The organism is Flavobacterium segetis (assembly GCF_900129575.1).
Taxonomy (GTDB): Bacteria; Bacteroidota; Bacteroidia; order Flavobacteriales; family Flavobacteriaceae; genus Flavobacterium; species Flavobacterium segetis.
Window position 1 is genome coordinate 1 of sequence record NZ_FQWE01000002.1, and the last position, 57671, is coordinate 57671.

The 57671-nt window shown below is 32.4% G+C and carries 48 protein-coding genes (1 of these 48 running past the window's edge); 12 read left to right on the forward strand and 36 right to left on the reverse strand.

Annotated elements, in window-relative coordinates:
- Nucleotides 1–425: 425 nt before the first annotated feature.
- The 6 genes from BUA99_RS02345 to BUA99_RS02370 all read right to left on the reverse strand — a co-directional run bounded on the left by BUA99_RS02345 (nt 426) and on the right by BUA99_RS02370 (nt 6403).
- The gene (locus BUA99_RS02345; RefSeq protein ID WP_072987769.1) at nt 426–2918 is read right to left on the reverse strand and encodes a heavy metal translocating P-type ATPase; all 2493 of its coding nucleotides are present in this window, start codon (nt 2916–2918) and stop codon (nt 426–428) included.
- 82 nt (nt 2919–3000) lie between these two features.
- Nucleotides 3001–3561: a helix-turn-helix domain-containing protein gene (locus BUA99_RS02350; protein ID WP_072987772.1), complete on the reverse strand. Its 561-nt coding sequence runs from the start codon at nt 3559–3561 to the stop codon at nt 3001–3003.
- Between the two features lie 2 nt (nt 3562–3563).
- Nucleotides 3564–4148, reverse strand: coding sequence for a DUF3347 domain-containing protein (locus BUA99_RS02355; protein ID WP_143151705.1), 585 nt, complete (start codon nt 4146–4148; stop codon nt 3564–3566).
- A 156-nt stretch (nt 4149–4304) separates the two neighbouring features.
- Complete coding sequence (locus BUA99_RS02360) at nt 4305–4649, reverse strand: phage holin family protein (RefSeq protein ID WP_072987778.1); 345 nt, start codon at nt 4647–4649, stop codon at nt 4305–4307.
- 49 nt (nt 4650–4698) lie between these two features.
- Nucleotides 4699–5520 (reverse strand): alpha/beta fold hydrolase, encoded by an 822-nt coding sequence (locus tag BUA99_RS02365; protein WP_084673461.1) that lies wholly within the window; start codon nt 5518–5520, stop codon nt 4699–4701.
- Nucleotides 5521–5689: 169 nt separating this feature from the next.
- Nucleotides 5690–6403, reverse strand: coding sequence for a pyridoxine 5'-phosphate synthase (locus BUA99_RS02370; RefSeq protein ID WP_072987781.1), 714 nt, complete (start codon nt 6401–6403; stop codon nt 5690–5692).
- A gap of 114 nt (nt 6404–6517) precedes the next feature.
- Between BUA99_RS02370 and BUA99_RS02375 the strand changes: the two genes are divergently transcribed.
- The 8 genes from BUA99_RS02375 (at nt 6518) to murI (ending at nt 15045) form a co-directional block, all read left to right on the forward strand.
- The gene (locus BUA99_RS02375) at nt 6518–7177 is read left to right on the forward strand and encodes a CBS domain-containing protein (protein WP_072987784.1); all 660 of its coding nucleotides are present in this window, start codon (nt 6518–6520) and stop codon (nt 7175–7177) included.
- 81 nt (nt 7178–7258) lie between these two features.
- Nucleotides 7259–8143: an NAD kinase gene (locus tag BUA99_RS02380; RefSeq protein ID WP_072987787.1), complete on the forward strand. Its 885-nt coding sequence runs from the start codon at nt 7259–7261 to the stop codon at nt 8141–8143.
- Between the two features lie 159 nt (nt 8144–8302).
- Nucleotides 8303–8977, forward strand: a complete 675-nt coding sequence (porG, locus tag BUA99_RS02385; RefSeq protein WP_072987789.1) for a type IX secretion system protein PorG — start codon at nt 8303–8305, stop codon at nt 8975–8977.
- A gap of 4 nt (nt 8978–8981) precedes the next feature.
- On the forward strand, nt 8982–9722 hold the full coding sequence (locus BUA99_RS02390) for an isoprenyl transferase (protein WP_072987792.1): 741 nt from the start codon (nt 8982–8984) through the stop codon (nt 9720–9722).
- A complete protein-coding gene (locus tag BUA99_RS02395) occupies nt 9655–12387 on the forward strand; it encodes a BamA/OMP85 family outer membrane protein (RefSeq protein WP_072987795.1) in 2733 nt (910 codons plus the stop codon). Before BUA99_RS02390 ends, BUA99_RS02395 begins: the two co-directional genes overlap by 68 nt.
- 34 nt (nt 12388–12421) lie before the next feature.
- Nucleotides 12422–13612 (forward strand): OmpH/Skp family outer membrane protein, encoded by a 1191-nt coding sequence (locus BUA99_RS02400; protein ID WP_084673475.1) that lies wholly within the window; start codon nt 12422–12424, stop codon nt 13610–13612.
- A gap of 45 nt (nt 13613–13657) precedes the next feature.
- The gene (locus BUA99_RS02405) at nt 13658–14158 is read left to right on the forward strand and encodes an OmpH/Skp family outer membrane protein (RefSeq protein ID WP_072987801.1); all 501 of its coding nucleotides are present in this window, start codon (nt 13658–13660) and stop codon (nt 14156–14158) included.
- A 110-nt stretch (nt 14159–14268) separates the two neighbouring features.
- Nucleotides 14269–15045: a glutamate racemase gene (gene murI / locus BUA99_RS02410; RefSeq protein ID WP_072987804.1), complete on the forward strand. Its 777-nt coding sequence runs from the start codon at nt 14269–14271 to the stop codon at nt 15043–15045.
- 1 nt (nt 15046) lies between these two features.
- On the opposite strand, the gene BUA99_RS02415 is transcribed toward murI, so the two are convergent.
- Nucleotides 15047–15571, reverse strand: a complete 525-nt coding sequence (locus BUA99_RS02415; protein WP_072987807.1) for a gamma carbonic anhydrase family protein — start codon at nt 15569–15571, stop codon at nt 15047–15049.
- An 11-nt stretch (nt 15572–15582) separates the two neighbouring features.
- A complete protein-coding gene (locus BUA99_RS02420) occupies nt 15583–16581 on the reverse strand; it encodes a PorP/SprF family type IX secretion system membrane protein (RefSeq protein ID WP_072987810.1) in 999 nt (332 codons plus the stop codon).
- A 156-nt stretch (nt 16582–16737) separates the two neighbouring features.
- Here BUA99_RS02420 and BUA99_RS02425 point away from each other — a divergent pair, with 156 nt between their 5' ends.
- The 3 genes from BUA99_RS02425 (at nt 16738) to BUA99_RS02435 (ending at nt 19691) form a co-directional block, all read left to right on the forward strand.
- Entirely contained in the window at nt 16738–17637 is a 900-nt protein-coding gene (locus BUA99_RS02425) for a NifU family protein (RefSeq protein ID WP_072987813.1), read from the forward strand.
- A gap of 374 nt (nt 17638–18011) precedes the next feature.
- The gene (locus BUA99_RS02430; RefSeq protein WP_072987816.1) at nt 18012–18734 is read left to right on the forward strand and encodes a hypothetical protein; all 723 of its coding nucleotides are present in this window, start codon (nt 18012–18014) and stop codon (nt 18732–18734) included.
- A gap of 117 nt (nt 18735–18851) precedes the next feature.
- Nucleotides 18852–19691, forward strand: coding sequence for a mechanosensitive ion channel family protein (locus tag BUA99_RS02435; RefSeq protein WP_072987818.1), 840 nt, complete (start codon nt 18852–18854; stop codon nt 19689–19691).
- A gap of 27 nt (nt 19692–19718) precedes the next feature.
- Here the strand turns inward: BUA99_RS02435 and tsaB are convergent, their stop codons facing one another.
- The 3 genes from tsaB to BUA99_RS02450 form a co-directional block, all read right to left on the reverse strand.
- The gene (gene tsaB / locus BUA99_RS02440) at nt 19719–20390 is read right to left on the reverse strand and encodes a tRNA (adenosine(37)-N6)-threonylcarbamoyltransferase complex dimerization subunit type 1 TsaB (RefSeq protein WP_072987821.1); all 672 of its coding nucleotides are present in this window, start codon (nt 20388–20390) and stop codon (nt 19719–19721) included.
- Between the two features lie 83 nt (nt 20391–20473).
- The gene (locus BUA99_RS02445; protein WP_072987822.1) at nt 20474–21775 is read right to left on the reverse strand and encodes an efflux RND transporter periplasmic adaptor subunit; all 1302 of its coding nucleotides are present in this window, start codon (nt 21773–21775) and stop codon (nt 20474–20476) included.
- 6 nt (nt 21776–21781) lie between these two features.
- Nucleotides 21782–23152: a TolC family protein gene (locus BUA99_RS02450; RefSeq protein WP_072987825.1), complete on the reverse strand. Its 1371-nt coding sequence runs from the start codon at nt 23150–23152 to the stop codon at nt 21782–21784.
- Nucleotides 23153–23346: 194 nt separating this feature from the next.
- Here BUA99_RS02450 and BUA99_RS02455 point away from each other — a divergent pair, with 194 nt between their 5' ends.
- Entirely contained in the window at nt 23347–24756 is a 1410-nt protein-coding gene (locus tag BUA99_RS02455; RefSeq protein WP_072987828.1) for a DUF4403 family protein, read from the forward strand.
- Between the two features lie 25 nt (nt 24757–24781).
- Here BUA99_RS02455 and BUA99_RS02460 read toward each other — a convergent pair whose 3' ends face one another.
- From BUA99_RS02460 to BUA99_RS02580, 25 genes are all read right to left on the reverse strand, one after another.
- Nucleotides 24782–24982, reverse strand: coding sequence for a hypothetical protein (locus BUA99_RS02460; protein ID WP_143151706.1), 201 nt, complete (start codon nt 24980–24982; stop codon nt 24782–24784).
- Nucleotides 24983–25019: 37 nt separating this feature from the next.
- Nucleotides 25020–25562, reverse strand: coding sequence for a DUF420 domain-containing protein (locus tag BUA99_RS02465; RefSeq protein WP_072987833.1), 543 nt, complete (start codon nt 25560–25562; stop codon nt 25020–25022).
- Between the two features lie 2 nt (nt 25563–25564).
- Complete coding sequence (locus tag BUA99_RS02470) at nt 25565–26251, reverse strand: SCO family protein (protein WP_072987835.1); 687 nt, start codon at nt 26249–26251, stop codon at nt 25565–25567.
- A gap of 12 nt (nt 26252–26263) precedes the next feature.
- A complete protein-coding gene (locus BUA99_RS02475; RefSeq protein WP_072988679.1) occupies nt 26264–26905 on the reverse strand; it encodes a hypothetical protein in 642 nt (213 codons plus the stop codon).
- Nucleotides 26906–27074: 169 nt separating this feature from the next.
- Nucleotides 27075–27425 carry a cytochrome C oxidase subunit IV family protein gene (locus tag BUA99_RS02480; protein WP_072987838.1) on the reverse strand — a complete coding sequence of 117 codons (351 nt, stop codon included), beginning with the start codon at nt 27423–27425 and terminating at the stop codon, nt 27075–27077.
- Nucleotides 27426–27443: 18 nt separating this feature from the next.
- A complete protein-coding gene (locus BUA99_RS02485; RefSeq protein WP_072987841.1) occupies nt 27444–28421 on the reverse strand; it encodes a cytochrome c oxidase subunit 3 in 978 nt (325 codons plus the stop codon).
- 42 nt (nt 28422–28463) lie between these two features.
- On the reverse strand, nt 28464–29051 hold the full coding sequence (locus BUA99_RS02490) for a cytochrome c oxidase subunit 3 (protein WP_072987843.1): 588 nt from the start codon (nt 29049–29051) through the stop codon (nt 28464–28466).
- Nucleotides 29052–29053: 2 nt separating this feature from the next.
- Complete coding sequence (gene cyoE, locus BUA99_RS02495) at nt 29054–29956, reverse strand: heme o synthase (RefSeq protein WP_072987845.1); 903 nt, start codon at nt 29954–29956, stop codon at nt 29054–29056.
- A 104-nt stretch (nt 29957–30060) separates the two neighbouring features.
- Nucleotides 30061–32190, reverse strand: coding sequence for an energy transducer TonB (locus tag BUA99_RS02500; RefSeq protein WP_072988681.1), 2130 nt, complete (start codon nt 32188–32190; stop codon nt 30061–30063).
- 13 nt (nt 32191–32203) lie between these two features.
- Nucleotides 32204–32947 carry a deoxyribose-phosphate aldolase gene (gene deoC / locus BUA99_RS02505; protein ID WP_072987847.1) on the reverse strand — a complete coding sequence of 248 codons (744 nt, stop codon included), beginning with the start codon at nt 32945–32947 and terminating at the stop codon, nt 32204–32206.
- Nucleotides 32948–33140: 193 nt separating this feature from the next.
- Nucleotides 33141–33437, reverse strand: a complete 297-nt coding sequence (locus BUA99_RS02510; protein WP_234972887.1) for a VanZ family protein — start codon at nt 33435–33437, stop codon at nt 33141–33143.
- A 73-nt stretch (nt 33438–33510) separates the two neighbouring features.
- Nucleotides 33511–33891 carry a glycine cleavage system protein GcvH gene (gene gcvH / locus BUA99_RS02515; protein ID WP_072987851.1) on the reverse strand — a complete coding sequence of 127 codons (381 nt, stop codon included), beginning with the start codon at nt 33889–33891 and terminating at the stop codon, nt 33511–33513.
- Between the two features lie 93 nt (nt 33892–33984).
- Nucleotides 33985–41130, reverse strand: a complete 7146-nt coding sequence (sov, locus tag BUA99_RS02520) for a T9SS outer membrane translocon Sov/SprA (protein WP_072987852.1) — start codon at nt 41128–41130, stop codon at nt 33985–33987.
- A gap of 25 nt (nt 41131–41155) precedes the next feature.
- Nucleotides 41156–41737: a Holliday junction branch migration protein RuvA gene (gene ruvA, locus BUA99_RS02525; RefSeq protein ID WP_072987854.1), complete on the reverse strand. Its 582-nt coding sequence runs from the start codon at nt 41735–41737 to the stop codon at nt 41156–41158.
- An 88-nt stretch (nt 41738–41825) separates the two neighbouring features.
- On the reverse strand, nt 41826–44120 hold the full coding sequence (locus tag BUA99_RS02530) for an NADP-dependent malic enzyme (RefSeq protein WP_072987856.1): 2295 nt from the start codon (nt 44118–44120) through the stop codon (nt 41826–41828).
- 157 nt (nt 44121–44277) lie between these two features.
- Nucleotides 44278–44703 carry a CBS domain-containing protein gene (locus tag BUA99_RS02535; RefSeq protein ID WP_084673462.1) on the reverse strand — a complete coding sequence of 142 codons (426 nt, stop codon included), beginning with the start codon at nt 44701–44703 and terminating at the stop codon, nt 44278–44280.
- Nucleotides 44704–44774: 71 nt separating this feature from the next.
- On the reverse strand, nt 44775–46640 hold the full coding sequence (locus BUA99_RS02540) for a trehalase family glycosidase (protein ID WP_072988683.1): 1866 nt from the start codon (nt 46638–46640) through the stop codon (nt 44775–44777).
- A 19-nt stretch (nt 46641–46659) separates the two neighbouring features.
- A complete protein-coding gene (locus tag BUA99_RS02545; protein ID WP_072987862.1) occupies nt 46660–47907 on the reverse strand; it encodes an MFS transporter in 1248 nt (415 codons plus the stop codon).
- 9 nt (nt 47908–47916) lie between these two features.
- On the reverse strand, nt 47917–48852 hold the full coding sequence (locus BUA99_RS02550; protein ID WP_072987865.1) for a carbohydrate kinase family protein: 936 nt from the start codon (nt 48850–48852) through the stop codon (nt 47917–47919).
- Nucleotides 48853–50031 carry a glucosidase family protein gene (locus BUA99_RS02555; RefSeq protein WP_072987869.1) on the reverse strand — a complete coding sequence of 393 codons (1179 nt, stop codon included), beginning with the start codon at nt 50029–50031 and terminating at the stop codon, nt 48853–48855. It abuts the gene before it with no gap.
- Nucleotides 50028–51332 carry an MFS transporter gene (locus BUA99_RS02560; protein WP_072987873.1) on the reverse strand — a complete coding sequence of 435 codons (1305 nt, stop codon included), beginning with the start codon at nt 51330–51332 and terminating at the stop codon, nt 50028–50030. The genes BUA99_RS02555 and BUA99_RS02560 overlap by 4 nt, the downstream gene beginning before the upstream one ends.
- Before the next feature lie 136 nt (nt 51333–51468).
- Nucleotides 51469–52386: a GyrI-like domain-containing protein gene (locus tag BUA99_RS02565; RefSeq protein WP_072987876.1), complete on the reverse strand. Its 918-nt coding sequence runs from the start codon at nt 52384–52386 to the stop codon at nt 51469–51471.
- Nucleotides 52383–53714 (reverse strand): vanadium-dependent haloperoxidase, encoded by a 1332-nt coding sequence (locus tag BUA99_RS02570; protein WP_072987879.1) that lies wholly within the window; start codon nt 53712–53714, stop codon nt 52383–52385. Before BUA99_RS02570 ends, BUA99_RS02565 begins: the two co-directional genes overlap by 4 nt.
- Before the next feature lie 10 nt (nt 53715–53724).
- Nucleotides 53725–56997: a VCBS repeat-containing protein gene (locus tag BUA99_RS02575; protein ID WP_072988686.1), complete on the reverse strand. Its 3273-nt coding sequence runs from the start codon at nt 56995–56997 to the stop codon at nt 53725–53727.
- Nucleotides 56987–57671 carry the 3' end of a VCBS repeat-containing protein gene (locus BUA99_RS02580; RefSeq protein WP_072987881.1) on the reverse strand. Its footprint extends 2636 nt past the window's final position, so 685 of the gene's 3321 nt are visible here — the last part of the coding sequence; its start codon lies beyond the right edge, outside the window; its stop codon occupies nt 56987–56989. Before BUA99_RS02580 ends, BUA99_RS02575 begins: the two co-directional genes overlap by 11 nt.

A 57671-nucleotide genomic window follows, 5' to 3' on the forward strand; every position in this document is an offset into this window, starting at 1 on the left:
TCGCTTCTACAAGCTTTTTTTGTGACTATTTTTAAGATTTGTTCAAGATTGTTTTTAAATGGTTGTAAACGTACAACTTGAAAGTGAAGTTTTTTAGGTTTGATCTCAATTGTGAAAACCTAGCCGCGGTAGTAGTGGAAATCCTCGAACTACATTGCCGCTATTTTCTTGTTTAGAAAAGAGCGACTGCAAGAAGCTCCTTTTATAAAAATAGAAAAAAGGCAAATGAGCGAGAGATTGAAACGGATAACGCGATTAAGCTCCTAAAAATTTAAAAATATATTTGGTGGTTTAAGTGATTGTTAATTGAGAGTAATCGCGGGGCTGAAACCACAATAATAAAGTTACTCATTATATATTACTCATTATATATTATTGCAAAGGTTAAATTGTATTCCGTAATACAGCAATATTTAAGATTATATTTAAAGCTTTACATTTCGTAATCGCAGTGCATTTGCTATAACTGAAACCGAGCTAAAGCTCATTGCTAAAGCTGCAATCATAGGTGAAAGCAATATTCCGAAAAACGGATATAAAACCCCAGCTGCAATTGGGATACCAAGTACATTATAAAAGAACGCAAAAAACAAGTTTTGATTAATATTTTTCATCACGGCGTGACTTAAATTTTTAGCTTTCACAATTCCCTGTAAATCGCCTTTTACTAGTGTAATTTTAGCACTCTCAATAGCTACGTCAGTTCCAGTTCCCATCGCAATGCCTACATCAGCTTGTGCTAAAGCTGGAGCATCATTAATCCCATCTCCTGCCATTGCCACAATTTTCCCTTCTGCTTGTAGGCGCTTAATTTCATTCAATTTATCTTCTGGCAAACAACCTGCTTTAAATGATGTTAAATTTAATTCTTCAGCAACTGCTTTTGCTGTGTTTTCATTATCACCAGTTAACATAATCACCTCAACGCCTTGCTTAATTAATTCTTTTATTGCAGCCACACTTGTTTCTTTGATTGCATCACTAATAGAGATAAAACCTAATGCCACTGTATCAATTGCAATATATGAGACTGTTTTTCCCAACTTCTGCTCAGCAATAACTTTAGCTTCTAAATCAGCTGAAATCGATGCTCCCACTTGCTCCATTAAACTTTTATTGCCAAATGAAACTCTATTATTAGCAACAGTTCCAACGACTCCTTTTCCTGAAATAGCTTCAAAGTCATTTACTTCTATCAATGAAGTCTCTTTTAATTTGGCATATTGAACTACGGCTTGCGCCAAAGGATGCTCACTGTATTGATTTAAGGAAGCACAATATTTTAGTAGTTCATTATCCTTGTTATCTGTAGAAAACACTTTTTCAACAGAAGGTTTTCCTTCTGTAATTGTTCCTGTTTTATCGGTTATTAGCACATCTACTTTATTCATGTTTTCTAAAGCTTCAGCATTTTTTATTAACACACCAGTATGCGCTCCTTTACCCACACCAACCATTACGGACATAGGAGTTGCTAAACCTAAAGCACATGGACAAGCAATAATTAAAACAGCAATCGCATTAATAAATCCATAAACTAATGCGGGTTCTGGACCAAAGTTTGCCCAAACGATAAAAGTTAAAACTGATGCCAAAACCACTATAGGTACAAAATATTTTGCGATTTTATCAGCTACTTTTTGGATAGGTGCTCTTGATCGACTAGCTGAATTGACCATTTGCACAATTTGCGAAAGCAACGTTTCTGAACCCACTTTCTCCGCAACCATTACAAATGATTTGTTTCCATTTATAGTTCCTGCAATGACGGCATCATTTATTTTTTTATCTACCGGGATTGGCTCACCCGAAATCATCGATTCATCAATCGTGCTTTCTCCAGTGGTAATCTTTCCATCAACAGGAACTTTGTCTCCAGGCTTTACACGCAATAAATCTCCTTTTTTAATGGCATGAATGGCAATCAATTTATCTTCACCATCAATTACCAAAGTCGCTTCGGTTGGTGCTAACTTCAACAACTCTTTTATAGCGCCACTTGTTCTGCTATGTGCTTTGGCTTCTAACAATTGCCCCAATAATACTAACGTCAATATGACGGTCGTTGCTTCAAAGTATAGGTGAACCGTGCCATGATACGTTTTAAATTCATCGGGAAAAACATCAGGAAAAAACAAACCAACTAAACTAAACAAGAAAGCTACACTGGATCCAATACCGATCAATGTAAACATGTTTAAGTTCCATGTCAAAATCGATTTCCAAGCGCGTGTAAAAAACATCCAACAAGCATAAAAAACCACTGGGAGCGATAAAACTAATTGTACCCAATTCCATGTTTGTGTGTCTAATATTTTTAGTAGTGGATTATTAGGAATCATATCTGACATCGAAATAATAAAAATAGGCACTGTAAATAAAAGTGCTATTTTCATTTTGCGCCACAACTCATTATAAGCTTTATTTTCCTCGCTATCTTTTGGCTCCAGCGGAACTAGGTCCATTCCACAAATGGAGCAAGATCCCGGATGATCTTGTTCTATTTCAGGATGCATAGGACAAGTAAATAATGTTTTTGAAGATTCAAGATCTGGTGCTTTGACTAAATCCATTCCGCATACAGGACAATCGCCGGCCTCCTCATAGACTTTTTCACCTTCGCAAAACATAGGACAATAATATTTTCCCGCTGCATTTTTTGGAAGTTCAACAACCGCTTCTTTTATTGGTAGTTTTAAATCATTTGCGTTAAATACCTTGATGGAATATTTTCCTTCAGCAGCAAGCACTTCTTGAAATTGACTTGTCTGAATTGGTTTTTGCATGCTAATAGTCGCGACGGGCGGATCTAAGGAAACCACCGCCTCTATCCCCTCCATGGCACTTAATACTTTTTCCACTTTGGTTCGGCAACCATCGCAAAACATTCCAGTAATAGTATATTTATGAGTCCTCATGATGTAGTATTTATTTTGAAAACAAAAATACTATTACCATTTACAAAAACACTTATACAATTCTGGTCATCTTGTGCATCATTTATAGATTTTCGATAAGTAGTCTTTTTTGTTCTTTCGAATTTTTGAATGAAGTTGGTGTAATACCAGTAACCTTTTTAAATTGTTTGCTTAAATGCGAAGGACTGCTATAATGAAGCAGAAAGGAAATTTCATTTAGCGTCAATTCATCATAAACAAGCAGTTCCTTCACGCGTTCAATTTTTTGAAGTATGTGATATTGTTCAATTGTCGTATTTTCTTGTTGCGAAAATACATTACTAATATGACTATAATCTTGACCAATGGATGCCACTATATAATCAGACAAATTAGTTGTGAGCTGATTGTCATTAAAATAAACTAAATCTGTAATTATATTTTTAACTTTCTCCACCACCCGACTTTTTTTATCATCGATGATTTCAAAACCCAAAGCCATTAGTTTTATATTTAACTGCTGTTCTTGATCTTTTTGTAAATTTTCTAAAAGACTTGCAGTTCCTAGTTCTACCAAAACGGGATGGAGTCCAAACTTTTTTAGCTCAGACTCCACTACCATTATGCATCGACTGCAAACCATATTTTTAATATAAAGCTTCATTTTTATTTAATAGTGTCTACTACTTCACCACATTTCAACATTTTGGTACCGTAATATGGATTTTTAACTGCGTTTTCTTTACTTAACCAATAAGCACCTTTTCCATCATTAGCCATAGGACAAAACTGGTAATAAACCGCTGAATCATACTTAGCCACTTTTACCAAATCGTACATTTTTTTAGATAAAGACACAAAAAGAATTCTTTGCGCTTTTACGTCTGCGGTAGTAGCAATTCCTTTAGCATCGGTCATTACATTTTTCATTATTTTCATCCAAACTTTAAGAACATCCTTATTGAGTTCATTCATTTTTACTTTACTTAGGGAAGCAGATAGTAATTTTGCTTTGGCTGCAGCCGAAACACCATCGGTTTTTACCAATTCATCTTTTAACAAAAAGTAATTTGAAAAAACTGCATTAAGATTTTTGTCAGAGAGATCGATTTTAATTGAAAAATCCGCTGAAGGGACTGATTTCAATTGTAATTTTAATTCTTTTGATGTGTTGCTAATCACAGTTGCATTTGCATTTGAGATTAAGAATAAAACAACAAGCGCTGATAACGTATTTTTTAATTTTCTCATTTTTAATAAAATTTTTAGATTATAATTTAATTGAGTATTCACTCAATCCATTGTTTATGATTATCGTTGAGTCTAAATTTAGTGAATTATCATTAAACAACTCCTCATTTGCAATTAAATAGTAGCTCTTTATCAATTGTAAAATAGTAATAACAACTACTTTTTAACTCCCAATACTGCGTTCATTAAAGACTGCGAAAGCGATAAAATGATACTAAATAAAAGAGCAGTCCAAAAGGAATCAACGCTAAATCCTCCAACAATATTAGTACAAAGCAATATTATAAGCGCGTTGATGACTAATAAGAAAAGTCCTAATGTCAAGATCGTTACCGGCAATGTGAAAATTACTAAAATAGGTTTGATAAAAATATTTAATAAACCAAGTACAATTGCAACAAATAAAGCGGTTGTAAATGTTGCTACATGCACTCCAGGCATTATGTTAGCGATAATAATTACTAAAATTGCTGTAACTAAGATTTTGATAAGTAATTTCATTTATGATTTTTTAATTTTTATAAATGTAACAAAATAACTAGCGTAACAGCTACCCAATAAAGGAAATTACTTTTTGATAAAATTCAGCGGGATTTTCAGCGTGAAGCCAATGTCCAACGTTTGGGATTGTTTCGACCATTGAATTTGGAAAATGCTGTTCTATATTATTGAAATCACTGTCAAGAATATATTTTGAGTTACCACCACGAATAAATAAAGTTGGCTTTTCAAAAACCAATTCCTCTGGAAGTGCAACTCCTATTTCGTCCATTTTATGATTGAAAATAGCTAAATTAAAACGGAAAGCCAATTGACCCGGTTCTATCCAATATAAACTTTTCATCAGGAATTGGCGTGTTCCAAAATCAGGAATAAAATTTTTAATGATTTCATCAACATCAGAACGGCTAGGTTTAATTGAAAAATCAACAGCATTTAATCCCGCTAAAATATCCTGATGATGCTGCGGATAATATTTTGGACCAATGTCCGCAACAATTAATTTACTAACAAGCTCAGGATGTCTTGCTGCTAAAAGCATAGCTACTTTTCCACCCATTGAATGACCTATGATTATTATTTGTTGCAAATTATGGAGTTGACAATACTCAAAAACATCTTGCGCCATTATTTCATAATTAAACTCATCTGATTGTAAACTACGTCCGTGATTGCGCAAATCGAGAGCGTGAACTTCAAAATGATCTGCGAATTGTGTAGCAAGTGTTTTCCAATTGTCAGACATTCCTAAAAATCCGTGAAGGATTAATAGTGGTTGACCAGAACCTTCTATTTTAGAGTAAATACTCTTTTCAATCGTGTTTAAAACGCCAGGTGTTACAGCGCTTAATTCATTATTATATATGCTCATGTATAGGTATTTAATATGTCGCTTAAGGAATAGTCCCGAAATATTGGGAGGGAATTCTTTTTTATTGTGCAGCGTTAGCGCAATAAAAAAAAGATTGCAACGAATAGCCCGACCACACTCTAACGTCGTGATCATTGGGGAGTGACAACATGGTCACGCCCAAATTATTTTATTTCATTTTTTGCAAATACATATTCACCACATTCTCCAATCCCAGATAAAGCGCTTCAGAAATTAGCGCGTGACCTATTGAAACCTCGAGTAAACCAGGAATATTTTGTTTGAAAAACTGAATATTATCTAAGCTTAAATCATGACCTGCATTGATTCCTAAATTCATCTCATTTGCGAAAATGGCAGCTTTGATATAAGGGTCAATACCTCGTTCATTTCCCAAACCGTATTGATGTGCAAAAGCCTCAGTGTACAATTCGATTCTGTCAGTTCCTGTTTTTTTAGCGCCTTCAATCATCTCATGAATTGGATCTACAAAAATAGAAGTTCGAATCCCATGGCGTTGAAACTCCTGAATCATCTCGGTCAAATAGGCTTGGTTTTTTTTCGTATCCCAACCTGCCGAAGAGGTAATCGCGCCAATAGCATCAGGAACTAAGGTTACTTGCTGTGGCTTGCATTCAAGGACTAAATCTATAAAATTATGCTGCGGATTTCCTTCAATATTATATTCAGTGTAAACCACTGATTTCAAATCGCGTGCGTCTTGATACCGAATGTGACGCTCATCTGGTCGAGGGTGAATGGTAATTCCTTGCGCGCCAAACTTTTGAAGATCTGTCGCTACTTTTAATAAATCAGGTACGTTTCCACCGCGAGCATTGCGCAAAGTGGCTATTTTGTTGATATTTACACTTAACTTTGTCATGAAAAATATTATTTATTTTGATAGTGCTATTTAATAAGGACAAAAATACAAAGTAAAATCTAGGAGTATTTGCTTATTTTTGATTATTTTGCATCGAATATTTCCAATTAATTTATGACAGAAATTACAGAATATATAACAAATGATTTTAAAGCTATTGACAGTCAAGACACAATTGCTGCCGTTCAGTTGTTTTTTGACGAGTTACACTTTTCTCATTTTCCAATAATTGAAGATGGCATTTATATTGGCAGTATTGCTGCTGATGATATTGAAACATTTGATTTTGATAAAAAAGTAGCTGATTATCGCTTTACTTTAGAAGTTTTTTTTACTAGGACTACCACAATCTGGCTTGATGTCTTAGAAGTTTTTGCTAAAAACCATACTAATTTAGTACCTGTTTTAGACGATAATAATAAATATGTGGGTTACTACGAAATTGAAGATATTATAAAATTCTTTCATGAAACCCCATTTTTAAAAGAAGTAGGATCAATTATCATTGTCAAAAAAGCAATTTTAGATTATTCGATGAGTCAAATTACTCAAATTGTTGAGAGTAATAACGGAAAACTGTTGGGATTATTTGTATCAGGAGCTAACGTCGAAAGTGTAGAAATAACGTTAAAGATAAATTTAGGAGCGATAAACGAAATTATTCAAACTTTTAGAAGATACGATTACGAAATTCTCTCTGAGCATCAAGAAGACAATTACATTAACAACTTGAAAGAAAGATCTGATTATTTAGACAAATACCTTAATATATAAAACGCAAAATTAGATACTTTTCAAATCTATAATTATCCTTTTTTAACCAAATTATTTTTCATATTCTCAAATTAAAAAAAAATGAAAGTAGCAATCTACGGTCAATATTATCAACATAGTACACAACCCATTATAAACGATATTTTTGTTTTTTTTACTAAAAATGATGTGGAAATGGTAATCGAAGCTAATTTTTTATCGATGATTTTTGCGCTTAAAATTGTAGAAGACAATTATAAAACCTTTAGTTCTCATACTGAACTTGATTCCAGTTTTGACATGCTAATTAGTATAGGCGGGGATGGCACTATTTTGAGAGCAGCAACATTAGTACGTGATTCTGGAATTCCAATTCTAGGGATTAACGCAGGAAGACTGGGTTTTTTAGCTACAGTTCAAAAGGAAAACATTGCTTCATTCCTACAATTTGTACTAGAAAAAAAATACAGTGTTTCTAAAAGAGCCTTAATAAGTATAAATTGCTCAACACCAAATGAATCCATAGAAGAGATGAATTTTGCAATGAATGAGATTACTGTTAGTAGAAAAGATACAACTGCTATGATTACAATAGACACTTATTTGAATGGCGAGTATCTAAATTCATATTGGGCGGACGGTTTAATAATTTCAACTCCTACAGGAACTACAGGATATAATTTAAGTTGTGGTGGTCCTATTTTAACTCCCGATGTAAAAAGTTTAGTAATCACACCAATTGCTCCGCACAATTTGACTACCAGACCATTAGTAGTTCCTGATGATACTGAAATTCGATTAAAAGTCTCAGGTCGCGAGGCTCATTACCTAATTTCATTAGATTCAAGAGTTACATCTGTAAAAAACGAATCTATTCTAACATTAAGGAAAACACCTTTCCAGATCAATATGGTAGAAATTCCAGAACAAACGTTTGTTAAAACACTTCGGGCGAAGTTACTGTGGGGCGAAGACAAAAGAAATTAAATCTTTACCTATTTGCAATACGATTTTATTAATTTTTCACGTTAGTTACAATAAATACAGAATCATTTTTAACTGTTAAAACATAAAAAAGACAGATTTAGCTGATTGAGTATTGAAACAAATTGATAATTATTATATTTGCACGCAATTTTTGAATTAATGAACAAGATATTCTATTTACTTTTTTTATGCTTCTCATGTGTGGGAATGCAAGCTCAGATTCATGAAATTGGTTTGTTTCTAGGGGGTAGCAATTACATTGGTGATATAGGCCAAACAACTTATATAGCTCCACACGAAGCTGCTTTTGGATTGATTTATAAGTGGAATAAAAGCCCGAGACATTCTTATCGCCTCTCCTACATTCAATCTGGAGTTACTGGTGATGACGCCGATTCTAAAGAAAAAAGCAGAAATTTAAGGGGTTATCGTTTTAAATCAGAAGTAAAGGAGTTTTCTTTAGCTATGGAATTTAATTTTTTTGATTTTAATCTTCATGATTCAGAAACTAAAGTTACACCTTATGTGGCTTCCGGAATTAATTATTTTTTTGCCAACTATAACTTATATGATTCAAAGACAAACACTACATTTGAGGGCAGAACAGAGAAAAGGAAATCAGTTGCGATACCAATGATTATTGGAGTAAAATCAAATATTACATCTCAATTTGTATTAGCTTTGGAAACTGGAGCGCGCTATACATTAACTGATAATGTTGACGGAAGCTTTAATCGAAATTTTGGAAATATAAATAATAATGATTGGTATGTCTTTACAGGAGTTACTCTCACGTATACTTTTGGTCAAAAACCCTGCTACTGTACACAATAAATAAATGAATTTACTACAAAATATTGACATCACAAAGTTACCTAGACACCTTGCGATCATTATGGATGGTAATGGTAGGTGGGCAAAACAGCAAGGTCTTTTGCGTGCATTGGGTCACGAAAGTGGAACGAAATCAGTAAAAGTGATCATTGAATCTAGTGCTAAATTAGGAATAAAATTCCTGACACTTTATGCTTTTTCTACTGAAAACTGGAATAGACCCAAGCTCGAAGTTGAAACTCTAATGAAAGTATTAATAAATTCCTTAAAAAAGGAACTTAGTACTTTACAGAAAAACAACATCAAACTTATTGCAATAGGTAATTTAGAGAAATTACCGAAATCAGCGCAAAAAGAGCTTCTGGACGTTGTAGATAAAACAAAAGCAAATACAAGTATGACTCTCACCCTAGCCCTTAGCTACGGTTCGAGAGAAGAACTTACTAATGCAGTAAGAAATATATGTAATAAAGTTAAAAATAATATAATTTCAATAGACAGTATTGACGATTCAATTATTAATGAGCATCTTTACACGCAAAATTTACCAGACGTAGATTTATTAATACGAACCAGTGGAGAGCATAGAATAAGTAACTTTTTGCTTTGGCAAATAGCCTATGCAGAATTGTATTTTACTGACATATTATGGCCAGACTTTAAAGAACAAGATTTATATGAGGCTATCATTAGTTATCAAAAAAGAGAACGTAGATTTGGAAAAACAAGTGAACAAATTAAATAATTTTTTAGTGTTAAATAAAAGCATAAAAATAGCTCTTACCGTTTTAATATTTGGAAGTGTTGCAACTGTAAAAGCACAAGATAGAGTTCCTTTCAATGAAGGTAAAAAATACATTTTAGCCGATGTAACGATAGTAGGAGACATCAGTTTCAATTCACAAACAGTTGTTACTTTTTCTGGATTACAAAAAGGTCAGCAAATTACTGTCCCTGGTGAGGAGATCAGTACCGCCATTAAAAAATTAGGAAAATTAGGTTTATTTGACGAGATTTCCTTTTACATCAATAGAATACAAAACGATAGCATCTATCTTGATTTGAATATTATTGAGTTACCTAAACTTAAAGAGGTAAAAATTGTAGGTGTTAAGAAATCAAAAATTGAGGCTTTAATTAAAGACAATAGTCTAAACAAGGGCAAGGTCGTTAATGAAAACTTAATAACCACTACTAGAAACTATATTGAGAATAAATATAAAAAAGACGGTTTTTATAACACAAAAGTTAATATCAATACCGTAAAGGATACAGCTACGGTCAACCAAGTTAATATGCTTGTAACTATTGACAAAGGTGACAAAGTCAAAATACAGAGTATCGACTTTGTTGGCAATACAAAGCTAAGTGATAAGACATTACGAAAAGCAATGAAAGATACGAAGCAGAAAAACATATTTCGTGTCTTAAAACCGTCTAAATACATCAAGGATAAGTACAAAACTGACCTAGAAAAGGTGATTGCAGTTTATAAAGAAAAAGGGTATCGTGATGCCAGGATAATCTCAGATTCTGTGGCGTACAATAAGGATAAAAATTTATTAGCGATAAAAATAAATGTCGAAGAAGGAAATAAGTACTACTTCGGGAATGTCAAATTTTTAGGTAATACTATATATACTGATCAAGGTCTAAGCCAAATTTTAGGTATCAAAAAAGGCGACACTTACAATGGCGTTCTTTTAGAAAAAAGAATTGCTGATAAAAGTAAGCCCGATGCTGAAGACATAACTAACTTATATCAAAACAACGGATATTTATTTTCTAACATAAATGCAGTAGAAGTAAAAACGGCAAATGATACAATTGATTTTGAAATCAGAGTAACTGAAGGTCCAATAGCATATTTTAATAAAATTACTGTAGTAGGAAATGATAAGACAAACGATAAAGTAATTTATCGTGAGCTAAGAACTAAACCAGGTGAAATTTATAGTAAAGATCAATTAGTACGTACTATTAGAGAGATAGGTCAATTAGGATTTTTTGATCCTGAAGCAATTGATCCAAAGTTTAAAAATGTAGACTCTGGAGCAGGAACAGTAGATATTGAATATAATTTAGTAGAAAAAGGAGCCAGCCAAATTGAATTACAAGGTGGATATGGTGGAGGCGGATTTATTGGAACGTTAGGACTTTCTTTTAACAATTTTTCTGCTAATAATTTATTAAACAAAGACGCTTATAAACCACTTCCTATGGGTGATGGACAAAAAGTTTCACTACGTTTACAAGCGAGTACATTTTTTCAAACATATAGTGTATCGTTTTCTGAACCATGGTTTGGTGGAAAAAAACCGGTTTCTTTTAGCACATCCTTGTCATATAGTAAGCAATTTTTAAACAATTTTAGAACACAACGTGCCGATAAAACCAAAAGTTTTGATATCCTTACACTTTCTGTAGGAATCGCCAAAAGGCTGACTGTTCCAGATGACTTTTTTGTATTATCGCAATCTGTAAGTTATCAGCATTTTGCATTGAATAACTATAACACAGGACTATTTACTTTTGGAAATGGTACTTCACGAAATCTAGCTTACACTATTGGATTGTCTCGAACAAGTAAAGGTGTTAATCCTATTTTCCCGACTTATGGATCAGAATTTAGTTTATCAGCTAAATTAACACCTCCTTATTCTTTATTAAACGGTATTAATTACGCAACATTAGGAGAGCAAGAATCCTATAAACTTAAAAATACTGTCGACAGACAAAATATACCTGATGCAAATGGTAATATTGTAAACGTAGGAGATTTTATCGATATAAATGGAAACAAGGTTGCTACCTTTTCTCAAGCGGCAGCAGATGTCAGTAAAGTCGATCAAAAAAAATACAACTGGCAGGAATACTATAAAATTAAATTTAAAGCAGATACATATACTAAATTGTATGGTAAATTAGTTTTAAGAGCGTTAACTGAATTTGGATTTCTTGGCGCTTACAATCAAGATAGAGGAGTCATTCCTTTTGAACGTTTTTACGTGGGTGGCGATGGATTAGCTAATTTTGCCATGGATGGTCGAGAGACTATTCAGTTAAGAGGATATCCTAACAATTCATTAACTCCTGTGAAACAAGGAACCAACGAACAAATTGGGGCTACAGTATACAACAAATTTTCAATGGAATTGCGCTATCCTATTACTTTGAAAGCATCGGCATCAATTTATGCATTAGCCTTCATGGAAGCTGGCGCATCTTATGCTGATTTTAAAAGTTATAATCCATTTGACCTGAGTCGTTCGGCTGGAGTTGGATTGCGTATCTTTATGCCAGCGTTTGGTTTACTTGGAATTGATTTTGGACATGGTTTTGATGCACTTCCGGGAGAATCAAAACCTAATGGATGGGAAACTCATTTTATTATTGGACAGCAATTCTAATAATTTGTTATATGACTTCTAAATAATGACCTTTATGAAAAAATCATTTTTATATCTAATTTCAACTTTTGTACTGTCAATATCAATTAACGCGCAAACCAGAGGCACTAAACTTGGTTATATTGATATGGAGTACATATTAGAAAATGTTACTGATTATTCCGAGGCAAAAATCCAGTTAGACCAGAAAGCGCAAAAATGGAAAACCGAAGTAGATGTAAAAAATATTGAGATCAATAAATTAAAAGATGCTTTAAAGGCAGAAAAGGTTTTGCTTACTAAAGAATTAATTGAAGAACGAGAAACAGAAATTAGATTCCTTGAAAATCAAAATTTAGAATATCAACAAAAAAGATTTGGAGCTAATGGCGATTTAATAATACAAAAAGCAACTCTAATTAATCCAATACAAGATCAAGTTTTTACGGCTGTGCAAGATATTGCTGAACGCCAAAATTATGATTTCATATTTGACAAAACATCAGATTTAACAATGCTATTTGCCGCTAACAGATTTGACATTAGTGAACAAGTCTTAAGGATGTTAAACCGAACTGATAAAAGAGAACAGTTATCTAAAAAACAACAAAAAGAATTAGAAGCTAAGGAGAATAAGGAAGACGCCATCGATGAAAATCCTGCCCTTGCACAAAGACAAAAATTGTTAGATGAACGAAAAGCAACGCGAGATCAAACAATAGAAGATCGGAAGTTACTTCAAGAACAAAAGAAAAAAGAATTTGATGACAAGAGAAAACAAATACTAGAAGACAGAGAAGCAAAGAAAAATAATACTGCACCTACCATTAAAACAAATGAGACATCTAACATAAATGCAGATGCAAGAAAACAAGCGATTGACGCAGCCAAACAAAAACAAGCTGATGCAAAAGCGAAAACGTTAGAAGACCGAAAAAAGATTATTGAGGACCGAAAAAAGGAGATAGAGGAACGCAAAAAGAAAACACTTCAGAGTAGAGAAGCTTTGAAAAATGGCACGGTTTCTGACAGTACAAAAAATGACACTACCATTTCGATTCCAGCAGCAGTTGAATCAAATAAATCAATGGTGAAGAATGATTTAGAAGCGCAAGCTCAGCTAAAAGCAAAGACTCTTGAAGATCGAAAAAAAATTATAGAAGAGCGAAAAAAACAATTGGAGGAGCGAAGAAAGAAAACTTTAGAAGATAGGGAAGCCATAAAGAAAGCAAAAGAAAAAATTTAAAAGAAAAATACAAACAATAATTAATTACTTAATATTTTAAAAACGATGAAACAAATTAAAACTCTACTTATTGCTGCAATGTTAATGCTAGGTGCAAATCAAACTATTAACGCACAAGCTAAAACAGCTCATGTTGATGTAAGTGAAATTATGACTAAAATGCCAGCAATGTTAGATGCTCAAAAACAATTAGATAAATTGAGTACTACATACGATGGTGAGTATAAAAAAATGGTTGAAGAATACCAAGGAAAATTAAAGAAGTACGAAGCTGAAGCTGCAACTGTTACAGAAGTTGTAAACGGTGATCGTTCTAAGGAAGTACAGGATATGCAAAAGAGAATTGTTGATTATAGAGACAATGCTCAAAAAGAATTACAACAAAAAGAATCTGATATCGTAAAGCCACTTATGGAAAAAGTTAGAGCTTCTATCCAAAAAGTAGGAAAAGCTAAAGGATATCAATACGTTCTTGATGGAACTTCTCTTTTACTTGCTGATGGTCCAAACTTGACTATGGATGTAAAAAAAGATTTAGGTTTCTAAAAAATATTGAAATCATCTACTTTAAACCGCTCCCCTATTATAGGATGAGCGGTTTTTTTTTGATAAAAATAATTTAGGAAAATTATAAAGGAGCAGTTAACTTTGTTTAGATGGAAGATAATAGACCTATAGGTATTTTTGACTCGGGAATCGGAGGAACTTCCATTTGGTCAGCAATTCATCAACTACTACCAAATGAGAAAACAATTTATCTCGCTGACAGTAAAAATGCCCCTTATGGCCAAAAATCTAAAGAAGAAATTATTGCTTTAAGCATAAAAAACACAGAATTACTACTTGAAATGAACTGTAAAATAATTGTAGTTGCCTGTAATACCGCTACAACAAATGCGATTCAAGAATTAAGATCTAAATTTAAAGTCCCCTTAATAGGTATAGAACCGGCCATAAAGCCGGCAGCAACTCATTCAAAAACTCAAATTATAGGAATATTAGCGACGCAAGGAACACTGAATAGTGAACTCTTTAATAAATCAACCGCAAAGTTTAAAAATATAAAAATTATAGAACAAGTGGGACATGGATTAGTACAACTAATCGAAAATGGAGAGATCAACTCTAAAGAAATGACTAGACTACTTCATTCTTACATCGATCCCATGGTTGCTGCCAATATTGATTACTTAGTTTTAGGATGCAGCCATTATCCTTACTTAATTCCTCAAATAAAAACAATGTTACCCAGTAACATAATTATTATCGATTCAGGCGAGGCAGTTGCAAGACAAACGCAAAATATATTAGTTGAGAAACTAGGATTATCAAATGAGAGCGATATAGAACCGATCTTTTACACAAATACCAATCCTAAAGTTTTAAAGGAAATATTAAATAATAAATGTAAAGTATTGCAAATCAACTTTTAAACTATCGATTATCGTCTGATTTAAACCAGCCAGAATACATTACATAATTATTTGAAATACGTCCAATTTCGCCCGAAAAATCAGATTGATCAATATCTTTTATCTTTTTTGCAGGAATTCCAGCCCATATTGTGCCAGCTTTTATAACAGTATTTTGTGTTATTACTGATCCCGCTGCGACAATAGAATTGCTCTCAATAATACAACCATCCATAACTATAGACCCCATACCTATTAAAACATTGTCTTGAATAGTGCAACCATGAACTATAGCGTTGTGCCCTATTGAAACATTATTACCAATTATTGTTGGATGTTTTTGATACGTACAATGTACAACAGCTCCATCCTGAATATTAACCTTATCACCTATCTTAATATAATTTACATCACCTCTAATGACTGCATTAAACCATACACTACACTTTTCTCCAAAACTAACTTCACCAACAATTGTTGCATTTTCTGCTATGTAACAATCGTCAGGAATTGAAGGTGTTTTACCGTTTACAGATTTGATTAACATATAATGAGAATTTAATTAATTGCTGGACAATTACAGTCATACTTAACAGGTTTACAAAACAAATCAATTCCCAGCGTCAATTGGTGATAGCCACCATTATCAAATTTTACTGCTCCAGATAATTGAGAATACGTATAAGCAAACATGAATTTATTAATATTGACTCCTACTATTGGCGTAATATACTGTAATTTTTGCGATGCTATACTACTACCAAAAATATATTGAGCTCCATCAAAACTACGGCGATAGGAAATTCCAGCCCAAAGTCTCCCAAAGTCCATATTTTTGTAGGCTTTCAAATTAATATCGATTGATTTTTCTTTAGTTCTTTCGACCATTTGAAATAATATTGATGGCTCCCATAATATTTTTTCACTATTTCCAAACACATAACCCGTACTTAATAAATACTTTCTTAAGTTATCGCTTTCATATTCAGTGTAAATATTTCTCCTAGTTTCAATTGCATTTTTGACTGTTGCATGAGCATAAAAATCGAGGAAATTATAAGAAGTACCAAAATCAGCATTAAAATAAGCATCCTTTTGAACAATAGTTCCATTAATTATTGGATCAAAACTACCAGAAAGAAGAAATTCAGTTTCATCTAATTGGCTTTGAATGAATCCAGCACTAATACCAAAGGATAATTGATTAAGATCAATTTCATCTCTTGAAAACATTAAATGATATGCGTAGGTAAGCTTAATTCCTTTTTGTGAATGATAACCATTTTTATCATTAAATAATATTACTCCAGCACCAGCTTTTTCACCTACACGCCCATTCAAACTCAGGGTTTGTAACTCAGGAGCATCACTTTGATCAAACCATTGTTTCCTCCCAGTGAGTCTAAATTTCGCACAATTAGCTGCACCAGCCATAGAAGGATGTATTAAATAATAATTATCGGATAAATAGTCTGAATAAACCGGAATTCCTTCCTGAGAAAATGAGAGATGAGATATAAAAAAAAAGAATACTAAGATTTTTAATTTCGGATACATTGAGGTAGATTTTATTTAAATTAAATATTTAAAGACTACTACTAATAATTGCTATTCTTCAATCGAACTCAACTATAGTTAATTTATTCATTAAAAAATCAAATATAGTTATTCGTGCAAAATAACTTTACTAAATTTGTAAAAATTTGAAAAATCATGAACAAAGTCACCATAAAAGAAACGCAAAATCCAACAATATTAAAGTTTGAATTTTCAGACTTTATTACGCAAAACGAAAGTTTTGAATATAAAAATATAGATGAAGCAAAATCATCTCCGTTAGCACAGCAATTATTTTATCTTCCATTTGTTAAAACAATTTATATATCCGGTAACTTTATTGCCATCGAAAAATACAACATAGTGGAGTGGGATGATGTGAAAGATGCTGTAGCAGAACAAATAAATAAATTTGTTGTTGACGGTGGAGTAATTATCGCAATAGACGAAAACAAAAGTAAAAAACAACCTGTAACTGTTTACGGTGAAACAACTCCAAATCCTTCTGCCTTAAAATTTGTTGTGAGCAAGATGCTAACAAAGAATCCAATTGAGTTTAAGAATATAGATCAAACTTCAGCGTCTCCATTAGCCAAAGAGTTATTTAAGTTTCCTTATGTGAAAGAAATATTTATCGACGAAAATTACATATCAGTAACTAAATATGATATTAATGACTGGCAAGAAATCACTTTAGAAATACGAAGCTTCATTAAGCAATACATTGAGAATGGAGGAACGGTTCTTGACGAAAATTACGTTGCAATTGTCACCGCAAAAGAAGAAACCAAAGCAAAAGAATTTGATCATTTAGATGTAACATCGCAGCAAATCATTAATATTTTAGAAGAATATGTAAAACCAGCAGTTCAAGCTGATGGTGGAAATATTGCATTTGACTCGTATAATGAAAGCGATAAAACAGTAAAAGTTATTTTGCAAGGTGCCTGTAGTGGATGTCCTTCCAGCACATTCACTTTGAAAAGTGGGATTGAGAATATGTTAAAGAGTATGCTTAATGATGAGGGAATTAAGGTAGAAGCTGTCAATGCTTAGACTGAAATAACGTAGGTTGCAATTCACTAATTAGCAAGTTATGGATCAATTTGTGTTTAATAAAAATTAGTTTTTTAGTATTAAATACTGTCATTACTTTATAAAAAGAATGTATAAGCTCAAATAAGCGCCCCATTGTGGGCGCTTATTATATGGTATTAAATAGTTAATAGGAAAAAATCTCAAAGTTGAAATTTGTAATAAGAATTTGAGAAAACTTCGATGAACACAACTAATATATTAGCATCGAAAATACACTGCCCAATGATGCTGCAGCTGGGTAAAACTCTGAACATGAGTAATTTAATATAAACAATTTACAAAAATTTTATAAGAAAAGAATAATATTGTGACTATAACTTAAAATAACTAACATGAGATTATCAGTATTTTTTAAAAGTTTGTTTGGCTCTGCCAAAGAAAAAGCGACAGATTTATCTTCTAAGGCATCAGAGTCTTTTAACGAAACTAAAGACAAAGCAAAACCATATCTTAAAAAAGTGGAATATTTTGCCGAAGAAACAATAGAAAAAGCTAAAGAAACTGCCGCACCTTACCTAGAAAAAGCAGAGTCTTTTACTGAAGAAACATATGCTAAAGCAAAAGAAACTACAGCTCCTTATCTCGAAAAAACAAAAATTTTTACTGAAGATGCAGTACAGACAATTACAGAGATAGCCGCGCCAATCGTTGAAAAAATTCATATTGCTGGCAATCATACTAAAGACACTGTATACGAATATGCCGGTAAAGCCGAAGCACTATTTGAAAGTTTAAAAGATGATTTTACGGATAAAACAAAAGAAATTTCTGTTCAAATTGACAATGTATCAGTAGAAGATAAAATAATAATCGCTGGTACTGTAACTGATATAGATGAGATTCCAGTTGAAGCAGTTGCAACAACACAAGAATTTACCATCGACGCAACTACTACAATTAACGCAACTAAAGAAGAAGCAGAGCAAAAGATTAATGACACAATAAAGGAGTCAAAAGCCCACGTAATTTCAGTAGAAGCAACTTCATATAAGGAATTAGATAGTCTAACAGAAACAACTACTGCTATTAAAAATATGGGGGGAAAACCGAATTAAATTGAGCGTTTCCAAGTTAAGAAAATCAATATAATATTCTTAAAAAGTAAAATAATTGTATTTTTGCAGCTAAACTCAACCTTCTCCTTTTGGGAAGGTTTTTTATTTAAAAAAAAGATGAATCTAGACCCAAACCAGATTACAGGTTACGCAAATACTTTCGTTCAAGTACTAATTGATTATTCACCTAAGGCAATATCTGCTTTTGTAATTTTATTCGTTGGACTTTATGTTATCCGATTGATAAATAAATTTATAAGAGCAATGATGATTAGGAGGGATTTAGAGCCAACATTGACTAAGTTTTTAGCAGACATTTTGTTATGGACTTTACGAGTGATTTTATTTGTTTCTTTTATATCTAAGTTAGGTATTGAGACCTCTTCGTTTGTAGCTATTTTAGGAGCAATGGGTCTTGCAATAGGTTTATCATTACAAGGATCTTTATCAAATTTTGCAGGAGGTGTACTTATTATTCTATTTAAACCATTCAAAGTTGGAGATTTTATCGAAGGACAAGGGGTAAGTGGAACGGTATGCGAAATTCAAATATTCGTAACTAAATTACTAACTACAAATAATCAAACTATATTTATCCCTAATGGATCATTGTCTAATGGTAATATCATAAACTATTCAATGGAAAAAATTAGGAGAGCTGATTTGACCATTTCAATATCCTACGAAACTAATATTAAGCAGGCAAAAGATATTATAATTGCGGTGTTAAAAAGCAATCCAAAAGTCTTAACCACACCAGCTGCAGATGTTTCAGTTAAAAACCTAACAGACAGCTCAATTCAATTAGCGGTTAGACCTTGGGCAAATAGCGAGGATTTCTGGGGAGTTTATGCAGATACATTGCAAAACTGCAAACAAGCTTTTGATAATGCTGGAATAGTTATACAGCCATACGTAAAAGAATTTTCTAAAAAAAATGAAATAACGGAGTCATAACAAGAAAAATATTAATTCATTTTGTCCCTATAATTTAGCGGGAGTAGTGATCATAAAATCTTTAAGATAATAGGGTTCAAAGTAAGCTACATCAACAATTTCATTTGCTTTGAATTTAGGATAACTCAAAACACTCATTTCTTTTGCCGATGGATACTTGATATTTTCTAAAAAAATAAAGTTCTTTTTGTTAAGGACTGTTTTACATTTTGCAGCACAGTCTCCAATAAAATAAACAGTTTCTGAAATATGATTAAAAGATTGTTCCGAAATAATTTCAGCTTCCGTTTCCCTTACTTTCAATAAAACTGAATTATAAATTGCACTGTAAACTTCCATTCTGCGGGCGTCAATCATAGGAATAATTAGTCCGTCTTTTTTAGTTACTTGAGAGGCTAGAACTTGCAAGGTATCAATTGCAATTAATGGAATTCCTAAAGCAAAACAAAGCCCCTTTGCAGCCGAAACGCCTATTCGTAAACCCGTGTAAGAACCTGGGCCTTGGCTTACTGCGACAGCCGACAAATCTTTTACCGTTATTCCGGCTTCTGTAATGATTTCTTCTATAAATACATGTAGCTTTTCGGCATGAGAATAACCTTCCTCTGCTATTTCTTTAAATACGATTGTCAAACCCTTTTTTGCTAATGCTACAGAACAGTTTTTTGTGGCTGTTTCAATATTAAGTATATATTCCAATTTTAGATATTATTATAAAATGAAAATCACAATTATAAACAAATATTTATAATTGCGATTTATAAAAGTCCTTTAAGTTAAGGTTATTTTTTGCCTTTAGCTTTATCATTATCAGTTTTCAAGGATACTTTATCTCCAGAGTTCAGATCCTTAGTAACGATTGAATATGGTCCTGTTATAACAACATCTCCCTTTTTTAGTCCAGATAAAACCTCTATGTTCGTATCATCTTGTATCCCTGTTTTAATTACTCTGATTTTAGCTTTATCACCCACTTTTACAAATACGCATTCAAATTTTTTATCACTTTTAGGCATATCTTTTTGCTCTGCATTTGTATCTTCAACAACAATTCCTTTAACTGCTGATGTATCTGATTTAATAACTACCGAACTGATTGGAACTGATAAAACATCACTTTTTGTTTTAGTAATAATATCAACTGTTGCTGTCATTCCAGGTCTAAAAGGAGAATATGTGTCCGCTTTTCCTTCTAGTAAATCTTGATATGATTCCTTCAAAATTCTAACTTTAACTTTAAAATTAGTCACTTGATCAGCAGTTAACGCTGAACTTGCAGAATTAGAAATACTAGTTACAGTACCTTTAAATTGCTTCTTTAAATAGGCATCCACTTCAACATTAGCCTCATCACCTACTTTGATTTTAACGATATCATTTTCATTAACATCAACTTCAACTTCCATATTGTTTAAGTTGGCTACTCTTAATATCTCAGTTCCTGTCATTTGCTGTGTTCCAAGCACGCGTTCACCTAGCTCAACATTTAACATAGAAATAGTTCCATCTGCAGGAGCATATATTGTAGTACGACCTAGGTTATCTTTTGCCTCATTTACTGTAGCTGAAGCACTTTCTACATTAAAATAGGCATTTTGTTTCGCTGCTTTTGCTACTTCGTAAGAACCTACTGATTTATCCCAATCGGCTTTTGAAATAATTCCTTTATCAAACAATGTTTTACTTCTGTCGTAATTCAATTTTGATTCTTTAAACGAAGCATCTGCCTGACTTAGATTTGCTTTTGTACCAGATAAATTTGAAAGAGAGCGATTGTATCCTGAAGTATATAAATCTGGATTTATTTTAACTAATAAGTCGCCTTTTTTTACAACTTGACCTTCTTTTACGTTTAAAGAAATAATTTCTCCGGACACTTCCGATGAAATTTTAACTTCAATTTCAGGTTGAATTTTCCCAGTTGCCGAAACAGTTTCTACAATAGTGATTGGATTAACTTGCGCAATTTCAATCTCAGTACCATTGTCTTTATTGCCTATAACTCCAGTTTTTGAAAGTATAACTAAACCCGCAATGATTACTACGGCTGAACCTATTAAAATATAAATTGTTTTTTTTGACATAATAAATTAGTTTTTGATAAGAGGAATTCCAAAATAGAATTCTAAGATTTTAATTTTAAAAATATAATCGTATTTGGTTCTAAGTACTTCTGATTTTGAATTAGTTAACAGCGTTTGAGATTGATTGAAATCAAAAGAGTTCATTAAACCAACATCGTATTTCTCCTTCGCATAATCATAGGCTCCTTGCCGCGCTTCTACTGCAATGACAGCAGATTCGAATGCATTCAAGGCCCCTTTTGCATCAGCAAAAGCGGTAAATACATTTCTTTGAAGATCTAAATCTTGCTGCTCAACGGCAATTTTCGATTTCTCTAAGTTCACTTTAGATCGATCTACATTGTTTCTTATTGTAAAACCATTAAAAATGGGGATTGACAGTTGTACTCCAAATGATTGTCCTTTATTATTACTAAACTGATTAAAAAATGGATCTGGACTTTTAGTACCAATCAAATTTCCCATTGAATCAAACAAAGGTCTATCTGCGTAAGACACACGACTATTAAAACCATAGAAGCCTTGTAAAGTAGGTTGAAAAGCGCCTTTGGCAATAGCTACATTCTTCTGCGAAATCTCCAAATTTGTTCTCGCAATTTTTAATTCTGTTCTTTCTTCTTTAGCCTTATCATAAATCGCATTGGGTGTTTGACCCAAAATATTATTCTCATCTTTAACCATTATATCATCAGCAACATCAAAATTTTCAAATTCTTTTAACTGTAACAATTGCGCCAAACTTAATTTTGAAATTAATAAAGCGTTTTCGGCAGCGATAATATTTTGATTATTTGATGCAACAGTCGCTTTTATATCTAATAAATCTCCTCGAGGTATTGAACCTGCTTTAACTAATTCCTCTGATCTTGCATATTGCTTTTGATTAATGCTTAATTGCTGCTGTTGAACTTTTAGATTTTCTTTATTAAAAAGAACTTGTAAAAATGCGTTTGCCACATTTAATGCCACATCTTCCTGCATTTTCATTAATTGATATCTAGCGGCAACTATAGAAAGATTAGCTCTGCGTAATGTGTTTTGATTTTGCAAACCTTTGTATATGTCAATCCCCACATTTGCACCAGCAGAGGTAAACTGAGTAGTCTGATTTCTCAAAAGTCCAGTTGTGATATCTTGGTTTAAACCAATATTCCACGAGTGGGAGGCACTTGCATTTAAAGAAGGAAGAAAGTTACCAATAGCACCCCTCCTGTCAATTACAGCTGTTTTAGTGTCAAGCTCCGTTTGTTTAATTGAAATATTATTCTCTATCGCATAAGTAACACATTCTTGTAATGTCCAAATCTTGCTTTGAGAATGTGAAGTAACTGAAAAAGCTACGACCGCAATAAAACTAATAAAAATTCTTTTTTTCATATTTTTTTGAATAAAAGTGCAGTATCACTGCGTAACAAAATTAAGTTTTTCTAATAAAGATACACTTAATAATATAAAATATTTTAGGCACAAATCAATTATAAAACTGTTAGACTTTACAAAGAAGCATTTGTTACAAAAAATTATAGAAAAAGAATTCTTTTGTTAATTTTACAACTTCAATACTTAACAAAATGATAAAAACAAAAATTAAGATATTAACACTCAGTTTATTTTTAGCAATAATAAGTTGTGGCACTATTAATAAAATAGACGCTTTAAGACCGGAACCTGATGACGCTACTCCGCTCGTTTATGAAAATAGTCCATCTTTTATTAACATGCCTATCACAGTACATTTGAAAGATATTGAAAATCAAACTAATTCGCTTTTAAGCGGTCTTATTTATGAGGATAACAATATCGAAGACGATGATATAGAAATGAAAATTTGGAAACTCGCGCCCATAGCAATAAATACCGATAGCAATGAAAAGGGTAACAAAATTAAAATTATTTTACCTTTAAAAGCAATTATTAAATACAGAATTGGCACAAAAAAAATGGGAATCGAAATGTATGATAATAGAGAGTTTAAGCTAAATGGCACCGTAACCTTAATTAGCGATGTTACATTAATAAATTGGAAATTAAATACTAAAACAGAACTAAAATCATTAGAATGGAACGAGAATCCTACAATGACAGTTTTTGGAAAGAATATGCCAATAACATATTTTATTAATCCCGCTATAAAGCTTTTTAAATCTAAAATAGCAAGTAAAATTGATGAAGTAATTGCTAAATCAATGGACTTTAAACCGAATGTTTTAACTGCAATTGAAAAAATATGCGCTCCATTTCAAATGAGTGAAAAATATAATACATGGCTTCGAGTTACGCCAATTGAAATTTATTCTACAACTGCAAAACTTAATAATGATACTTTTTTTTTAGGAATGGGAATGAAATGTACAATGGAAACCATCGTAGGACAAAAACCAGAATCAAAATTTAATGGATCGAACATAATACTCAAACCTTTATCTAAAATACCTGAGGACGTCAATGCAAATATAGTTGCTATTTCTAGCTACAATGAAGCTTCAAGAATTATGACTAAAAATTTTATAGGAAAGGAATTTGAATCTGGATCTAAAAAAGTTAAGGTGGATAGAGTTGCGATTTGGCATAAAACTGGAAAAATGATAATCGCTTTAGACTTGTTAGGCTCTGTAAATGGAACAGTATACCTATCCGGTATCCCAAAATATAATGACCAAACTAACGAAATATATTTTGAACAGTTAAGTTATGTTTTAGATACAAAAAATAAATTAATGCGCACTGCGAACTGGCTAGCAGCAGGACTAATTTTAAACAAAATAGAAAAAAATTGTCGCTATTCCATACAACCTAATTTAACGGAAGGTCAAAATAGTATACTGAATTATTTAAAAAATTACTCTCCACTGAAAGGTGTTTTTGTAAACGGAACTATGAATAAAATTGAATTTAAAAAAATTCAGCTAACCAATCAAGCGATTATTGCATTTTTAAAAATAGACGGAAAGATAGAAGTATCGGTTAATGGACTCGACTAGCAAAAAAAAATGCAACTAAAAACCTTTAACTCGCTTTGTTTTTTTTCATTCGATAAACCGCAAATCCAATTCCTGCCACTAAGATATAAGGAATTACCATCAAATAAACGATGCCATCATTGATAGCCTCAGCCTTTACAGTATCACCTTCACTTGTAAGAGCAGCACGGCACATTGCACATTGCGCATTTACACTCACAGATGAGAGACTTAATAATAGAAACATTAAATAAATTATAGTCTTCTTGCTTTTATTATTTACTTTATTTTGCATAATAGGGAGATATCATTAAAAATACAATTACACCGGTAACGGCAACGTATAACCAAATAGGAAAAGTAATGCGTGCTATTTTTTTATGTTTATCAAATATTTTACCTATTGCTCTAACATAAGTGATTAAAACCATTGGAATAATAATTATCGATAAAACAATATGTGTAAATAAGATGAAAAAATATACATATTTTATAGTTCCTTCTCCGCCAAATTTGGTAGAATCTGAAGTCATATGGTAAGCAACGTACATCACAAGAAATGCAACTGACAAAGCAATTGCACTAGTCATTAATCTTTCATGAAGTTTTCTTTTTCCGTTTTTGATTGCAAAGACAGCCGCAATTAATAATAAGGCTGTTATACCATTTATTGTCGCATATATTGGAGGCAAGAACATTAAAGGTTCTACATCAAATCCAAAATCTTTTAATTTGATCCCGAATAGAATTGCAACTACGATAGGAATTAAAACTGATATTGCTATTATTAGTTTATTATATTTTTGTTCTAAAGATTTACTTTCCATTCTTACTCTTTTAATAAAATATTAATATCCTGCTGTAAGTTTCTTACTCCTATTTTATCTAATCCGTCATAATATAAAATAGGATTGCCAAAATCATCATTTCTGCATCGAATGTATCCCTCTTTATCAATTAGTGCAAATAAACCCGAATGCTCAAATCCACCTGCAACTTTTTGGTTTTCTCCTGCATATAGGTTGAAACCTTTATTTGCTAAATTGTAGATATACTCTTTATCCCCAGTCAAAAAATTCCAGTTAGTTGACTTAACTCCTAGTAATTTAGCATGTTCTTTTAAAGCCATTGGAGTATCATTTTTAGGATCAATGGTAATTGAAATAATGCCAAAATTTGGATTTCCAAAGAATGTCTTTTCTAAAATAAGCATACTTTCATTCATCTTAGGACAAATAGTAGGACATTTAGAAAAGAAAAACTCTAGTACATAAACTTTGCCTTTGTATGTCTCATTAGTTACTAGTAGATTATCTTGATTGGTTAATTCGAATTTTGGGACAGCTCCAATTTTAACTAATTTATCGTCATTAGATGTCACTGGCTTAACACGATCCAGTCGCTCCCCTTTAACAATACTACCGTTTTGGAATCTTTCAACTATTTTAGGAATCGCATAGATTCCAAAAAGCAAAATGATAAATGAAATTCCTATGTATGATTTATTTTTAAGCATGAGCGTTCAAAATTAAATTTTTCTACTTGCGTTGTTATTTCGTTTAAATGCAGCACGATATTCATAGAGAATTACCTTGAAATCGTCTTTCATCTCATTGCTAAGTTCGGCTGGATGAAATGTATTATAACCTTCCTTACTATCTTTATCTTTTTTTCGACCTCGCAAATTCCGTTTCTTGTCAATGATATAAATCTTAGGAGTACCTAATTTATCATCTAACTTTTCCACTAGATTAAGCTGCGCATAATAAGCTTCAATATCTTTGGGGGAAGCAAAAACAAATTTCCACTGCGCCATATCAGTAAAAGCTCCTAGAGCTTCAATAACTTTTTTCGCATCATTTTCAGTTCCTATTGGACATATATAAACGAATTGAACGTCTCTGAACTTATGATAGGTTTGATAAATTTTTTGGTTTAAATTAAATAAATTTCCCCTAGTGTTTAGAAGATCATATCCTGAAAAACCTAAGATAGTGATCTTGCCTGTGAGCAAGACTTTTTCTCCATTTAGAGCTTGCCAATTACCAAATTCAGCTGTATTCGACTTTAATGTCGGCAGTTTTGTATATCCATTAACGCCTGATGCAAAAAACAAATAGGCAACAATGGGTAATATAAAAAGAACAAAAAGAACAATATTTTTTTTCATTTCTAACATTTTTTGAGTTGAACTACCCCAACAAAACTTTTTGATATAATGTCAAATCATCAGTTTTTAATGATTTTAAAACCAAAAGAATTGATAATAGGACGCAATTAGAGGGTATAAAAAAAGGTACCCGCCAAAACAGATACCCTCCTAATAAATTACTGGAAATTTAAAAATTCCAAGTAATACTAGAATTTTTAAAAACCTCATAAATATAATGACCTTCAGTTAAAAGTATAAAGAGTAAATAAATAATTAAGAAAATTAAAGGGTAAACAACTGAACTTCTTAACCAATTACTCTCGCCTTCTATGTGCATAAAAGCCCATACAATATAATAGGCTTTATACACCGTAAGCGCATAGAAAATCCAATTAAGCAAATTCATACCTAAAAGGTCTCTCATGAAAAGAAAATCTGGTTTAACTATCCCTAATATAACTTCAACTACAGTAACTGCTGATAAAATTCCAAATACTTTCCAGATTCTACCTGTATTTGATACGTGTACGTGTGACATAATGATTGATATATAAAATTAAGCTAGATAAAAAACTGTGAATACAAAAACCCAAACCAAATCAACAAAGTGCCAATATAGACCTACTTTTTCTACCATTTCATAACTTTTTCTTTTTTCATAAGTTCCAACAAGAACATTAAAAAAGATAATGATATTAATAATTACACCAGAGAAAACGTGAAACCCGTGAAAACCGGTGATAAAGAAGAAGAAATTTGCAAATAATTTATTCCCATATTCATTACGAACTAGATTAGCACCTTCAACTACATAACGAGCTTCTCCTAATCTTGCTTCTGAATCTGCTCTAGATAAAATTGTCTTTTTCTTTTCTTTGGTCACAAATTCAGTTCGTATTAGTAATTCAGGATGTGCTTTGAAACCCTCTTGAATTTCAGCAACAGTGTATGTCGCCAGTGGCGCTTCAGCCATAAACCACATTCCTTTGCTTCGTGTCAACTGCTCGCGATCACCTTTCAGGTCAGCGGCAAAATCAGCTAATGCAACACGCTTGCCGTCTTTATCAACAAACTGTAATAAGCCACCGCCTTTTGTTTCAATTGCTCCATATTCACCTTTGATAAAGTTTTTCCATTCCCACGCTTGTGAACCTACAAATATTAAACCACCAATAATGGTTAAAAACATATAAAGAACCACTTTGTTTTTTTTCATTTGATGTCCTGCATCAACAGCTAACACCATCGTAACAGATGAAAAAATCAAAATAAAAGTCATTAATGCAACATAATACATAGGAGCATCAACACCATGAAGAAAAGGAAAGTGAGTAAACACCTCATCTGCTATTGGCCATCTTTCAATAAACTTAAATCTTGAAAAACCATAAGCAGCTAAAAATCCTGAGAACGTTAATGCATCAGATACGATAAAAAACCACATCATTAATTTGCCATAATCAACCCCCATCGGTTCATTATTGCCATCCCAAATTTTTTCTCCACTATTAGCAGTAGTACCTGTCGATTCCATAAATGTTATTCGTTAAAAAGTTCACAAATTTACGTTTTTTTCTTATTTAAAGAAATATAAAAACAAAAACAAATAAACCCATAATATATCAAGAAAGTGCCAGTACATTGCACCTAGTTCAATTCCAAGGGTTTGAGATGAATTGTATTTTTGTTTAAAATGATTATAAATTATAATAAGAAGAGCTAACACTCCACCAGCAAGGTGAATTAAGTGTACAACCGTAACGACGTATAAAAAAGTAGTTGTAATTGAGCTACCACTTCCTGTAAAGTAGTAACCTTGTTGTACTATTTGATTAAATCCTACAAATTGTAAAACTACAAACAAAATACCTAATGCTAATGTCGACAAAAGAAATACTGTTGTTTTTCCTTGCATATTCTTCATTATTGACTTTTTAGCAAAATGGAAAGTAGCACTACATCCTATAATCGCTAATGTGCTCCAATAAAACGCCGTTGGTAGTTGAAAATCTTTCAACCAATCTACGCGTGATTTACTCACTACAAAAGCACTTGTTAAACCTGCAAACATCATAGTCATACTGACCATTGAAAACAATAAAATCAATTTATATGATCTTGCTGTTCTGGATTTTTGCTCTTCTACTGTCATTATCATCTCCATAACTATCTTAAAAATTTATCTGTTATATAAACTAATTGTAATAATGTAATATATAAAACACTAACTAACATTAAAGTTCTCGCCGCTTTTGGGGTTCTCAATTTATACAATCGAATAGCATAAAATAGCATCCATAATCCTAATAAAAATACGACGACTGCTGCTATAGGTGTTATAAACAAGCGGCCAGTATATCCAAAAACTGGCAATAATGACGCTAAAATTAGCCAAACTGTGTAAAGTATAATTTGTAATGCTGTTCCCTTGTCTTTTTTACCAGTTGGCAACATGAAGAAACCTGCTTTTTCATAATCATCGTACAAAAACCAACCAATAGCCCAAAAATGTGGAAACTGCCAAAAAAACTGAATTAAAAATAAGGTTCCTGCCTCAATTCCAAATTCTCCCGTTGCGGCAACCCAACCTAACATAAACGGAATTGCTCCCGGAAAAGCACCAACAAAAACGGACAATGAAGTCATAGTTTTTAGAGGAGTATAAACGCTAGTGTATAAGAAAATTGAAATTGCCCCAAACATAGCTGTTTTAGGATTTATTGAATAAAGCAAAATAATTCCTATAATTGTTAAAAGACTAGCGACAATTAAACCAACTGTGCCTGACATTCTACCAGCTGGAACAGGACGGTTTTTTGTCCTATCCATTAATGCGTCTAAATCCTTCTCAATTACTTGATTGAAGGCATTAGAAGCGCCCACCATACAATAACCGCCAATTGATAATTTCAACAAAACGATCCAATTGAGTGATTGAAAATCAGTTATACCAAGCATAAAACCCGCTATTGACGAAAAAACAACACTAATAGCAAGTCTTGCCTTAGTGATTTCGCGGAAATCAATATAAACCGATTTAAAAAAAAGGGTGCTCTGTGTTGCGTTCAATACTAATGAATATTTGCTTTATGAAATCTTTTGCAAAACTACGTCAACTAAAGGGATTTGACAAAAAACAATTCATAAAAAGAAATTAAAAACGCAATTAATAATTAATAGTCAAAATACCAATTAAAGATGTCTGCTCTTAACCCAATACTAAACCAATTTGCACTCTCTTTGATTGAAGACGCAGTATTTTTAGTCGGATCATTACTTCTAGAAATTAAACTTGCATATAATTTTAAGTTCGTTGCTGGATTTACTAAATATCCTGCCTGAAAATCAGCAATAAAAATAGAAGTCGTATTCCCTTGACCTACTTTCACGCCCTTGTCTAAAGCTCTTTTTTCATCATAATCCTTATAGATATTTCCACCATAATTTAAGTCGTCTTCCATGGTATCAAAATCGAGTCCACGCGTTCCTAGTGTGATTTTTGCATCAGCAAAATAACGTCCCTTATGATATCGCGAAATAACTACAAATTCTCTAAAATTTCCTCCCCATTGATGACCCATACTTTGATTATTATGACCATAATTTGTTATTGGCATGCTATGAGAGTACACATAAGGACGAACTTGATTGTACTCTACTTGCAACAACAAATTATCAATTTTAAAAGCATTAAAATACTTTACACCTAATTGATATCCGTATTTATTTTTCCAGCTATTGTCTCCACTTTTGATATCTCCTAATGAAAATTCATCTAGAATAAATTGACCATAAAAATTAATTTGATTACTCCACTTGTATTTATAAGTTAATCCTAAAACAGCATTACCACTTCGAGCTGAAGATGCAAATTCAACTGATCGATAAAATATAATTGGATTAACAAAACTAGCATCAAAACCTCGATCATTAGTATTAGTCCAGATCACCGACTCAAAAAAACCAAGATTTAATCTATTTGAAACGTTCCAACTTAAATAATGATTTGCCATAAATTTTGTGGCATACGTTCGATCAAGAGTAACTTCTGGCCTAACATCTTTAAGCCACATATACGTATTAGTATATTTTATTTTCCAGAATTTCGTATTCAATTTAAAATAAGGATAAGGACTTGCTCCATCACTTTCTAATAAAGATCGGTATCCATCTCCTATAAAATTTCTGCCGTACCCTAACTGCAAATCGATATGTTTACTAGGTGCAAAAGTCAAATTGGCTTCAGCCAAAGGAAAATCATAAGAATCTGTTTTAAAATCTTTTGCAATACCCATACCTGGTATAATCGCTGGATTTCCACCGGCAGGTTTAATTGTTTCTGCATAGCGATTGTAATAATCTGCAAAACGCCCTTGACTTTCAAAAACAGTCGTCGTAAAATTTAAATTAGAGCCTAACCCTCCACGAAAATTAATTCCACGAGTATTCACATAGGTATAAGAAGCTTCACTTTTAGAAGCTTTACCAATCTGTAAATCTAATATTGGATTGAGCGAAAACCAATAGTCTTCGCCTTTGATTTCAACTGTATTTTCGTTCCATAACTTCCTTTCCCACCAGCTCGAAGCCATCTTCTTTAAATTTTCATTTACGGATTTTAAATTGTAATATTTTGAGACTTCAGCGTAAGTATACGGCTTAGATGCGGTATGACTATTACTTCCCACTTGATTTAATGAACCATCAAATTGGGAATAATAGCTGTGCGAGAAAGGAATGTTTAAATGACTTTCAAACTCTGGATTATCATAGTTTTTGTAAACCATACTATCTAATTCAGTTCGTTTGTTAGTATAATTAGGCTTAAATTCTGCTTGTGCCAAAGTTTGAGCTTCTATAATTGCTCTTGACTTTAAAGGAACATTAATGGTAATCGTAAATTTAGAATAAGTAGGCTTACCATTGTAAGTGGCTGGTTGAATTTTAGGTATACTACTGAAAACTCTTTTAGTCTCGTTTATCAATGTCTCATCAGAAGCATCAGCATAAATGACGTTAAAAGCACCATTAGAATCCACTTCAAAAAGAACTTTAACTTTTCCCTGAAATTCACTTTGCTGTAATTTTCCTGGGACTTCAAAATTTTCAAAAACAAAATCTTGAACTTGATTATAAAAACAATTCTCTAAATTTATAAATTGCACGCTTTTACAATCAGGAAAAACAGGAAAACGTTCAGCAGAATTAGCTGACTGAACTTTAACACTATTTATTTCTTGTGATGAAATAGAATAACAAAAAATCAATGTAAAAAATAAAAAAAAGGTCTTGTTTATGTTCATTATCGCACTCATTTTAGTACCCATCAATTAAATATTGGCCATTGGCAATCACCTTTGCACCAGAAGTTCCTATTCTTTTTACTCCTAATTCAATCATTGCAACTGCTTCATCGTATGTTCGAACTCCACCTGCCGCTTTGACGGATAAAGGAGCAGCATTATCTAGCATTATTTTTATTGCGGAAATTGTTGCCCCGTTTGGATAATTGTTTTCCGTTTTGTAAAACCCCGTGGATGATTTTACAAAAACTTTAGAATAAGATTCTTGATCAAAATTAGACACTACGGTATTTTTAATTAAACTTGACAATTGAACAATTTCTTTCTCGTTTAAAGCTGCCACTTCAATAATCCATTTTACCACTTTATTGTTGGCTAAACCCAAAGCAGTACCTTTTAGAATTTCTTCTTTTACCAAATCAGTTTCTCCATTTTTGAACGCATGATAATTACAAACAAAATCTAGATCGTCTACACCGTCTTTAATTGCTTTTGCTGCTTCTTTCAATTTATTGCCTATTGAAGATTTCCCTTCCGGAAAATCGATAACGGTTCCTACCCCAACTACAGAATTTGCTTCTTGAATCATTTTTTTAGCCATAATCACGCGATCAGGTCTAATCATTATCAGCTTAAAATTTTCCTTGATTGCTTCTTCGATAAACTTTTTAGCTATTAAACAATTTTCTTGCTCGGTAGCTCCTGCTTGCTCAGCTGTTTTTAAATAAGTAGAATCTAAATATTGCTTGATGTTCATGGCGTTTTATTTTGATAAAATCTTACCACAAAAGTAAACTATATCTTGAAATAAGTCCCATCACAAAGATTGTAAAATTGATTCAATATAAAAGGAAATCGATTAAAGTAAAGGAATCGACCATCTGTGAATAAAAATTTTAGAAGTATAAAATTAAAAAGTCCCGACAGAATGGCGAGACTTTTTAATTTATTTATGTCGTTTTTCGAAACATTCTAAATAATGTTATTAGGATAATAGAGAGTAAAGCCCCTGATATGTTAGCTAAAACATCGAACACATCTGACTGTCTAGTGGCAGTAAATAATCCTTGTACAATTTCAATTGCAATTCCAAATAACAATGAAAATAGAAAAGCAAAAACTACAGGTTTTAGGCTTTTACTATCTTTAACTTCATTTTTTAAAAATAAAAAACAAAGCGTGGTTAAAATGAAATGAAAAAAGGCATGAACTAATTTATCTACGTTTGAAACATTACCTAACGGCACGTTGTTTAATTGTACTAAACAAAAAAAACTAATAACACTGCACCAAAAAAAGGCTGCCCAAAAATAAATTTTTTTATGCACCTATTAATTCATTGTAAGATTCACTAGAAAGCAAAGATGCAACCTCATCCATATTTGCAATCTTTAATTTTATCATCCATCCAGCTCCGTACGGATCTGAGTTCACACTTTCTGGAGTTGACTCCAATGCATCATTAAAAGCAATTACTTCACCTGATAGCGGAAGAAACAAATCTGAAACTGTTTTTACTGCTTCAACTGTACCAAAAACTTCATCTTTAACTAATGTTTGGTCTAAAGTTTCAACTTCAACATAAACGATGTCTCCTAATTCTTTTTGAGCAAAATCAGTTATTCCTACTGTCGCAATATCGCCTTCAATACTAATCCACTCGTGATCTTTTGTGTACTTTAAATTTGCTGGTATATTCATCTAAATTATAATTGATAATTATTAATTAATTCTTGAAATTTTGTGGTACAAATGTAACAATCTTCTTTTCATTTAACTTCAGATTTTAAAAAATTAATTTCCAAAATTATATCGTAACGTAAATCCAGAGCGAACATTAGTCAAAGGGAAAGAAGTTGAAATTACTGCTTTAGAAAATGAATGATCATAGTAGAAAATTGCAGTTAAGTTTTTACTAAAAGCATAATCAGCTTTCACTTTTAATGACCAAATATTTTGTCCACCTGCTAATTGATTGTTGTCATAATCCAAATAGCGAACGATAGTTTGGTTATTTCTATAGGCTATATCAGCAGCAATGTTAATGTCACTTTTTATAATTCCTGTAGGACTATCAGCTAATCTAGAGGAGAGGATCACATCCTTAAGTCGATATCCTAGACCCACAATATATTCCACTCCTTTAACTTCAGTCAATAAATTATTATCAAAACTCATAGATAAAGCTCTATCTTTTTTAATTTCCGTAAGGACTTTTAAGGAACTTTTTAATTCAAAATCCATTCTAATCAGCGGACTAAATTGTTCCACCAAGTTGATATTAGACATTATAGTTTCATTGTAAAAATTACCACTAGCATCAACACCATTTGACGCATTATCATATTCAAAATTAGACCTAAATGCATTTATAGTATAAGAAGCTCTGTAATTATGCTGTAAAGAAAATCGCTTAAAATTTTGTTTAAAAATACCGTAACGCATTAATCCGTTATACTTCACAGCCCAGTTAGGAATGGGAAAACTTCTAAAAATACCTAAAGAAACCGCTGATGCATCACCTCCTGAATAAGCTGCTAGAAACGCAGGTAATAAAACGGCTTGATTGTTTTTTCCAAAACCTAGCGGAAACCCTTCGGCATCTCTATTACTAGGATTATTAATGTCAATTCCTCTTTCGGTCGCTAATCTATTTGCAATGGTGAGACGATTTACTCTAAAATCATCAAACGCTGCAGATCCATTTTCATCACTTGCTGCAAATGAGGTTTTAATTAAAACTGTCGAGATTGAGAAGATGCCGGTATTATAGGGTGATCGAGGATTATAAATTCCATTAGTAACATCATATTGTTCAGAAAAATTTTCAGACAACGCTCGATCAAGCGTTAAATCAATTTTTAAATCAGGTAATAAATCAACATTTGCTGTAGCCTTATATAATCGGTTACTAACCTGCGTAAAATTCTGGTTGAAGTCAGGATAATCAGTCAACCAACCATTTTTAGCTGCTTCAAAACGAATGTCATCTTGACTACCAAAAACAAATCCTAAAGAAGGTCTTGAAGATCCTAAAAATCCAACCCCCGGTGTATAACCTGGTAAAATTGTGCCACTATTAAAAGTGTAATTCATTTGAACATTCTTAATACTAGTAAGAATTCCAATTAATCCATCTTTAAAAGGACTGCCTTTCTGAACTTGATTAGGATCATTATTTACAATCTTTTCACCGGGTTTTGGTGCGATAACACGTGGTTTAGGTATTGCTTTATTATTGTTTTTTGTCAAACCAAGATACTTATACAACATTTCCATATTCAAAGTTGCGTTCAAATTATTTGAACTTGCATTTTGAATTGTATTACCTAAGTTATAATCTGTTCTATCAATTTGTATTTGTGACAAAGCATTTGAGGTACGTTGCCAACTGTAATCACCTGTATACGTGTAATTAGCTTTAACAAAACCGAATAATGGTATTTTATTAATAGGTATTTCATAATTTAAGACCAATTGCTGCATGTGCTGGTTTGGATCTCCAATATCCCAATAACTATCCCAAATAGTAAAACTATCAATAGGCTCATTGTCTTCGTTCAGGTAATTTTTTACGATATTACTTGACGATGCTGTGTAATTTAACTTGAGCGACTTTGTCAAATTATAGTTAAAACCATATTGATAATTGAAAGCAAAATTTCTACGGTATAAAGGATCTAATCCTATCCCTTGAACTTCTACTTGTCTAAATTGTTGACGGTTGTATTGTCTAATGATTGAAGTGTTAAAGGTAATATTTGTTGGTAAATAGTTAAAATTAAAATCACTCAGCAACTTCCAATAATTACTTTTTTTCAGAAATTTATTCTTCTTAAAGGGCTCAATTGGTTTTGATTGAAAAGCATAATTATAATCAACAGCTGAATTTGCTTGCTGATCAACATAATCCTCAATTTCAAAATCATGTCTTTGGACTTCATTATAGGATTGTGAAAAAGTAAAATTCTCGGGATCATAAACATGTTGCTTTTGCTCCGGTTGACGTTCTTTTCTGACTCCAATAAAATTGATACTTGTACGCTTCGTATAATCAATGGCTCTATTAGTGATATTATCTCTTTTAGCCTGATCAGTAGTGTTTTCAAGTAATTGTTTTAATTTAATATCTTGATTAAAAGGATCATATTCTGGAGTAATTGTTTCTTCACCTATTCCATAATTGAAAGGTAAATTTACACCCCATTTTTGAGGTAATAATTTTCCTAAATTTATATTTGTTACAATATTATATTGTTGTGTGTCTTCACGGTTTCTTTCATTTGGCCCTTGTTCTAATGCTCCAAAACCGATAGTGCTTTTTCTTCCAGAAGCAGAAATAGTGGCAAAATCAGCTAAATTTGTATCAATGTTTACAACTGCTGCAGTTCCTCCTTGATTGTCCATATCCGCTAAACGCAGTTCATTAAACCATACTTCACCCTTAATGTCATTACGAGTATCACTATTTTTGACACCTACCATAAGTGTTCTTACTAATCCAAAATTAGGATTTCCTTTAATACCTAATCGCAACCCATCATTTCCATCTCCATCTGGTTTGTTAGGATTAGAATCAGGATAATAAATACCATCAGCAGGTAACGTTGTAGGATCAATGCTCATTGCTAAAATTTTTAGTTTAGTCAATAATGCAAGTGATAAATCAATTTCATTTTCTTGTGGCCAAACTGCCTCTGCGCTGAGAGGGCTGCAATTTGTATTAGCGACCGCTGAAGCGACGGTAACTTTTAATGGAATTTCAATTTGATAGAAGTTTTGAGTAAAATCATTACCAAAACGTATAAATCCAACCATCTGATCATCCCGCAACGCAATTTCGCCCGTTAGAGATTCAGCATGTAGGAACATTTTCAATTTTTTGAACTGACGCATATCAATACTTACATTTTTAAAAACCGCTCTAGAATCTTCGGGCTCTAATCCATCACCGGAAACTCTCAAAGCTAATGACTGCTCATTTTGATTTATTATTGTATTGTTATTAAATAATTGCTCTCTTTGAACTCCTGGAGGCGTCACATAATTTATTGGACATCTTTGATTATTTTCTTGAATGTTTACCGCTAATACATCTAGATTAGTGTTATCATCAGCCACATTAGGATCATTAGAATCCAATGTATTAGTGAAGCGTCGCCACTCCCCACGAACTAAATCTAAAGCTCCAAAACGAACAGTAACTTCTGATGTAAATCCAGTCATAAACATTCGCATGAAACGTATAGATCTAAAATCAGATATATTGCCTATTGTATTTTCAGGTTGAGAAACAGGAATTTTAAATTGAATCCATCTTGCCTCTGTACTTGAACCATCAGGTAAAGTAACTTGTGTGTTACGTACATCAGTGATATAATTTTGCCCAATATTCATTCCGGGTTTCACATCAATGCTGTATTCATAATAAGCATTGATAGTATTCATTGTATTATCCCTATTAATATCTTCAACGTCAGGAAGTGTTGTAGAACCTCGATTAGGATCAGTAATATTTACCGCTGAATTTCCATCAGTCCCATTATATTGCTTGTATCTTTCTATAATCCCTCCATTTGCATTCAAATAAAATCTATAATCATCAGCAGCAGGATCTAACTCTGAAGCAAAATTAGTATAAACAGCACCTTCATTAGCATTAGATAATCCATCTAAACCAATATCCTGATTCGCTCTATTATTAACATTAGTGTCAAAAGCATAAATGAGGGATTGAGACGCAGGAACATCTCCCCATATAGGTCTTGGATTTGTTAGAATTTGGTCTGGACCAAGACCATTTTCATATTGCTTTCTTCCATCTTTTAAAACATCCTCTGAAATCTCACCAAGGTTAAAATACATCTTACCAGTATTAGATTGTGTTGATTGACCATTTCCAACATAAGGATCTAAAACCCAAAACTGAATATATTCTACATTTCCTTGTTCAAAATTCGTAGCATTTAAAGAACGCATAATTCCTCCAAAATTTTCGCTTGGATTTGAATTTACAGTTGAACTATTATTGTACGGACCTCTTTCAGAAGGATAATATGTTAAATCCAGCGTGTTTATAACTTGAGTTTGTCCCTGTGCAATGTCAGTTAAAGGATATAATTCTCTACTAAATATTCTCCGAGTTTTATTTAATGATAAATCTTCATTCGAAATTCCGGTAGGTTTTTGAATATAGAAAACAGGATCTATGGAATACCACGACAACTTTGCCCTTTTAAAACCGTAGCTTAAGTCACTGGCGTTTGCATTGAAATCATAAGTACTCGTTAATGTTCTTGCTGGTGTTGATGCTAAACTCCAAGAATAAGAGGAGCGCATATCAATAGTAGATTGTGATCCTTCAAAATCATCTACATAAATAGTAGATTCTCCTTGAAACTGATCTGCTTTTGGAGTGTCCGGTTTTAAAAAAGCTATTTCACCTCTTACAGAAAGATTGGATGGGACATCAGTATCAATATTTGGTAATTTATTAACTAGTCGCGTTAAAAATGGAACCTCTTTAGCAAAATTAGTGTTGAATCCAAATATGGTATTATTAACGGATTCCTGGCCAAAGCTAGATTTTTGAGTAAATGGTCTTTCTGACATTTTTAAAAATGTACCACCTACTACAAAATTTTCAGAAATTTTAGTTTCAACGTTCAATCCCATAAATCTCCGGGTTTGTTGACCAAAGATCGAGTTGTTTTCTAATGAAACTTCAATTGGCGTATTAGAAGCTTGCAGAGAAGGATCTAAAATTTGTACGCGTCCTAATTGATAATTTACACTGTAATCTAATCCTTCTACTAATCTTCTTCCAGCTGCTGTCACTACAACTGATCCTTGTGGAACATTAAAGGCACCTATAGGTATTCCATCGCCACCACTGGATTTATATTTTCCTCTCAATAAAAATTTATTCTTTTCACTGTCCTGTAAGGCTCCTGCTTGAGTACTGCGATACATACTTCGAAATACATATTTTTTTTGATTTTCATTATAAGTTGATACATTATTATAATTTTCTGCTGAACCAACATTTGATAACTTAGAAAATAACAATTCACCAAAAGGTTCTTTAGTTGTAAATACTATTCTTCCATTTTGAGCATCAACTGTTAATCCTGGCAAGAAATCAAAAAAACCATCACCACCGGCTTGAGGATCATTATTGTAATTTAATTTATCTAAATTAAAAACTTTTAAAAGCGGAGTTTCAACAATTTCATTTTCCTTAGTAGGATTCACAGGAAAAGGAGTTCCATTTGCCTCAGTAATATAATTTAAAGGTGATGGATCAGTATAGAGAATATTAAACCTAAAATCTTCTTGTTTTAATTGATATCCACCTTGAATTTGATAAATATTCTTCATCATTAAATTCCAAACTGGATTTTTTACATTTGTCAAGTTACTTTTCAGCATTTTTAAAACTAAACTTTGTGAGATAATAGCTGTGGTCGATGGGGAGTTCCCTGTTACAACTGTTGCATCTACACCGTCATTCCCAAATTCACCTACTTGATACACTTTATCACCTATCGTGTATTGATATGCAACTGCCAGTACTTCATCATTAGCTAATCTTTGCTGCAAGGATATGTATCCTAACTGTGGATTAAAAGTATATTCATTGGGATTAAGTTTCCTAGCATTTTCTAATTTAGAATAATCCTGACCTTCGCTTACTGTTGTATTAAACCCTGAATTTGCGGTAACAATTTCACGAATATTGCGATTCAATAGCCCGGTTCCTAGATTTATTTGTGCTGGATCATAATCGTTATTTGAATTATCTGCTGGAGAATCTAAAGGATTATTAAATATACCTGTTGAAGGATCTAATACAACAATTTCATTATCAGCAATACCAGAAAGCTGGGCTTCACCTAAATCTTGAAGCGCAATGATGTTTCTTAAATTATTATTTGTAGTTGTGACTCTGTTTTGTCTATTGGTTACCCAAATCTCAATTCGTGATATTTGAACACGACTATCAATAAATGGATAATTTGCTAGTGATTTATCATATCTATTTCTAAAATACTGTGATAAGAAAAAATGCCTATCACTATCATAATCTAAGGCGAACATTTCAAAATTTTCAATAGTTCCGCCACCTTGTGCGATTAGACTTTTAGTTTGTGATTTTTGCTCTGAGAAAACGCCAGTAATTGTTGTTTTACCAAATTGAAGCTTAGTTTTTACACCAAATAAACTTTGAGCTCCTCTAATTAATGAGCTATTAAGAGGCATACTTACATTACCTACTTCAATTTTTTGAATTATATCATCTTCAGAAGGAGTGTAATCTAATTTTATTAAATTTTGAAAAGCAAAAGTAGATTGAGTATCATAGTTTGCATTAACATTGAGTCGAGTGCCTACCTTACCCATCAAACTCATACTGATTCTTTGATCAAAATCAAATGAGGTATTGGATCTATTACGAGGCGAAAAAGAAGGATTATCTTGTTTTGTATAACGCATTCCTAAATCTAATTCAACAGATCCAGTGGGTTTTACATCAATTGTATTACTGCCAAAAATTGATTCAAAGAGTCCTGATTTTATATAATAACGTGGTAACAAATCTCTTTTAGTCAATTCACTACCTTCTTTTTTACCATCTACGGCATCTACCTTCTTTTTAAAATAATCGCGCATCGATTCCTTTAAAACCAATCGTTCATATTCTTTAGGCGTCAGGATAATTGGATAATTTATAGAAAATCCATCAACAGAATTTGTATAAATATAACGATCAGTTACAGGATCATATGTATAAGCCGAAAGAATACTTGGAGGATTTTTTAACTGAAGTTTACCCACTGAAAATCCCTTCTTAACCGTATCCTGAGCAATTTGATCTACTTGTGCAAATGATGAAAAACTACAAAATAAAACAAGCGAAAAAAGACAAAATTTATACATAGAACTCGTGTTTCTTAAATACCTTTTACAGGCTTTTTAATGCTTTTTTAATTATTGATTCTACAGATGCTTCTGGATCCTCTTTTACGATTTTCTCGATAACCTTTTCCGAAGTTTTACGCACAAATCCCAAAACTTCCAATGCTGATAACGCTTCATCTCGATTTGTATTGTTTCGTGACATCGAAACCTCATCTAAATCGTAGAGTTTCAGTACTTTTTCTTTTAAATCTAAAATAACTCTTTGAGCTGTTTTACTTCCGATACCTTTTATAGACTGAATTGTAACTACATCAGCCGATGCTATTGCATTAGTTATTTGCCTCGGATCCAATGAGGATAGCATCGTACGTGCGATACTAGCTCCAATACCAGAAACAGATAGTAAAAGTCTAAAAATTTCACGCTCTGACTTCTCCATAAAACCAAAAAGTGTATGCGCATCCTCTTTAATTTGAAGATGCGTATACACTTTTATGAAATCTGTATTTGGTAATAAAGAATAGGTGTGCAAAGAAATGTTAATATGGTAACCAACACCGCCACAGTCGATAATAATATGTGTAGCTGACTTCTCGACTAATTTCCCTTGTAAATGTGCTATCATGAATAGAAATATATTACCAAATATAATAAAATTTAGATATGATAGAATTAAATCAATAATTTTAACTACATATCTATAGTACAGACTATTAAATTAAGCTTGATTTGTTTTTTTTCAATTCTTTTTCTTGAGCATCAATCACTGCTATTGCAGCCATATTCACCATTTCCTCAACACTTGCACCCAATTGAAATATATGCACTGGTTTATCTAATCCAAGCATAATAGGACCAATCGAATCTACTTTATTTAATTCCTTTAAAAGCTTATAAGTAATATTAGCGGAGTCTAAATTTGGAAAAATTAATGTATTTACTTTTTTACCAGCCAGTTTCGAGAATGGAAATTTTGCCTTTAATAACTCTGGATTTAAAGCGAAATCAGCCTGTATTTCTCCATCTATTATGAGGTCAGGATAATTTTTATGCAAATAAGACACTGCTTGTCTCACTCTAGTGGCGCTCTCGCTTGTTGATGATCCGAAGTTAGAGAAAGATATCATTGCAATAACAGGTTCAATTCCAAACATTCTAGCTGTTTTAGCCGTCATAATTGCTATTTTCGCTAAATCATCAGCTGACGGATCGATATTTATCGCAGTATCAGATAAAAACATTGGTCCACGAGACGTCATCATTATATTAGTGGTAGCTACAATTGAAGCTCCTGGTGCTTTATCTATAAGTTGTAATATAGGTTTAACAACTGTAGGATAACTTCGAGAATGTCCCGTCACTAATGCATCAGCTTCACCCTCATTAACCATCATAGCAGCAAAATAGTTTCTCTCTCTCATTAATTTTTGAGCATCAAGAAAAGATATACCACGTCTTTTTCTACTAGTCCAATACGTTGTTGCAAATTTATTACGTCTCCCCTCTTCCTCATCCGTTTTAGGATCAATGATTTCAACATCAGCATCAAAACCTATTTCTGCCTTTAGCTCTAAGATAATTTCCTTGTGACCAAGTAAAATAGGAAAGCCAATACCTTCTTCCCAAACAATTTGGGCTGCTTTAAGTACGTCTAAGTGATCTGCTTCAGCAAATACGATACGTTTTGGATCCATTTTAGCTCTGTTTGCAATCAAACGAACCATTTTGTTATCGTTACCTAAACGATCTAGAAGTTCTTCTTCATATTTGTTCCAATCTGTAATGGGATTTTGGGCCACACCTGAATCCATGGCCGCTTTAGCCACAGCTGGAGCAACAATAGTAATTAATCTTGGGTCAAAAGGTTTTGGAATAATATATTCTCTACCAAAATTTAATTTGGTTGCGCCATAAGCTACATTAACTTGCTCTGGAACTGATTCTTTAGTAAGTAAGGCCAATGCTTTTACAGCTGCCATTTTCATTTCCTCATTTATTTTAGTCGCTCTTACATCAAGTGCACCTCTAAAAATATATGGAAAACCCAAAACATTATTCACTTGGTTAGGATAGTCTGAGCGTCCAGTTGCCATGATCACATCTTCACGTGTAGCTACTGCAACATTATAATCAATTTCAGGATCCGGGTTTGCCATTGCAAAAACAATTGGATTTGCAGCCATTCCAAGTAACATTTGAGGTGTCATAATATCACCAGTTGACAATCCTAAGAAAACGTCAGCATTAACTAAGGCTTCTTCCAGCGTTTGAGGGGGAATGTTCTTTGCATACTTTAATTGCATTTCAGACAACTTTGGATTATCCTTGGTAAGCAATCCTTTGCTATTGAACATGAAAATATTTTCAAGTTTAATACCCAGTAAAACATATAAATCTGCGCATGCTATTGCAGCAGAACCAGCTCCAGACACCACTAATTTGACATCTTCTGCTTTTTTATCAGCTAATTCTAAAGCATTTAACAATGCTGCAGATGAAATAATAGCGGTACCATGTTGATCATCATGCATTACAGGAATGTTTAATTCCTCTACTAATCGTCTTTCGATTTCAAATGATTCAGGTGCTTTTATATCTTCAAGATTGATCCCACCAAAAGTTGGTGCTATATTCTTTACAGTTTGAATGAATTCCTCAATATCTTTCGTACCAATTTCAATATCAAATACATCTATATCTGCAAATATTTTAAATAATAACCCTTTACCCTCCATAACAGGTTTCGAAGCTTCTGGCCCTATATCGCCTAAACCTAAAACTGCAGTTCCGTTCGTAATTACGGCAACTAAATTTCCTTTTGCAGTATATTTATAGACATTATCAACGTCTTTTACAATTTCTAAGCAGGGTTCAGCTACTCCCGGAGAGTAAGCCAGTGATAAATCCCTTTGTGTTGCATATTTCTTCGTAGGAACTACTTGAATTTTACCAGGCGTTGGCTTTGCGTGGTATAATAATGCTTCTCTTCTTTTGCTATCTTTATTCATTTATTTTAGATTTTATTCTAGCTGGCAAAGATAACAGACTTAGCTTAAATAGTTAACTTTATATGTATTCTTTTTAAGAAATCAATTATTTATTAAAGAATGTAAATGCAAACAGTCGCTGAAAAAGCGACTGTTTAATCCCAGAAATTCATAACTTTTACTGCGTTATATAAGAATTCAAATGCTCTATTGTGTCTTTTTGTATGGCTATTATCGCCTTCACTACATCACTGATAGAGATAATTCCTATTACAATACTACTTTCTAAAACAGGCAAATGACGTACTCTTTTCGTACTCATCAACTCCATGCAAAATTCCAAATTATCTGATGGAGCTACAGTCACCACATCAGTTTCCATAATTTCATGTACTAGAGTCTTTTTTGACGATTTTGCTTTCAAAACAACTTTTCGAGCGTAATCTCTTTCAGACAAAACCCCCTTTAAAACTGTATCTTCAATAATAAGGATTGCTCCGATATTTTTTTCACTCATAACGGATAAAGCTTCATATACGGTATGGGTTGAAAGAATAGAATAAACTTCCTTACCCTTAGTACTTAAAATTTGATTTACAGTCATAATTAATTCATTTAGTGAATGATAAAGTTAAAAAAAATATACATTCAAAAAACAAAAAACGTCTTGCGTGACTAAAAAAGATCTTCTGGAGAGACTAATTCACCTAATTTAGTTTTTAGATCTGCATTTAAAATTTGTAAACCATATTGATACGAAGCATTGACCCAGCCAAATCCTTCTTTTGCGATGTAATCAAACTCAGTTCCCACATTACCGTACTCTGCAAAAACTTTATGAGAACTTATTTCAAGATCAAATTTCTCTGGAATTGTCCCGTTGTAATCCACAGCATTCCGAGTGATTAACCATAACCAGCGATAGACCATTTCTTTAGCTTTGTCTCTAAAATTATATTTTAACAATCCTTCCCATAATAAAATTTGATGAGGCGCCCAGCCAAAGGGATAATCCCATTGCCGTTGCGTTGTATAGATTGACAATTGTGCTGCACTAGATTTTGTGCTACCTGTGATACCTCCTGTTTTAGTAAATTGAGGTAACGCTACTTCCACTAATTTTTTAGCTTGGTTATCATCACACAATCCAGCCCAAAGAGGAAAAAATGTTGTTGCAGCTTCAAACGGAAGTTGCGTTTTGTTTACAAAATCATAATCAAAATACATTCCAGCTTGCTCATTCCAGCATAGTTCATTTATTTTATTTTTACGATAAATGGCTTTTTGTTTCCAGTCCTCCGCGGTATAGGAAACGTTATCCGTCTTGAAAGTAGATCCAAAATAAGTTTCAATTATATAGGCTATGTCTTTTTCATATTTATATAGAAAACTGTTTATGTCAACTGAATTTAAGTTGGCACACTTATTTATCAATCGATTGGTTGTGTCATGTCCACTTTCGCGCATGCTTCTGTCGTGAACAAAATATTCATCTAAATCCGCATCGACAATAATTCGCTGTAAATATTGTTTTTCAAATTCTCTTATTGGTAGATTATATTTTATTGCGTAAGGTTCCAATACGTCATCAAAATGTCCAGCCTCCACTTCAAATGGCATTCCAATTCCGTCCGCTTTATATCTATTTAGTCCCGTTACTGTCAATCGATTTCCCTGAATCATCCACACGGTGTTGTACTCTAGAATCATAGTTTCAAGATGACTTTGTAACCAGATTAAGCTTGGAATTCCCTTTTTTACAATTTCAATTATTAATGAGGAATAAAGCGGCGGTTGCGTTCTAGTCAAATAATAGCTTCTATTTGCGTTTAAAATTTTTCCATAATAGGTAATTTGATATTTAAAATTTTCAGCTATTGCAATTGCTTTATCTTTTTTGTTATCAATTAAAAGCCCAAGACCAATAAAATAACTATCCCAACCGTACATTTCATTGAACCTTCCACCTGGAACTATAAAAGGTACACCTTGTAAACTATATGTTTTTTGTTCCAAAGCCAAAGCCAAAATCCCTGGTTTGTCATTTAGAGTTTCAATATATTCCATAGAATAATTCTCTGGCATAATCTCTACTTTAAAGTTTGGCAACTCTTTTTCTAATTCTTGAAAATAAGCAACTCCCTGTTTATCTTTCGCAGAAACATGTAGTGTAGCCACCTCACTTGAAGTTTTCTCATCTTCAATAATTTGCATTAATCCTTTTTTATCGATGGTTCTGCTTAGCTCGTCCCAGTAATCGTCTTTAATTTTCCTTGAAATTCTCTCTACAGGATTTTCTTGAATGCGATTTAAATCAACCTCGCCTAAAATTAAATCACTTTCTTTGAGTACTGCTAATTCTTGTAATAAATTAGACAATTGATAAGTACCGATAATTTCTACCTCTGCTTTAGTATTTTGGTCCAGGAGAACAAAACGCTTTGGCCCATTGTCATCTTTTGTTATTTTTTTATCTTGATCTGTATCTTCCTGAGAAAGTAGCTTTTCAAAAACTTCGTTGATATTAATTAGAAATTTCATTTTATATTTTTTAGTTGAACTAAGCATTATCATTTTTGACTTCTAATTTTACCACATTTGATGCAGTTAATTTTTTCAAAACAAAGAAAGAAATCAATAATAACGACATAGGAATTAATGTATAGTAAAATGCATTTTGCGGACCTTCATTTTTAAATAAATAGCCAATAACTCTAGAACCTAATGTACCGCCAAGAGCTGAAAATACAACAATTAATCCCGTCATGGAACTATGAAGTTTTTGAGGTAAAGCACTTAGTACAACTGAATTTAATAATGGATATATAGGTGCTATAAAAAGTCCAACCAAAGGAAATGCAAATCCGATAAGAGGAATATCACTAAGAGAATTAATGTCCTTAACTTCTAAACCAACCGTTTTAGGAAGAACAAATATTACAATCAACATGGCTGCTATAATACAAACACTTAAAACCCAAATCCAACTTACTCGCTTTGTAATAACACCAGCTAAAAGCCTTCCTACAGCTAGAGAAATTGCTAGTATACTTGCCATCATTATGCTTATGTTCTCAGGTAGATGTAAAACTTTGCTATTAAAAGTAGGCAGCCACGACATGATCCCTTGCTCAATCATTACAAACAAAAACGCACTGATAACAAAAACTATGGTTAATAATTTTGCAAACAACTTAAACATTTGCTTGAAATCATCTATTAAATCAACACCTGGTATTTCCGTTTGATTATCGAATTTAGTAAAAAATAAAAACGCAAAAGATAATAACGAAATTGCGGCTAAAAGCCAATAAACATTTAACCAAGAGTCAGGATTACCATCAGAATTAAACGCTGGAAACAAGAAGTAGGCTAAAGCAATTCCTATCATAAACACGCCTTCAATGCTACTCATTAAACTATTATGCTCCTGTTGATTTCTAGTTATTGTTCCAATAAGAGAATAAACGGAAACTTTGATCAAAGCAAAAGAGACTCCTACGGTTGCGAAAAGAATTTTTGCCGTCTCAAAAGAATTTCCAAAATACATAGTGATACAAGCTATAGAAACTAAGCCTAAACCGATGAGCATCGCTTTTTTATATCCCAATCGAGGTAAAAATGATGCTATCAAGAAAGAAACGATAGCAATAGGTAAATCCTTGTAAGCTTCTAATACACTTGCTTGCAATTCATCAACACCATAATTTTTTTGTGCTTTCAAGATCACAATTCCCACACTATTTAAAAGAATTGCAAACACAAAATAATTGAGATACATTGCGAGTTTAACTGTACTGTTTTTCATAGGTTAGTTTTAATTTGTATTTAAATATTTATGAATATCTATATCGTCTGGCAATTTACCTACATACTGAAGTTTTAGCACTGCCAATTTTTGAGCTATTAAAATTGTTTCTTCAAATGTTTTTTTAGATAAAAAAGCATATAAAAATCCAGTCCAGAAAGCATCACCCGCTCCTGTAGTATCTTTTACAGCATCAATAGGTAAAGCACGTTGATTGTATATTCCGCTTTCAATATTGGATAGAACGACGCCATCCCTCCCTTTTGTCAGGCAAATGGTTATTGCACCCATATCATGAAAATACTTAAAAATAAAATCATCAGTTTTGACCTCTGCAAATAGTCGAAAACAATCGTCTTCACTAATTTTAACTAAAGGATTAGTGGATAAATAATTTTGTAAAATTTGCTTTGCTTCCTCTCGATCGGGCCAAATTTTTTCTGAAAAATTAATATCAATGCTTGTCTGCAGTCCTAATGTTTTTGCCTGTTTAGCACTATCAATTATTGTACTTCGTGCTGGATTTTTACTTAAAGCGAAACAAGTTGTATGAAATATCTTTGCACTTTTTAATAAATTCTCAGTAATTTGATGAGGTTGGATTTGACAATCTGCCTCACGATAGGGGATGAACTCTGGAGTACTAGAAGATTTTGAAACAAATATTACAGATGTTGGATGACTCTTTGATTTTACAATATGTGAAGTATCTACTTTCTTAGATTTCAATTTTCTAATAATGTATTCGCCTAAACCATCATTGCCGCAAGTTGCTACTAAAACGGATTTCAAACCTAGCCGTGCCGCATTTACTGCAACATTTGTAGGTGAACCACCTAATAATCTATGGTAATCTTTTGTTTTATTTATAGATGTATTCATCTCATGACCAATAAAATCAATCAGAACTTCGCCTACACAAACTATATCTATTGTCTTTTCCAATTAAATTAAAAATTTAAAATTACTGTGTAAACTCTGATGTAATAGTATAGCAGCAGCAGCACTCCAAGCACAAAAAGCGACACCATTTGCCTCTTTAGTATCACTATTAAAGTTCTCATAGAAACTAAAATCATCTACAGCATTAGCAGTATTTATAGAGTCAAGTATTTCTGAGGCTTCTATTTTTTTATCTTTTAATAAAAGTGCCATACCGTAAAATCCGTTCACCATTGACCAGCTACCTCCATTATGGAATTCAAACGGAAAGTTCCTAAACTCATATTTACAATTATTTTTAAGAAGATTCCAGTCTAAATCTGTTTCAAAAATCGGCGGCCAAAAAGCAGGCAAGAGCTTCAATTTCATTTCATTTTTAAGATTTAGTGAATACTTTATAATTGCATCTTGAAAATCATTAGATCCAATATTTAAAAACAGTGCTAATGAATTAGCAAATGCATCAAATTGTATTTTGTATCCTGCTGGAGAAAAGGAACACGGCATATAATATTGAATATCTATTTCATTATACGCCCTCTGATGGTATTTATCGCCACCAGAATCTGGTATAAAATTAATCTCAATTTGCCTTATAATTTGCTCAATTTTGGTCGTTATTAATTCATCCTCTATAAAATAATTATAACTTTTAAGTGCCCAAACTCGCAGCAATTGGTCATAAAGAACATAACCATCTGTAATATATTCATCAGCCCAATTCCCCGAAAGAGGCACGTACAGCAGCCCCTGATTATTAAATTCCCATGCTTCGAGTAATGCATAACACTTTTCAATATGACCATTAAATTTTGCCACAAACGCAAAATCATTAGTGTAATAAGCATATTGACAGACTCCAATCATAAACCAAGTTACAGCATCAACTCGGCCTGCTAAACCTCCATAACTTACCTCAATTTTTTCTCCATTAGTCATCACATTAGAAGGAATGGTTCCGTTTTTATGTTGATTATTACCTAATGTTTCTAGTGTTATTCGGAATGTTTGGATTAGTTTTTCATCGCCTGAAGCTAAAGCTGCTAATCCACAAATGACTCCATCACGAGCCCAAACTCGTTTATAGTTGGAAACATTATTTGTACTAGCAAGAAACCCTTCTGTAGATGAAACTTTTTGCAATAATTCAATTGCTTTACTATAATTTATATCGTCTTTCATGCGGTTCTTGATACATTTTTAGCTTGAATTAAAAGTGTGAAAAAAGTACCAATCAATAGTAATACGCCTGCAAAGGTTATAGCTTGACGTGGATCATTATCTAAAAAATTTCTCAAAACATATCCAAATGAGAGATTTTGAATGATCATAGGTATTACGATCATCATATTTATAATTCCCATATAAACACCGTATCTTTCTTTTGAAATTACGGCAACTACCATCAAATAAGGAATCCCCATCATACTAGCCCATGCAATTCCATAACCTATAACAACAACAAAGAATAAATATTGATTGTGAACAGTGGGAAAAAACAAAAAAGAAGTAGCTCCAAGCAAAAGACACACAAAATGAACCATTTTTGCTCCATATCTTTTAGCTAATTTTGCTAAATAAAAGGCTATCGAAAAAGTAACAATAAAACCAAAAGCTCCAATTAACCCATTCCATTCTACTGCTTTTTCATATCCAACAGCATTTTTTGGGGTTACATCCCACACGGACAAAGCAATACTTTTTGAATTATTCTGCCAGTAGCACATCATTGCATACCATTGGAACAAATAAACCAAGAAAAGTTGCCACATGACTTTTGGCATATCTAATACAGCTTTATAAATATCGATAAATGGCGAAAACAGATTTAATGGTTCGGCCTTTAAGCGCAATAATTCTGCTTCAGTTGGCGGAATTTCTTTTATTTTTCTCATACTCCACCATATTGAAGTTATTGATAGAATAGCGCCAAGAAAAAAGGAAGCATAAATCCATGTGGGCAGCGAACCTGTATACCCGATGAATATTAAAGGAAATAAAAATAGAGAGATGTAAGCCAAAAATTGTCCGAATCCTGTAAAAAAACTTTGAGCCTGAAAACCCATTGGCTGCTGTTCTTCGTTTAAGGTGTCAGCAATAAAAGCACGATACGGTTCCATCGCCGTATTGTTTCCCACATCTAAAATCCAAAGTAAACCTGCGGCCATCCACAAGGAGCTACTAAAAGGGAATAAAAATAGTGCTATACTACAGATGATTGCACCAATAAAAAAGTATGGCTTGCGTCGTCCCCATCGTGGATGCCATGTTTTATCGCTCATTGCGCCTATGATAGGTTGAATTAAAAGGCCGGTTAAAGGTCCTGCAAGATTTAATATAGGGATTTGATCTGGACTTGCGTGAAGAAAGTCGTAAATAGGATTTACAGCGCTTTGCTGTAATCCAAAACTGTACTGAATTCCAAAAAAACCAACATTCATATTGATAATTTGCCAAAAACTCAGTCGTATTCTTACGCTCATTTTAAATGATTGATTTGTTAAATTTATCTAAAATTAAATTTAAAATTCTCAATAAAAAACAGAATAACAACAAAAACGTTTTCGGAATAACCGAAAACGTTTTCGATGATACACAATTGAAAGTGATGTTTATTGTTTAGTGAGAGGAAATCGGCATTATAATCTCAGTTTTCCATTTAATTTCCTCGCCACCATTAAAAGGATTAGATAAAAAATGTTCCAAAACTCGATTATCAAGTTTAATATTTTGTTTTTTAGCATAGTCTATGAGTGCAAACCATGCTTTATCAGATGTTCTAAAATTACCGTAATAAGTAGCTTTCAGACCTTCAAAAATAGGTAATGTTTTAAATTTTACAACCTCATCAAAAATAATTTTAGTGCTTTTATCAATTGGAAAGCAGTAATTAAATTCAATAATCTCACTATTGAAATCCCACTTTGTGATTTCTAAATAGGGCCTTCCTTTTATCTTGATATTATTACTTGCCAAAAACCCTGTAATTATAGCGTCACTAGATATCATTTTTTGCGCCTTTTCTTGCAAAACACTTTTCAAGCTAATGTAGGCAACGAGACTTATTTCAGAAGCACCTTTACCATTGATTTTAACTTTAAAATTCTTAAGATGATCTTGTAAATCAGTTTTGAAATCAGCTATTTTTTTGATCTGCTCCTTTTTAAAATCAGTATTAAAAAAAGGCACTGATAATTTGTTGTAAAAACTATTATTGTAATCTTTAATACCAACACTTACTTTGGTGACAGAATCATTAATTGAAGCTAAAGTCCAAGTATAATCTATCCAAACTTCTTCTTTAATCATTTCTAATTTTATAAAGTCAAAGTTTTGTTTCTCGATAACAATATATTTCTCATTATTTTTTATAAGTCGTGCAGCAGCCCATTCTTGAACACCTTGATAAACTGTGCCAGTTGCAGCTTTGACCGTAAATGAAATACAATAATCTGATTTTTTAATTGCTAAATACCAAACTAAAAATAAAGTGATTATGGTCGTAACTACAATTATAATTTTCTTTCTTGTTGTCATTTCTCTTTAATCATTTTTAATTTTCCAACAATATAAACGCCAATAGCCTTCCCCTGATCCATACCATTCACAATTGCAGCTCGATAATGAATTCCACCATACAATCTGCTCATGGCTGCTTCTTTTGCGGCAGCATCAAAGGAATTAAAATTTCTTATCGGTAAACCAAATTGAACTTCTGTATCATCGGCATAACTAAAATTATCTCCAAAAACTGAAGATAAAATAGATGCGGCACACATTGAAACCACGGAATGTCCGCTAGTATATTCAGGAAAAGGAGGGGTTTGTAATATTGGTTTCCAATTCTCATCTATATTTTGATTAATAACAGTTTCTGGACGCACTACATTGCTTCTAAATTTTTCATCCCAGCAACTTATAAAACTTTCAAATGTTCCAATAGAGGTTTTAGTGTAAGCAAATACCGTTTTACTAAAATCAGCATTTGATTTTTTACATGCTATTTTTGTAATTCCCATCCAATGTGCTCCGGGTGTAATTTTCTTTTTGGCAAACATCATGTGTCCTTGTGTAACGGAAACATAAGGATTACAATCCCAAAATTGAGCCATTTTAATTTCCTCAGAGTCATCCCCTTTTTGAATCATTTGCTGGCTAATATCGTAAACCTCTTGAACATCCTTAAAAAAAGAAGAATTTTTTTCTAAGGAGTAAGTATAGGGAGGAATGGGCTTAAATTGAGAAGGTGACAGAAGAATTAAAGGCCTAATTTCTCCCCAATGTGGCTCTATTGCATCCATATAGGAAGGCGGAGTAGGTTGCCAACGTGCTGGCTGGTTTACGTAAACAGAAAACTTAGACATTGTTCTAGTTTGCTTATAATTATCTTTATCCATCCATGTTTTTATGCGGTTAGCTACTTTTAATCCGTATTCTTTAGAAATTATGAATTCCTTTTCATTCTGGTCACTCCATTTTTTATACAAGCTATCTCTAAATTTTTCTACAGTTTCTTCAGAAAAAACGAGTTGTTTGCTTAATTCCATGTGCGCAATTAAAGCTGCCAATGGTTGGTTAACTTTACTATTCTTTTCTAATTTTGGAATAGAATCTAAACCATTTAACTGATTTTGTAGGCTTATGTAATTTTTATTGTTTTGAGCTAATATTTCATAAGCAGCAATGTTAGGATAGACAAAAATCCTACTAGCTACTGGCGGCGAAAAAATATCATGAATCATTATTTGAGTGACATTATCAATAGCCGCATGATATTCATCAGTGGTAACAATAATAGATTGCTCCTTTTTGCACGAAATAAAAAGAAGAAAAAACAGTCCTACACTAAAAATTTTAACTTTCATTTTAATTTATTTATCGTTTCGTTTTGTCTTTAACTGCTTTAATTTCATAAACTTCAGCGTTCTCATTGTTAATTGTAACAATCATGTATTTCTTGTTCTTAAAATTAAGTATATTCAAATCCGTAACTGCTTTTTGAGTCAAATTAATACCTATTTGATTTCCTAAAAGTATCGTTTTCGTGTTTTTTATCAAAGCACCCGAAAATCCGTCAAATCGGCTGTGATAAGGAGAAACTCCAAAATAATTTCCTGCAGCAAACACTTCTTCTTTTAAATCTGAATCAAAATTTGATTTCACAAAGCTGCTAATGGGTGACACTTGCATTTTATTTTCAAATGGCACAAAAGTAAATTTCCCATTGTCATTTCTTAAATATCCTGATTTAAGATTATGAACTTCAAATAATTTACTTTCCTCTAGTTTAGTACGATCAAAAACCTCCTCAAGCGTTTTTCCTGCAAATGATTTATAGCTGTTGAATTTCTTTTTTAACATACCACTAAATTGCTCTGTTAAATCATCTAAACCTAAGGTGGTATAATACCTACCGTTTTTTTCAATAGCTACAATAGTTTCATAATTTCCATTACCATCAAAATCGTCATAATACATTTTCATTGGAAATTCTCGAGAAGCTTTAAATTTTGAATTCATCCCCCAATTTCCTACTAAATAATCCTCATCACCGTCTTGATCAATATCAAATGAAATGATTGATTGCCATAAACCGTTATTTTTATCTGTTAAAACTGTAGCTGTAACGTCAATAAATTTTCCATTTTTGTTTTGGAAAAAAGTAGGTTTCATCCACTCGCCTACTACAATTAAGTCTACTTTTCCGTCTTTGTTAAAATCAGTAAAGATGGCATCATTTACCATTCCTATTTTCTCGAAGATTTTATTTTGCACTATTGTAAAAACGCCATTATTGTTTTTTAACAAATAACAATCTGGCATACTACCAAACCTATTATTAACAGAGTTGTTACCAATAAAAACATCTAAATCCCCATCATTATCATAATCAAATGCTTTTATAACTGCTGCATTTTGTGCTACTTTGGGTAATTTAGATTTTAAAAATGTATTACCCTTTTTTAAGTAAAGTCTGTCCTCTAAGTCGGATGCGTTTTCACCTCCACCAGAAACTATAAACAAATCGTTAATTCTATCACTATTAAAATCACCAATAACAGCGGAAACATCTTCAAAAACAGAATCATTTTCTATCTCAGAAACTACTTTCTTTTTAAATCCATCAGTATCCTGAAAATAAATAGAAGCTTTTTTACCTTTAGAACCTCCAAAGAAAATATCGCTTCTGTCATCGCCATTTAGATCACCTATCGCAGTTGCAGGACCACGATCTGAACGTTGATAAGGAATTAGTTTTTGAACTAAAAAATCGGAATAATCATTTTCTTCATGCGTAAAATCTATTCCTAAGCCGTTTGCTACTTTAGTAAATAGGGGTATTATTGCAGGATGTAAAGTTGCATAATTAAAAGTTTTTCTAATCGATTTTACTTTTATCTCTAAAGTTTGATTGGTCTTTACATTTTTTACAGTTTGAAAAGTTTTATCAGGCCAAATTACTACCAATGAATCGACCTCTTTTACATTTCCATAACCAAAATGAATTATCGGTTCTGAAGAGGACTGAAATCCTCTTGTAGTTTGCAGCTCCTTAAATTGTCTCTTCCCCTTAGCGTATGAAATTACTTTGGTTCCTATTCCAAAGCTGTTTTTACCTGTAAATCTCAGTTTAACTTTTAAAAAATTAGACTTTTTGTTAGTCGTATTAATATAAATTGAAGCAATAGCGTTCGTATTATTAGTAATTACATCTAGATCACCATCATTATCAATATCCGCATATCCACTACCATTTGAAATTACAGAGTCATTTTCAATCCAATCTTTAGAACGATTTTTAAATTGTAAATCATGAGCTCCTTGAAAAACATAATTGGTAACATTTCCAGCTGGCATTCGTTTTAAAGCTTCCTTGTCTAATAATTTAGTGGTGCTTATTTTACTTTTTATTTGATCATTAGAATAGTATTTTACATAATCTAAGTCATTTGGTCGCTTTGAAATTCCATTACTTATAAAAACATCTTGTTCGCCATCTTGATCATAATCACCAAATAATGCACTCCAACTCCAATCAGTTGCTGCAATTCCACTTAATAAAGCCGTTTCAGTAAAATGAGTTCCAGCTTGGTTTAACTGCAACATGTTTCTAGAATACTGGTAGTGATAACCTAATTTTTTAGTTCTTAATTTTAGCATTTGTATGTTATCATCTCCTAATGAAGTTTTTAACACTTTCTCTTCTTCGGGAAGCATATCTAAACTTAAAATATCTGGAAATCCATCGTGGTTTACATCAGCGACATCTACGCCCATTGAAAATCTAGAAGTATGACCAAAATATTGCTTTAAACTTTCTGTAAAAGTTCCATCGCCATTATTTAGATAATAATAGTCGTCTTCATGAAAATCATTTCCAACATAAATATCTGGATAACCGTCTAGATTAAAATCGGCTACGGCCAATCCCAATCCATATCCATTTGCACCACCAAAAATTCCTGCTGCTGCACTCGTATCAATAAATTTTCCATTATCATTACGAAACAGTTTATCTCCAGATTCAAAATTTCTAATATTTCTACTGGCCGCGTTTCCAAAAGAAGATTCTGAATGTACTGCGTGATTTAGTAAATACATATCTAAATCTCCATCTAAATCATAATCGAAAAATGCTGCAGAAGAGCTATAATTATCTAAATCTAATCCGTATTCTGCCGCGCTTTCAGTAAAAGTATTGTCTTTGTTATTAATGAATAATTCGTTATGCCCCTCAAAACCATTTATACCAACTACAGCGCAAACGTAAATATCTAAATAGCCATCGCCATTTACATCAGCCATTACTGTTCCTGAATTCCAATCGCTCGAACCTTCAATTCCAGCTTTAATAGATATATCTTTGAATTTATTGTTTCCTTCATTTAAATACAATCTATTTTTGCCTTGATTTGAGGTAAAATAAACATCTACTAAACCATCATTATTTATATCGCCAAGAGCTACACCTCCGCCATTGTAGTAATATAAATAATCTAAAATTGAAATGTTTTTTGAAGGAACTAATTTATTACTGAAGTTAATATTGCTTTCTGTTGGGGCTAATTTTTGAAACAATTGCCCTTCCTTTTTTGAGCAACTCATCAGCAGCAATAAAATCAGTCCTGCTTTAAAATTATTTTTCATTTCGTCTAAAAAGTTTAGGAGTATTATCATTAAGGATAGCTAAAACAGATTCTTTTTTACTTTTATCCCTTACAATCTCAATGTGCTTAACCTCTCCCTTAATGAAAAATCCTGATTTATTATTTGGCATCCAAGTAAAATTTCCATTTGCGCTTCCTAACAAAACACTTCCATAATTTGAATCTAATCTTGAAAACTGCGGCTTAAATTCATACTGATTTCCACCTAAAATTAAATCCATAATTCCATCACCATTCACATCCATTGTACAAATTGCATTTACAGCAGAATATTGAACTTCTTTTGGAAGCGCTTTAATTTCAAATTTACCATTTCCTTTGTTTATTGCAACAACACTTTCCTGAATAGTAACTATTTTTTGAATAGAATTCTCAATCACTTCTTTACTAAATAATTCTTGAAAAGTTTTTGTTGAATAATCAGCATAAGTCAAATTTTTCTTTTTGATGGAAGGAATCTGTTTCGCTAATTCTTGTTTTAGATTAAGCGGTAAATCCTTACCATTTACAGATCTTGTTGCTATTTGTTCAATGGTCCCGTTATTGTCAAAATCATTTATGAATAATTTCAATGGATTTCCTGTAACAGGCTTGTATGTGGTGTTCGTTCCTCGGTTTCCTAAAACAAAATCTTTCATCCCATCATTGTTTAGA

Bases quoted from the DNA above. Each gene is read 5' to 3' on its own strand.
- BUA99_RS02345 (WP_072987769.1), bottom strand. From the start codon at position 2,918: ATGAGGACTCATAAATATACTATTACTGGAATGTTTTGCGATGGTTGC.
- BUA99_RS02350 (WP_072987772.1), bottom strand. From the start codon at position 3,561: ATGAAGCTTTATATTAAAAATATGGTTTGCAGTCGATGCATAATGGTA.
- BUA99_RS02355 (WP_143151705.1), bottom strand. From the start codon at position 4,148: ATGAGAAAATTAAAAAATACGTTATCAGCGCTTGTTGTTTTATTCTTA.
- BUA99_RS02360 (WP_072987778.1), bottom strand. From the start codon at position 4,649: ATGAAATTACTTATCAAAATCTTAGTTACAGCAATTTTAGTAATTATT.
- BUA99_RS02365 (WP_084673461.1), bottom strand. From the start codon at position 5,520: ATGAGCATATATAATAATGAATTAAGCGCTGTAACACCTGGCGTTTTA.
- BUA99_RS02370 (WP_072987781.1), bottom strand. From the start codon at position 6,403: ATGACAAAGTTAAGTGTAAATATCAACAAAATAGCCACTTTGCGCAAT.
- BUA99_RS02375 (WP_072987784.1), top strand. From the start codon at position 6,518: ATGACAGAAATTACAGAATATATAACAAATGATTTTAAAGCTATTGAC.
- BUA99_RS02380 (WP_072987787.1), top strand. From the start codon at position 7,259: ATGAAAGTAGCAATCTACGGTCAATATTATCAACATAGTACACAACCC.
- porG (WP_072987789.1), top strand. From the start codon at position 8,303: ATGAACAAGATATTCTATTTACTTTTTTTATGCTTCTCATGTGTGGGA.
- BUA99_RS02390 (WP_072987792.1), top strand. From the start codon at position 8,982: ATGAATTTACTACAAAATATTGACATCACAAAGTTACCTAGACACCTT.
- BUA99_RS02395 (WP_072987795.1), top strand. From the start codon at position 9,655: ATGAGGCTATCATTAGTTATCAAAAAAGAGAACGTAGATTTGGAAAAA.
- BUA99_RS02400 (WP_084673475.1), top strand. From the start codon at position 12,422: ATGAAAAAATCATTTTTATATCTAATTTCAACTTTTGTACTGTCAATA.
- BUA99_RS02405 (WP_072987801.1), top strand. From the start codon at position 13,658: ATGAAACAAATTAAAACTCTACTTATTGCTGCAATGTTAATGCTAGGT.
- murI (WP_072987804.1), top strand. From the start codon at position 14,269: ATGGAAGATAATAGACCTATAGGTATTTTTGACTCGGGAATCGGAGGA.
- BUA99_RS02415 (WP_072987807.1), bottom strand. From the start codon at position 15,571: ATGTTAATCAAATCTGTAAACGGTAAAACACCTTCAATTCCTGACGAT.
- BUA99_RS02420 (WP_072987810.1), bottom strand. From the start codon at position 16,581: ATGTATCCGAAATTAAAAATCTTAGTATTCTTTTTTTTTATATCTCAT.
- BUA99_RS02425 (WP_072987813.1), top strand. From the start codon at position 16,738: ATGAACAAAGTCACCATAAAAGAAACGCAAAATCCAACAATATTAAAG.
- BUA99_RS02430 (WP_072987816.1), top strand. From the start codon at position 18,012: ATGAGATTATCAGTATTTTTTAAAAGTTTGTTTGGCTCTGCCAAAGAA.
- BUA99_RS02435 (WP_072987818.1), top strand. From the start codon at position 18,852: ATGAATCTAGACCCAAACCAGATTACAGGTTACGCAAATACTTTCGTT.
- BUA99_RS02445 (WP_072987822.1), bottom strand. From the start codon at position 21,775: ATGTCAAAAAAAACAATTTATATTTTAATAGGTTCAGCCGTAGTAATC.
- BUA99_RS02450 (WP_072987825.1), bottom strand. From the start codon at position 23,152: ATGAAAAAAAGAATTTTTATTAGTTTTATTGCGGTCGTAGCTTTTTCA.
- BUA99_RS02455 (WP_072987828.1), top strand. From the start codon at position 23,347: ATGATAAAAACAAAAATTAAGATATTAACACTCAGTTTATTTTTAGCA.
- BUA99_RS02460 (WP_143151706.1), bottom strand. From the start codon at position 24,982: ATGTTTCTATTATTAAGTCTCTCATCTGTGAGTGTAAATGCGCAATGT.
- BUA99_RS02465 (WP_072987833.1), bottom strand. From the start codon at position 25,562: ATGGAAAGTAAATCTTTAGAACAAAAATATAATAAACTAATAATAGCA.
- BUA99_RS02470 (WP_072987835.1), bottom strand. From the start codon at position 26,251: ATGCTTAAAAATAAATCATACATAGGAATTTCATTTATCATTTTGCTT.
- BUA99_RS02475 (WP_072988679.1), bottom strand. From the start codon at position 26,905: ATGAAAAAAAATATTGTTCTTTTTGTTCTTTTTATATTACCCATTGTT.
- BUA99_RS02480 (WP_072987838.1), bottom strand. From the start codon at position 27,425: ATGTCACACGTACACGTATCAAATACAGGTAGAATCTGGAAAGTATTT.
- BUA99_RS02485 (WP_072987841.1), bottom strand. From the start codon at position 28,421: ATGGAATCGACAGGTACTACTGCTAATAGTGGAGAAAAAATTTGGGAT.
- BUA99_RS02490 (WP_072987843.1), bottom strand. From the start codon at position 29,051: ATGGAGATGATAATGACAGTAGAAGAGCAAAAATCCAGAACAGCAAGA.
- BUA99_RS02500 (WP_072988681.1), bottom strand. From the start codon at position 32,190: ATGAACATAAACAAGACCTTTTTTTTATTTTTTACATTGATTTTTTGT.
- deoC (WP_072987847.1), bottom strand. From the start codon at position 32,947: ATGAACATCAAGCAATATTTAGATTCTACTTATTTAAAAACAGCTGAG.
- gcvH (WP_072987851.1), bottom strand. From the start codon at position 33,891: ATGAATATACCAGCAAATTTAAAGTACACAAAAGATCACGAGTGGATT.
- sov (WP_072987852.1), bottom strand. From the start codon at position 41,130: ATGTATAAATTTTGTCTTTTTTCGCTTGTTTTATTTTGTAGTTTTTCA.
- ruvA (WP_072987854.1), bottom strand. From the start codon at position 41,737: ATGATAGCACATTTACAAGGGAAATTAGTCGAGAAGTCAGCTACACAT.
- BUA99_RS02530 (WP_072987856.1), bottom strand. From the start codon at position 44,120: ATGAATAAAGATAGCAAAAGAAGAGAAGCATTATTATACCACGCAAAG.
- BUA99_RS02535 (WP_084673462.1), bottom strand. From the start codon at position 44,703: ATGACTGTAAATCAAATTTTAAGTACTAAGGGTAAGGAAGTTTATTCT.
- BUA99_RS02540 (WP_072988683.1), bottom strand. From the start codon at position 46,640: ATGAAATTTCTAATTAATATCAACGAAGTTTTTGAAAAGCTACTTTCT.
- BUA99_RS02545 (WP_072987862.1), bottom strand. From the start codon at position 47,907: ATGAAAAACAGTACAGTTAAACTCGCAATGTATCTCAATTATTTTGTG.
- BUA99_RS02555 (WP_072987869.1), bottom strand. From the start codon at position 50,031: ATGAAAGACGATATAAATTATAGTAAAGCAATTGAATTATTGCAAAAA.
- BUA99_RS02560 (WP_072987873.1), bottom strand. From the start codon at position 51,332: ATGAGCGTAAGAATACGACTGAGTTTTTGGCAAATTATCAATATGAAT.
- BUA99_RS02565 (WP_072987876.1), bottom strand. From the start codon at position 52,386: ATGACAACAAGAAAGAAAATTATAATTGTAGTTACGACCATAATCACT.
- BUA99_RS02570 (WP_072987879.1), bottom strand. From the start codon at position 53,714: ATGAAAGTTAAAATTTTTAGTGTAGGACTGTTTTTTCTTCTTTTTATT.
- BUA99_RS02575 (WP_072988686.1), bottom strand. From the start codon at position 56,997: ATGAAAAATAATTTTAAAGCAGGACTGATTTTATTGCTGCTGATGAGT.